At 63.5% G+C, this 53611-nt stretch carries 64 protein-coding genes (2 of these 64 cut by a window edge); 25 read left to right on the top strand and 39 right to left on the bottom strand.

Annotated features, from left to right (window positions below):
- A protein-coding gene (locus tag LB533_RS00600; protein WP_140641386.1) for an N-formylglutamate amidohydrolase crosses the window boundary here: on the bottom strand, window positions 1–774 show its 5' portion. Its footprint begins 24 nt before the window's first position; the window shows 774 of its 798 coding nt (coding positions 1–774); the start codon lies at window positions 772–774; its stop codon lies beyond the left edge, outside the window.
- Between the two features lie 270 nt (window positions 775–1044).
- Between LB533_RS00600 and LB533_RS00595 the strand changes: the two genes are divergently transcribed.
- Window positions 1045–1509 (top strand): DUF1036 domain-containing protein, encoded by a 465-nt coding sequence (locus tag LB533_RS00595; RefSeq protein WP_404928014.1) that lies wholly within the window; start codon window positions 1045–1047, stop codon window positions 1507–1509.
- The gene (gene pyk / locus LB533_RS00590) at window positions 1506–2939 is read left to right on the top strand and encodes a pyruvate kinase (RefSeq protein WP_140641388.1); all 1434 of its coding nucleotides are present in this window, start codon (window positions 1506–1508) and stop codon (window positions 2937–2939) included. Before LB533_RS00595 ends, pyk begins: the two co-directional genes overlap by 4 nt.
- On the opposite strand, the gene LB533_RS00585 is transcribed toward pyk, so the two are convergent.
- From LB533_RS00585 to LB533_RS00520, 14 genes are all read right to left on the bottom strand, one after another.
- Entirely contained in the window at window positions 2909–3415 is a 507-nt protein-coding gene (locus LB533_RS00585) for a hypothetical protein (RefSeq protein ID WP_224676432.1), read from the bottom strand. The genes pyk and LB533_RS00585 overlap by 31 nt on opposite strands.
- A gap of 51 nt (window positions 3416–3466) precedes the next feature.
- Window positions 3467–4534, bottom strand: a complete 1068-nt coding sequence (locus tag LB533_RS00580) for an alpha/beta fold hydrolase (protein ID WP_224676431.1) — start codon at window positions 4532–4534, stop codon at window positions 3467–3469.
- A 146-nt stretch (window positions 4535–4680) separates the two neighbouring features.
- The gene (locus LB533_RS00575; RefSeq protein WP_224676430.1) at window positions 4681–5319 is read right to left on the bottom strand and encodes a tetratricopeptide repeat protein; all 639 of its coding nucleotides are present in this window, start codon (window positions 5317–5319) and stop codon (window positions 4681–4683) included.
- Between the two features lie 109 nt (window positions 5320–5428).
- The gene (gene ykgO / locus LB533_RS00570; protein WP_040974291.1) at window positions 5429–5554 is read right to left on the bottom strand and encodes a type B 50S ribosomal protein L36; all 126 of its coding nucleotides are present in this window, start codon (window positions 5552–5554) and stop codon (window positions 5429–5431) included.
- 273 nt (window positions 5555–5827) lie between these two features.
- On the bottom strand, window positions 5828–6904 hold the full coding sequence (locus tag LB533_RS00565; protein WP_224676429.1) for a 5-(carboxyamino)imidazole ribonucleotide synthase: 1077 nt from the start codon (window positions 6902–6904) through the stop codon (window positions 5828–5830).
- Window positions 6901–7398, bottom strand: coding sequence for a 5-(carboxyamino)imidazole ribonucleotide mutase (gene purE / locus LB533_RS00560; protein ID WP_140641400.1), 498 nt, complete (start codon window positions 7396–7398; stop codon window positions 6901–6903). Before purE ends, LB533_RS00565 begins: the two co-directional genes overlap by 4 nt.
- Window positions 7399–7492: 94 nt before the next feature.
- A complete protein-coding gene (locus LB533_RS00555; protein WP_224676428.1) occupies window positions 7493–8389 on the bottom strand; it encodes an anti-sigma factor family protein in 897 nt (298 codons plus the stop codon).
- Window positions 8386–8925 carry a sigma-70 family RNA polymerase sigma factor gene (locus LB533_RS00550; RefSeq protein WP_140641404.1) on the bottom strand — a complete coding sequence of 180 codons (540 nt, stop codon included), beginning with the start codon at window positions 8923–8925 and terminating at the stop codon, window positions 8386–8388. Before LB533_RS00550 ends, LB533_RS00555 begins: the two co-directional genes overlap by 4 nt.
- Window positions 8926–9330: 405 nt before the next feature.
- Window positions 9331–10536, bottom strand: coding sequence for an aminotransferase class V-fold PLP-dependent enzyme (locus LB533_RS00545; protein WP_140641406.1), 1206 nt, complete (start codon window positions 10534–10536; stop codon window positions 9331–9333).
- Window positions 10537–10560: 24 nt separating this feature from the next.
- On the bottom strand, window positions 10561–11022 hold the full coding sequence (locus tag LB533_RS00540; protein WP_140550900.1) for a RidA family protein: 462 nt from the start codon (window positions 11020–11022) through the stop codon (window positions 10561–10563).
- 38 nt (window positions 11023–11060) lie between these two features.
- Window positions 11061–11855: an amino acid ABC transporter ATP-binding protein gene (locus LB533_RS00535; RefSeq protein WP_140641408.1), complete on the bottom strand. Its 795-nt coding sequence runs from the start codon at window positions 11853–11855 to the stop codon at window positions 11061–11063.
- Between the two features lie 2 nt (window positions 11856–11857).
- Window positions 11858–12508 (bottom strand): amino acid ABC transporter permease, encoded by a 651-nt coding sequence (locus LB533_RS00530; protein ID WP_140641410.1) that lies wholly within the window; start codon window positions 12506–12508, stop codon window positions 11858–11860.
- A 1-nt stretch (window position 12509) separates the two neighbouring features.
- The gene (locus LB533_RS00525) at window positions 12510–13175 is read right to left on the bottom strand and encodes an amino acid ABC transporter permease (RefSeq protein ID WP_140500485.1); all 666 of its coding nucleotides are present in this window, start codon (window positions 13173–13175) and stop codon (window positions 12510–12512) included.
- A 97-nt stretch (window positions 13176–13272) separates the two neighbouring features.
- Window positions 13273–14154 (bottom strand): transporter substrate-binding domain-containing protein, encoded by an 882-nt coding sequence (locus tag LB533_RS00520; protein WP_140550903.1) that lies wholly within the window; start codon window positions 14152–14154, stop codon window positions 13273–13275.
- Between the two features lie 128 nt (window positions 14155–14282).
- Between LB533_RS00520 and LB533_RS00515 the strand changes: the two genes are divergently transcribed.
- Window positions 14283–15077, top strand: a complete 795-nt coding sequence (locus LB533_RS00515) for an IclR family transcriptional regulator (protein ID WP_140641412.1) — start codon at window positions 14283–14285, stop codon at window positions 15075–15077.
- Window positions 15078–15079: 2 nt separating this feature from the next.
- Here LB533_RS00515 and LB533_RS00510 read toward each other — a convergent pair whose 3' ends face one another.
- Window positions 15080–15283 (bottom strand): YdcH family protein, encoded by a 204-nt coding sequence (locus LB533_RS00510; RefSeq protein WP_140550905.1) that lies wholly within the window; start codon window positions 15281–15283, stop codon window positions 15080–15082.
- Between the two features lie 239 nt (window positions 15284–15522).
- On the opposite strand from LB533_RS00510, the gene LB533_RS00505 reads away from it, so the two are divergent.
- From LB533_RS00505 to LB533_RS00490, 4 genes are all read left to right on the top strand, one after another.
- Complete coding sequence (locus tag LB533_RS00505) at window positions 15523–15702, top strand: YdcH family protein (protein ID WP_097571999.1); 180 nt, start codon at window positions 15523–15525, stop codon at window positions 15700–15702.
- 561 nt (window positions 15703–16263) lie between these two features.
- Entirely contained in the window at window positions 16264–17514 is a 1251-nt protein-coding gene (gene ispG / locus LB533_RS00500; RefSeq protein WP_140517596.1) for a flavodoxin-dependent (E)-4-hydroxy-3-methylbut-2-enyl-diphosphate synthase, read from the top strand.
- 5 nt (window positions 17515–17519) lie between these two features.
- Complete coding sequence (locus LB533_RS00495) at window positions 17520–18368, top strand: lytic transglycosylase domain-containing protein (RefSeq protein ID WP_140641414.1); 849 nt, start codon at window positions 17520–17522, stop codon at window positions 18366–18368.
- Between the two features lie 85 nt (window positions 18369–18453).
- Complete coding sequence (locus tag LB533_RS00490) at window positions 18454–19191, top strand: class I SAM-dependent methyltransferase (RefSeq protein ID WP_140641416.1); 738 nt, start codon at window positions 18454–18456, stop codon at window positions 19189–19191.
- A 106-nt stretch (window positions 19192–19297) separates the two neighbouring features.
- On the opposite strand, the gene LB533_RS00485 is transcribed toward LB533_RS00490, so the two are convergent.
- The 5 genes from LB533_RS00485 to LB533_RS00465 form a co-directional block, all read right to left on the bottom strand.
- Complete coding sequence (locus LB533_RS00485; RefSeq protein WP_140641418.1) at window positions 19298–21637, bottom strand: response regulator; 2340 nt, start codon at window positions 21635–21637, stop codon at window positions 19298–19300.
- Between the two features lie 179 nt (window positions 21638–21816).
- Window positions 21817–22059 (bottom strand): hypothetical protein, encoded by a 243-nt coding sequence (locus tag LB533_RS00480; protein WP_140641420.1) that lies wholly within the window; start codon window positions 22057–22059, stop codon window positions 21817–21819.
- A 13-nt stretch (window positions 22060–22072) separates the two neighbouring features.
- Complete coding sequence (locus tag LB533_RS00475) at window positions 22073–22291, bottom strand: hypothetical protein (protein ID WP_140517598.1); 219 nt, start codon at window positions 22289–22291, stop codon at window positions 22073–22075.
- A gap of 214 nt (window positions 22292–22505) precedes the next feature.
- Entirely contained in the window at window positions 22506–23261 is a 756-nt protein-coding gene (locus LB533_RS00470) for an SDR family oxidoreductase (protein ID WP_140641422.1), read from the bottom strand.
- 70 nt (window positions 23262–23331) lie between these two features.
- A complete protein-coding gene (locus LB533_RS00465; protein WP_140641424.1) occupies window positions 23332–24249 on the bottom strand; it encodes a polyprenyl synthetase family protein in 918 nt (305 codons plus the stop codon).
- Between the two features lie 78 nt (window positions 24250–24327).
- Here LB533_RS00465 and LB533_RS00460 point away from each other — a divergent pair, with 78 nt between their 5' ends.
- From LB533_RS00460 to LB533_RS00425, 8 genes are all read left to right on the top strand, one after another.
- Window positions 24328–25089 (top strand): biosynthetic peptidoglycan transglycosylase, encoded by a 762-nt coding sequence (locus LB533_RS00460; protein WP_140641426.1) that lies wholly within the window; start codon window positions 24328–24330, stop codon window positions 25087–25089.
- Between the two features lie 142 nt (window positions 25090–25231).
- On the top strand, window positions 25232–25414 hold the full coding sequence (gene rpmF, locus LB533_RS00455) for a 50S ribosomal protein L32 (RefSeq protein WP_008834724.1): 183 nt from the start codon (window positions 25232–25234) through the stop codon (window positions 25412–25414).
- Between the two features lie 225 nt (window positions 25415–25639).
- Window positions 25640–26257, top strand: a complete 618-nt coding sequence (locus LB533_RS00450) for an Lrp/AsnC family transcriptional regulator (RefSeq protein WP_224556411.1) — start codon at window positions 25640–25642, stop codon at window positions 26255–26257.
- Between the two features lie 2 nt (window positions 26258–26259).
- Entirely contained in the window at window positions 26260–27117 is an 858-nt protein-coding gene (locus tag LB533_RS00445) for a transporter substrate-binding domain-containing protein (protein WP_140641430.1), read from the top strand.
- A gap of 102 nt (window positions 27118–27219) precedes the next feature.
- Window positions 27220–27879, top strand: coding sequence for an amino acid ABC transporter permease (locus tag LB533_RS00440; protein ID WP_140641432.1), 660 nt, complete (start codon window positions 27220–27222; stop codon window positions 27877–27879).
- Entirely contained in the window at window positions 27876–28550 is a 675-nt protein-coding gene (locus LB533_RS00435; RefSeq protein WP_181169424.1) for an amino acid ABC transporter permease, read from the top strand. The genes LB533_RS00440 and LB533_RS00435 overlap by 4 nt, the downstream gene beginning before the upstream one ends.
- 31 nt (window positions 28551–28581) lie before the next feature.
- Window positions 28582–29535: an agmatinase gene (locus LB533_RS00430; protein WP_140562415.1), complete on the top strand. Its 954-nt coding sequence runs from the start codon at window positions 28582–28584 to the stop codon at window positions 29533–29535.
- Between the two features lie 180 nt (window positions 29536–29715).
- The gene (locus LB533_RS00425; protein ID WP_140641436.1) at window positions 29716–30117 is read left to right on the top strand and encodes a hypothetical protein; all 402 of its coding nucleotides are present in this window, start codon (window positions 29716–29718) and stop codon (window positions 30115–30117) included.
- Window positions 30118–30119: 2 nt separating this feature from the next.
- Here the strand turns inward: LB533_RS00425 and LB533_RS00420 are convergent, their stop codons facing one another.
- The 3 genes from LB533_RS00420 to LB533_RS00410 all read right to left on the bottom strand — a co-directional run bounded on the left by LB533_RS00420 (window position 30120) and on the right by LB533_RS00410 (window position 31572).
- Window positions 30120–30551 carry a GlcG/HbpS family heme-binding protein gene (locus LB533_RS00420; RefSeq protein WP_140562417.1) on the bottom strand — a complete coding sequence of 144 codons (432 nt, stop codon included), beginning with the start codon at window positions 30549–30551 and terminating at the stop codon, window positions 30120–30122.
- A 189-nt stretch (window positions 30552–30740) separates the two neighbouring features.
- On the bottom strand, window positions 30741–30974 hold the full coding sequence (locus LB533_RS00415; RefSeq protein ID WP_140500515.1) for a hypothetical protein: 234 nt from the start codon (window positions 30972–30974) through the stop codon (window positions 30741–30743).
- Between the two features lie 76 nt (window positions 30975–31050).
- Window positions 31051–31572, bottom strand: coding sequence for a winged helix-turn-helix transcriptional regulator (locus tag LB533_RS00410; RefSeq protein WP_140641438.1), 522 nt, complete (start codon window positions 31570–31572; stop codon window positions 31051–31053).
- 89 nt (window positions 31573–31661) lie between these two features.
- Here LB533_RS00410 and LB533_RS00405 point away from each other — a divergent pair, with 89 nt between their 5' ends.
- Together LB533_RS00405 and LB533_RS00400 are read left to right on the top strand one after the other, a co-directional pair.
- Window positions 31662–32546, top strand: a complete 885-nt coding sequence (locus LB533_RS00405) for an alpha/beta fold hydrolase (RefSeq protein ID WP_224676427.1) — start codon at window positions 31662–31664, stop codon at window positions 32544–32546.
- 50 nt (window positions 32547–32596) lie between these two features.
- Window positions 32597–33253, top strand: a complete 657-nt coding sequence (locus LB533_RS00400) for a glutathione S-transferase family protein (RefSeq protein WP_224676426.1) — start codon at window positions 32597–32599, stop codon at window positions 33251–33253.
- 35 nt (window positions 33254–33288) lie between these two features.
- Here the strand turns inward: LB533_RS00400 and LB533_RS00395 are convergent, their stop codons facing one another.
- The 3 genes from LB533_RS00395 to LB533_RS00385 all read right to left on the bottom strand — a co-directional run bounded on the left by LB533_RS00395 (window position 33289) and on the right by LB533_RS00385 (window position 35110).
- Window positions 33289–33552 carry an ArsR/SmtB family transcription factor gene (locus LB533_RS00395; RefSeq protein ID WP_224676425.1) on the bottom strand — a complete coding sequence of 88 codons (264 nt, stop codon included), beginning with the start codon at window positions 33550–33552 and terminating at the stop codon, window positions 33289–33291.
- 31 nt (window positions 33553–33583) lie between these two features.
- Entirely contained in the window at window positions 33584–34831 is a 1248-nt protein-coding gene (locus tag LB533_RS00390; RefSeq protein ID WP_140500523.1) for an MFS transporter, read from the bottom strand.
- Window positions 34832–34915: 84 nt separating this feature from the next.
- A complete protein-coding gene (locus LB533_RS00385; protein WP_224676424.1) occupies window positions 34916–35110 on the bottom strand; it encodes a DUF1192 domain-containing protein in 195 nt (64 codons plus the stop codon).
- A 121-nt stretch (window positions 35111–35231) separates the two neighbouring features.
- On the opposite strand from LB533_RS00385, the gene LB533_RS00380 reads away from it, so the two are divergent.
- From LB533_RS00380 to LB533_RS00370, 3 genes are all read left to right on the top strand, one after another.
- A complete protein-coding gene (locus tag LB533_RS00380) occupies window positions 35232–36242 on the top strand; it encodes an NAD(P)H-quinone oxidoreductase (protein ID WP_224676423.1) in 1011 nt (336 codons plus the stop codon).
- 196 nt (window positions 36243–36438) lie between these two features.
- Window positions 36439–36579 (top strand): DUF1127 domain-containing protein, encoded by a 141-nt coding sequence (locus tag LB533_RS00375; RefSeq protein ID WP_140500528.1) that lies wholly within the window; start codon window positions 36439–36441, stop codon window positions 36577–36579.
- A 325-nt stretch (window positions 36580–36904) separates the two neighbouring features.
- Window positions 36905–37600: a DUF1013 domain-containing protein gene (locus tag LB533_RS00370; RefSeq protein ID WP_140550924.1), complete on the top strand. Its 696-nt coding sequence runs from the start codon at window positions 36905–36907 to the stop codon at window positions 37598–37600.
- A 63-nt stretch (window positions 37601–37663) separates the two neighbouring features.
- On the opposite strand, the gene LB533_RS00365 is transcribed toward LB533_RS00370, so the two are convergent.
- The 4 genes from LB533_RS00365 to LB533_RS00350 all read right to left on the bottom strand — a co-directional run bounded on the left by LB533_RS00365 (window position 37664) and on the right by LB533_RS00350 (window position 39874).
- Entirely contained in the window at window positions 37664–38383 is a 720-nt protein-coding gene (locus LB533_RS00365; RefSeq protein ID WP_140500532.1) for a helix-turn-helix transcriptional regulator, read from the bottom strand.
- A gap of 89 nt (window positions 38384–38472) precedes the next feature.
- Window positions 38473–38916, bottom strand: a complete 444-nt coding sequence (locus tag LB533_RS00360; RefSeq protein ID WP_224676422.1) for a hypothetical protein — start codon at window positions 38914–38916, stop codon at window positions 38473–38475.
- A 55-nt stretch (window positions 38917–38971) separates the two neighbouring features.
- Window positions 38972–39562, bottom strand: coding sequence for a type 1 glutamine amidotransferase family protein (locus LB533_RS00355; RefSeq protein WP_140644399.1), 591 nt, complete (start codon window positions 39560–39562; stop codon window positions 38972–38974).
- A gap of 144 nt (window positions 39563–39706) precedes the next feature.
- Window positions 39707–39874 carry a hypothetical protein gene (locus LB533_RS00350; protein ID WP_140550927.1) on the bottom strand — a complete coding sequence of 56 codons (168 nt, stop codon included), beginning with the start codon at window positions 39872–39874 and terminating at the stop codon, window positions 39707–39709.
- Window positions 39875–40024: 150 nt separating this feature from the next.
- On the opposite strand from LB533_RS00350, the gene LB533_RS00345 reads away from it, so the two are divergent.
- Window positions 40025–40204, top strand: a complete 180-nt coding sequence (locus LB533_RS00345; protein ID WP_181165425.1) for a hypothetical protein — start codon at window positions 40025–40027, stop codon at window positions 40202–40204.
- 76 nt (window positions 40205–40280) lie between these two features.
- Here the strand turns inward: LB533_RS00345 and LB533_RS00340 are convergent, their stop codons facing one another.
- The 7 genes from LB533_RS00340 to tkt form a co-directional block, all read right to left on the bottom strand.
- Window positions 40281–40997, bottom strand: a complete 717-nt coding sequence (locus LB533_RS00340; protein WP_224676421.1) for an SGNH/GDSL hydrolase family protein — start codon at window positions 40995–40997, stop codon at window positions 40281–40283.
- Window positions 40998–41096: 99 nt separating this feature from the next.
- The gene (locus LB533_RS00335) at window positions 41097–41828 is read right to left on the bottom strand and encodes a DUF899 domain-containing protein (protein ID WP_224676420.1); all 732 of its coding nucleotides are present in this window, start codon (window positions 41826–41828) and stop codon (window positions 41097–41099) included.
- 167 nt (window positions 41829–41995) lie between these two features.
- The gene (locus tag LB533_RS00330) at window positions 41996–43021 is read right to left on the bottom strand and encodes a class I fructose-bisphosphate aldolase (RefSeq protein ID WP_224676419.1); all 1026 of its coding nucleotides are present in this window, start codon (window positions 43019–43021) and stop codon (window positions 41996–41998) included.
- Window positions 43022–43146: 125 nt separating this feature from the next.
- Complete coding sequence (locus tag LB533_RS00325) at window positions 43147–44343, bottom strand: phosphoglycerate kinase (RefSeq protein WP_224676418.1); 1197 nt, start codon at window positions 44341–44343, stop codon at window positions 43147–43149.
- A 155-nt stretch (window positions 44344–44498) separates the two neighbouring features.
- Window positions 44499–46382, bottom strand: coding sequence for a potassium/proton antiporter (locus tag LB533_RS00320; RefSeq protein WP_224676417.1), 1884 nt, complete (start codon window positions 46380–46382; stop codon window positions 44499–44501).
- Between the two features lie 213 nt (window positions 46383–46595).
- Window positions 46596–47606, bottom strand: coding sequence for a type I glyceraldehyde-3-phosphate dehydrogenase (gene gap / locus LB533_RS00315; RefSeq protein ID WP_140554200.1), 1011 nt, complete (start codon window positions 47604–47606; stop codon window positions 46596–46598).
- Window positions 47607–47817: 211 nt separating this feature from the next.
- Window positions 47818–49809, bottom strand: a complete 1992-nt coding sequence (gene tkt, locus LB533_RS00310; protein WP_224676416.1) for a transketolase — start codon at window positions 49807–49809, stop codon at window positions 47818–47820.
- A 259-nt stretch (window positions 49810–50068) separates the two neighbouring features.
- Between tkt and LB533_RS00305 the strand changes: the two genes are divergently transcribed.
- From LB533_RS00305 to LB533_RS00290, 4 genes are all read left to right on the top strand, one after another.
- Window positions 50069–50341 (top strand): DUF4164 domain-containing protein, encoded by a 273-nt coding sequence (locus tag LB533_RS00305; RefSeq protein ID WP_023763725.1) that lies wholly within the window; start codon window positions 50069–50071, stop codon window positions 50339–50341.
- 4 nt (window positions 50342–50345) lie between these two features.
- Window positions 50346–50711, top strand: coding sequence for a cell division protein ZapA (locus LB533_RS00300; RefSeq protein WP_140500552.1), 366 nt, complete (start codon window positions 50346–50348; stop codon window positions 50709–50711).
- 169 nt (window positions 50712–50880) lie between these two features.
- Window positions 50881–51540, top strand: coding sequence for a peroxiredoxin (locus LB533_RS00295; RefSeq protein WP_140500553.1), 660 nt, complete (start codon window positions 50881–50883; stop codon window positions 51538–51540).
- Window positions 51541–51755: 215 nt separating this feature from the next.
- Window positions 51756–52628 (top strand): MBL fold metallo-hydrolase, encoded by an 873-nt coding sequence (locus LB533_RS00290; RefSeq protein ID WP_140643621.1) that lies wholly within the window; start codon window positions 51756–51758, stop codon window positions 52626–52628.
- A gap of 87 nt (window positions 52629–52715) precedes the next feature.
- On the opposite strand, the gene rpoH is transcribed toward LB533_RS00290, so the two are convergent.
- Window positions 52716–53611: the 3' portion of an RNA polymerase sigma factor RpoH gene (rpoH, locus tag LB533_RS00285; RefSeq protein WP_027023478.1), read on the bottom strand. Its footprint extends 16 nt past the window's final position; only the last 896 of its 912 coding nucleotides appear in the window; its start codon lies beyond the right edge, outside the window; its stop codon occupies window positions 52716–52718.

The raw sequence follows: 53611 nt of genomic DNA, 5'->3' as shown, positions 1-53611 counted from the left end.
GAACATCTTCACTTTGTGTATATCGGGACGGCGATCGATCGCGTCAACGATCGGCGCCAGACGCTCAGCCCACGAAAGCGCATCCCCGCCGGTCGCGATCAGGTCCTGGCGGATTTCGATCAGCGCGTGGGCATAGCCGTTGACGATGGCGTGCCTGAACATGGTGTCGCCCCGCAGCGCGCCGTCATAGGGCTCGTTGTCGCCGACAACGAGGTTTTTGTCAGCGGCCAGCATGTCGATCAGCGGCCGCGCCACGCGGTCGTCGCGGTCCCACAGTACGCCGACATGCCACGGCCGCTGCCTGCCCTGCATGACCGGCGTGAAGGAATGCACGGAGAAGATGAACGGTGCCTTGCCGGAAGCCTGCGCGACCGAGGCGATCATGGCGCCGACGGCGTCGTGATAGGGCCGGTAGAAGCGATCAAGCCGTCTTTCGCGCTCTTCCGGGGCGAGGGGATAGTTGCCCGTCACGACGGTGCCGTCATAGAGCTGGCGGATCAGCGTCGGATCATCCTCGCCGCGATTGGGATCGATCAGCAGCCGCGAAAAATTGGCGAGCACCGCTGGCACGTCGAGCAAGGCAGCGAGTTCGCGCGTCACCGCCTCGACGCCGATGTCATAGGCGATGTGGCGGTCGAACGCGGCCGCCGGCAGGCCAAGGCTGCCATAGTCTTCAGGCAGGTCGCGTCGGGCATGGTCGGCAAGCAGCACCACGCCCCGCTTGCGATCGCCCTCGACGACATCGAAAGGCGCGAAAACTGTGGATCGGGTCATTGGCGGGAAAGGGTCTGTTCGCTGGCTTCGGGGGAGGATGCTATCGTCTTTCCACGAAGACGACGCGGGCGCAATGCCGTTGTTTGGCCAAGGTTTCCGCTGAAATCTGGCAAGGGGCGACGGATCGCGCGCCGGGAGCCTTCTTAAATCGATTGGAATTGGACAAAACGGCGCGTTGACATGCGCCCGGACTTTTCCGAAAAGGGGCGCAGAGAGATGCTGATGTGGTTCTTGAGGGGTTTCAGGATGAGTTCCGCCGGCGGGCGGCGCGTGCGCTTCGCCTTCGCCATGCCGCTCCTGACGCTCGCCGTGGGCTTGTCCGCGATGGTTGCGGCCTCGCCCGCACGCGCTGATTTCCGCGTCTGCAACGCGACGCAAAACCTGGTCGGCGTCGGCATCGGCTATCGTGCCAAGGCCGGCTGGATCACCGAGGGCTGGTGGCACATCGAAGGATCGAGCTGCAAGACGCTGATCGAGGGGCCGCTGTCATCAAGGTTTTACTATCTTTATGCAGAAGACGCCGAACGCGGCGGACGCTGGGACGGCCCGATCAACATGTGCGTGGCTGAAAAAGAGTTCAAGATCGCCGGCGTCACCGATTGCGTCGCCCGGGGCTTCCAGCGCGCCGGATTCCAGGAATACGACACGGGCGAGCAGGCAAGCTGGATGGTCCAGCTGACCGACGACCCCGCAACGGGAGGCGCACCAGCCGCCCCGGGAACAAACAGTCAATGAGACGCAGCCGCAAGGTCAAGATCCTAGCCACCATCGGTCCGGCCTCCTCTTCCGAGGAAATGCTGAAGAAGCTGTTCGAAGCGGGCGCCGATGTGTTCCGCATCAACATGAGCCATACGGATCACGAGTTGATGCGCACGCTGGTCGGACGCATCCGCGCCGTCGAGGAGACGGTCGGCAGGCCGATCGGCATCCTTGCCGACCTGCAAGGGCCCAAGCTGCGCGTCGGCAAGTTCGCCAACGGCAAGGAGGTGCTGACCGTCGGCCAGACCTTCACGCTCGACGACAATCCCGAGCCCGGGACCGCGGCCAGGGTCTATCTGCCGCATCCCGAAATCCTGAGTTCGGTCGAAGCCGGCCACCGGCTGTTGATCGACGACGGGAAGCTGGAGCTGAAGGCGGTGAAGGCCAATGGCAAGACCATCGTCTGCACCGTCGTTGCCGGCACGACGATTTCCGACAGAAAGGGCGTCAGCCTGCCCGATACCGACCTGCCGGTCGGCGCGCTGACCGAGAAGGACCGTAGGGATCTCGACGCGGTGCTCGCCACCGGTGTTGACTGGATAGCGCTGTCCTTCGTGCAGCGGCCGGAGGACCTTGCCGAGGCGCGCAAGATCGCGCGCGGCCGGGCGTTGATCATGGCCAAGATCGAGAAGCCGCAAGCGGTTGCCCGTCTCGCCGAAATCATCGAACTGTCGGATGCGCTGATGGTCGCGCGCGGCGATCTCGGCGTCGAGATGCCGTTGGAAGCGGTGCCCGGCATCCAGAAACAGATCACGCGCGCCGCGCGCCGCGCCGGCAAGCCGGTGGTGGTCGCCACGCAGATGCTGGAATCGATGATCACCGCACCGGTGCCGACCCGCGCCGAGGTCTCCGACGTCTCCATCGCGGTCTTCGAAGGCGCCGACGCTATCATGCTGTCGGCGGAATCGGCGGCGGGCGCCTATCCGGTCGAGGCGGTGGCGATGATGAACCGCATCGCCACCAAGGTCGAAACAGACCCGACCTATGCCGGCATCATCAACGCGCAGCGCTCCGAACCGGAAGCGACCGGCGCCGATGCGATCTCGCTGGCCGCCCGCGAAATCGCCGAGACGCTGAAACTGTCTGCGATCATCACCTACACGGCCTCCGGCACCACCGGCCTGCGCGCCGCGCGCGAGCGCCCGCAGGTGCCGATCGTGGCGCTGTCGCCGATCGTCAACACGGCGCGGCGGCTGTCGCTGCTGTGGGGTACGCACTGTGTCGTCTCGCCCGATGCCACCGACCTCGACGACATGGTCGATCGCGCCTGCCGCATCGCGCTGGAAGAGGAATTCGGCAAGCCCGGCGACCGCGTCATCATCACCGCCGGCGTGCCGCTAAGGACGCCCGGTTCGACCAATATGCTGCGCATCGCCTATGTCGGATCGGACTTGGGCACCCGATAAGCGCCCCGAGGCTTCACCGTCGCGATTTTGAGAGCTCTTGCTGCCGCCGCAGCGTGGTCTATACGCTGGAGAAACCGGGACGCGCGCGGGACCGGATCATATAGATACTGATCCGGCCCGTACATTTTGCGCTGGTTCAATTCTGCGGTGTCGAGCAGATCGAAATCGACCTTTGTGATCGCAGCGTGCCATCCCGCACTGTGCGATGCCCATCCTTTTCCGTGGTGCTCCAGGAGCCGCTCGCGGCTGGAATAGCCGTGGTAGTCGAAAGCGACGATGCCGTTCGTCACATAAATATGGTTGCCCGAAAAACCTTCGCCTGGGATGATTCGCTCCGCGTAAAATCCTCCAAGAGGCGGATGGGTGAGAAAGACGCCCGCAAGAATGTGGCACGCGCCGTGCCCGAAAAAGATGCGATCCGGCAATGCCCATCGCTTCTGCGGATTTTTCTTTATGCCGTGTTTCAGGACGTACATGCCGCTCTGGCCCCATGCCGTTTGTCGATGACCGTTTCCGGAAGACGCACATCAGGTCGGCGCCAACTCCGCTTCGGGTTCCTTGAGGTCGGCGCATTTGCCGGCGCCATAGGCATCGCCGGCGATCCGCGCTTCCACCGCCCTTGCCATCGCCTCCAGATCCAGGCTCCTGCCGGCGACCTTCTCGATGGCGCCAACGACCAGATCAGACGCGATCCAGTCCGGCTTGTGGCCGAGATTGCGCACCCAGATGAGCTCGGCACCGGCAATGTTGCGCTCGAGGCCGACCGAATGGATATGGGCGTAGACGACCTTGTCTCGATCGCCCGAGATGACCACGGTCGGCGCCTTGATCTCGGCGTAGCGCGGCGCGGCCCCAAGGGCATAGCGGTAGAGGCCGGCGACATCGCTGGCATTTGCGCGGAAGGCCGACGGTCTCAGCACCAGCGGGATCGAGGCTTCGGCGACATAATTGTCCGGCACTTTGTTGGGCGAAAAGACGCAGGTCGTAGCGTCGGCGATCCGCAGCATTCCTGCCGGATAGTTCAGCGTTTCGGAGAACAGCCGGCCGATCACCGGAATGGTGGTCAGGTCGTAGTACCAGGCGGTTGCGCCGCCGGGCCACGGATGGGTCGCCGGTGCCAGGAATACCAGCCCGAGCGTCTTGTCGGCATGCTCGCGGCCGAAGGCGGTCGTTACCGCGCCACCGAAGGAATGGCCGACGATGATAGCCTGCTTCATGCCGAGATGGTCCATCAGCGCGGCGACGGTGTCGGCCTGCGACCCCGGATCCTCGTTGTTGCCGGGCCCGCGTCCCGACCAACCGAATCCCGGCCGGTCGAAGAACAGCAATTCGGCGCGCCCTTCGAGCAGCGGCCTGAGCGGCAGCATCTGATCCCTGAGATTGGCGCTGGCGCCGTGGATGAAGACAACAGGCGGCAGGTCGGCCTTGGCGGGGCCAGGAACGTGGAGATAATGGATGCGTGCGCCATCGATGTCGACGAATTCGCCGACGGCCGGGTTGCGGCGCTCGATCAGCCAGGAGCCGACGCGGGTGATGCCGACAAAGCCAAGGACGAGCGCCAGAAGGAAGGCGAAGACGGCATAGAGCAGGTTCATGTGGGATATACGAGAGGCAGTAGGGCAGTAGGGCAGTAGGGCAGTAGGGCAGTAGGGCAGTAGGGCAGTAGGGCAGTAGGGCAGTATTTCCCGGGCGATCTTTTCCCTACTGCCTTACTGCCCTATTCCCCTACTGCCTTCCACTATCAAATTCCTTCGCCGGCGAGCTCTTCCGAAAGCGTGCCGACCTGGTCCTGGGCGCTGCGCAGCATCGGATAAATGGCAAGGACCTTCTGCCAGGCCTCGAGCGCCGATTGCTTGCGTCCGGTCACGGTCATGATCTGCGCCAGCCCCGACAGCGCGCCGAAATGGCGTGGTTCGAGTTGCAGCGTATGGTCGATGTCGGACATCGACTTGCCGTAGTTCTTCATCATGAAATGCACCGTGGCACGCCGGTTCCAGCCTTCGGCATAGGCCGGCTGCAAGGTGACCACCTGATCGAGGAAATCGAGCGCGACGTCGAACTTCTGGTTCTCGATCGCTTTTTGCGACCATTGCATCATCAGGTCGATCGAGGCGCTGCCCGACTGGGACCATTCGCTCCAGATGATGCCGGCGATACGCTCTGCCGCCTTTTCGTTGCGCTCGCGCTTGAGATCGGCAAACAGTTTGTCGAGTCGGGCTTCCCTGTTCATTGCGGGAGGCGCGGCTTCCGGCACTGGCTGGGCACCCGGAGGCGCCGGCTCCGGGGCCGCTTGCCCGGCCGCCCGATCATCGGCCCGAGCCGGCAACGAGACGGCGCTGCAAAAGAGAAGGACCGTCAAAAATGCAAAAAGAATCCGCATCGCCCGAATCTAGTCCCGGGCGGCGGAACGTCAAACTGATTTTAGCGTGAAAGGCCGGCGGACCGACGATAAACACCAACTGCGATGGCAAAAAGCCTCGCGACGAAGCTCAGCCCTGGCGCGCCTTGTAGCGCGGGGCGGTCTTGTTGATGATGTAGATGCGGCCCTTGCGGCGAACCAGACGGTTGTCGCGATGACGCGCCTTCAGCGCCTTGAGCGAATTCTTGATCTTCATGGCCTTGCCTGTCGGTGTGGACCCGGTCCGGGTCGAAATTTTAAGGCGCGCCAGAAGACGCGCCTTTGAACTGTGGGTGGCTCATAAACGAGGAGCCTTGTCCGTGTCAACCGCAAGCATGCCTGGTAGCGGAGATGAATGCCCGATGTCATCAAATATCCGCAATCGGCCAATGGCTCTGCACCGGCTGGTATGATGTGGTGGTCGCCACGTGACTTGGGAACGACATGCGCCGAGTTTTCCTGCCAGTAGCTCGCGGCGTCGAGATTGCTGTCAGGCGCGGCGGCTGATCCGGGTGAAATGGCCCATCTTGCGGCCGGGCCGCGCCTCGGCCTTGCCGTAGAGATGCAACATCAGGTCTGGCTCGGCCAGCAATTCCGGAACGCGCAAGATATCGTCGCCGATCAGGTTTTCCATCACGCAATCGGAATGGCGGTTCGGGCTGCCGAGCGGCAGTCCCGCGACGGCGCGGATGTGCTGCTCGAACTGCGAGACGATGCAGGCGGCTTCCGTCCAGTGGCCCGAATTGTGCACGCGCGGCGCGATCTCGTTGGCCAGCAGCGAACCGTCGGCCAGCACGAAGAACTCGACACCGATGACGCCGACATAATCGAGCGCCGACAGGATCTTTGACGCCGCCGCCCGAGCCGCCTCTGCTGTCCGAGGCGCGATCGCGGCCGGCACGGTCGATGTGTGGAGAATGCCGTTGCGGTGCACATTCTCGGCCGGATCGTAGGCGGCGACCGCGCCTTCGATGCCGCGCGCGGCGATGACGGAAACCTCGCACTCGAACGGCACGAAGCTTTCCAGGATCAACGGCACGTTGCCCATGGCCTCGCAGGTGCCGGCAAAATCGCCCGCTTGCGTGTCGCGGAAGACGCGCTGGCCCTTGCCGTCATAGCCCATGCGCCGTGTCTTCAATATGCCGCTGCCGTCGAATGCCTTCAGCGCCGCCGTCAGCTCATCGTCAGTGTCGACCGGCCGGAAGTCGGCGGTCGCAATGCCAATACCGTTGAGGAATGTCTTTTCGTTCACCCGGTCCTGCGCCACGTCAAGCGCGCGCGGCGGCGGATAAACTGGCACTTGGGCGGCAAGCGCATTTGCCGCGGCAACCGGAACGTTCTCGAATTCGTAGGTGACGACCGAACTTGCGGCCGCCAGTTCGGCAAGAGCGGTCGGGTCGTCATAGGCGGCTGTTATCTGCCGATTGGCGACCTGCGCCGCCGGGCAATCCGGCTGCGGCTCCAGCACCACGGTGCGGTAGCCGAGGCGGGCGGCGGCCATCGCCAGCATGCGGCCGAGCTGGCCGCCGCCGATGATGCCGATGGTCGATCCGGCGATCAGGCTCACGGCGTGTCCGTGGGTTCGGCCGCGACCTTGGCGGTCTGCGACGCGCGCCAGGCATCGAGCCGTTGGGCAAGCTTGTCGTCGTTGAGCGCCAGCACGGCGGCCGCGAGAAGGGCCGCGTTGGCAGCACCCGCCTTGCCGATGGCCAGCGTCCCGACGGGAATGCCGGCCGGCATCTGGACGATGGACAGCAGCGAATCCTGTCCCGACAGCGCCTTGGATTCCACCGGCACGCCGAACACCGGCAGCGGTGTCATCGCCGCCGTCATGCCAGGCAGGTGCGCCGCACCGCCGGCGCCGGCGATGATGACCTTATAGCCGGCGGCCTTGGCGCCCTTGGCGAAGTCGTAGAGACGGTCGGGTGTGCGGTGCGCCGAGACAATCAGCCTGATGTGCGGGATGCCAAGCGCCTCCAGCGTCTCGGCAGCGTGGCGCATGGTCGCCCAGTCGGACTGGCTGCCCATGATGATGGCGACGTCGGCGCGTTGATCGTCCAAGCTTCTGCTCCCGGCGACAAAGGCGCGCCTTAGCGGAATTCGGCGGCGGCGGCAAGGATGCGGGGCATTGCCGGCGTCCGGCCGGGAAATCAGCCTATGCCGCAGCCTTGCGGAAGCGGGCAACGAAATCGTCGAGTTCGGGCCGCTCCATGTCGGAGATCGCCCAGTAGGAGAAGGCGCCGTCGCTCCACTGCACCAGCGAAAAGCCGCCCGAGGAAAGATCGTCGGGCTCGCTGGTCTTGCCAGCCTGCTGCGGTTCGGCGACCAGCGTGATCAGATGCTCGCGGTGGCGGTAGACAAGTGCCGGCACCGGGCGGCCGGAAATCACCTCGACCCGGCCGCCGATCAGCGCAAAACCGTCCTGGGCAAGATCCGGTGCCGGCGGCGAAACGCCGATCCGGGCGTCGAGCCAGGGCTTTACCGTATGGCGATCGGACGAGACGATGTCGATCGGGCTGGCGGCAAGCAGGCTGCGGCGATGGCCGCTGGCGACCGCCGCGGCAAAGCTGTCCGACGTGCCGTTGACCATCACCCACTGCGTCGCCCCGCTGGCCAACACCGCGCTGATCATGATCGAGGCGGCAAGAGCGCGCCAGTCGAACGAGCCGAAGCGGCGTGCTCGACTTGGCGACAGCCGCGTATCGGCGTTTCGCCTCTGGCCTCCCCCGCCCGGGGCAATCACCCCCGGGAGCGCCGTCGGGCCCTGCTGCGGCTTGGCCGTTTCGCCTGACGCCTGCTGCGCGGTGGCCGCAGTGCCAATGGCCGCGATGCGGGCGCGAAAGGCGGCGTCGACATCTGGGCGCGACAGGCGGCCAATTGCGCCCTGCAAGGCGACGATGCGGGCATGCTCCGAGGCAAGCCGCGGATCGGCCGCAATGCGCCGCTCAACCGCCAGCGCGGCGGCTGCATCAAGTTCGCCATCGACGAGGGCGTGGATCATCAGCCTGATGCCTTCCGGATCATTGGGCAGTCCATCGTCATGCATGGTCATGGCGCTCTCCCCAGGTCAGACATAAGCAGGCTCCGCGCGCGGGCCAGCCTGGACATCACCGTGCCCATCGGCACGCCGAGCATGGCCGCTATCTCGCGATAGCTGAGGCCGCTGATGTCGCGCAGCACAAGCGTCTCGCGAAACGGCTGCGGCAGGGCTGCTATCGCCGTTTCAAGCGCCACCGTGTCGGCCTTGGCGATCAGGCTTGCCTCCGGACCATATTCGTCCGGCACGCTGATGCCGTGTGCCGCCGCCATCTCGTCGAGATCGCCGAGATCACCGACGGCCAACATGCCGCGCGGCCGGTTGCGCGACATCCAGGTATAGGCGGTGTTGCGCACGATGGTCAGCAGCCAGGCACGGGCATTGCCGCCTGCATAGCCTGATATGCCCGCTTGCGCCTTTATGCAGGCGTCCTGCACGACATCCTCGGCATCGGCGCCATTGCCGGTCAACCAGCGGGCAAGCGCCAGCGCGTCGCCAAGATGCGGCAGCACCACCTCGCTGAAGCGCTCGGCTCCGGCCTTCTCGCTCAAAGCAGCACCATCCGATACTCCACGAGGAACAGGCCGTGCGCTTTCAAGCAATACCGGTGATCTCGCCCCGCCCGTGCGGGCGAAACCCTCGGCAACAGGCAAAGCCGCCTGCCGTGGCGAAAGTGGATTCATCTGCGTCACCAGTGTCAAGCGCAATGGGGAAGCCGTGCATCATGGGAGAGAGGCCGGCTAACGTCATGCGCTCCAGCACATGGCGGCCGCCGCCGCCGCGGCCGTGTTCGCTGTCGTTTTCATAATCACGGACATGCCGATCTCCTCAACGCCTGTAGCGGCCTATGTCGAGGAGACCCGTTGCGGCCGAGATTTATTCCCGCCGCGTACGCATCCGGCTGTTCACGGTCACGTGATCAGCCGGTGCTTTGGGTTCGTTGGTCCGCTTGGCGCTCAATCCGGCCAGCGCAAGGCGCCGGAAGAGTCCTTGCGAGCAATCTTCATGGCGTCGGCGGGCCGGTCCTTCGCGGTCAACAGGGCGCGCAGCCGTTCGGCGACGATCTCCGCCTCACCGGGATGAAGATTACAGGGGTCGAGGAAGAAATGGCCGCGTTCGACCTCGTGATTGCGCACGATGATGGGCGGCGATCCACCGGCAAGCGCCGAGGCAAGGCCGGCGGCGGTGAAGCGGCTTTCCGGCAGCACGAAGACCTGCAGGCGGTCGAGCGGGTTGGCGGTCGGATCGGGAATGATCTCCGCGCCAATGCCCGTAACACCTTGCAGAGCATCCTTCCACAGGTTGAGCGCGGCCTCTTCGCGCCGGCGGATGCCGGCGTGGTCGCGCTTCTCCCATGCCTCGAGCGCGGCCATGGTGCCGGCGATGCTTTCCTTGCCGACCTTCATGGCGCGGGCGACGCCGCGGTTCTGCAGATAGGCGGCGCGCACCAGATCCTTGCGTCCGGTGACGATGCCGCTGGTCGGGCCGCTCAGGAATTTGTGGCCGCTGTAGATGACGATGTCGGCGCCACGCGCCAGGAAGCCGCGCAGGTCATATTCGGAAGCCGCGTCGACGATCACCGGCACGCCCCTGGCGTGGCAGATTTCGCAGAATTCCTCCAGCGACAGCATGCCGTACTGCACGGTGTGATGCGCGACGACATAGAGGCCTGCCGCCGTTCGCTCGTTGATCGCGTCGCGCACATGATAGTCCTGCGTGACGCTGACCGTGCCGGCGGGCACCACCCTGGCGCCGGCAACTCGGACCGACTGGTCGATCGGGGCGCCGTAGTTGACGATGTGGCCAAGCTGGATGATCACCTCCGACCTGAGGTCGCCGGTGTCGTCCGGCAGGCGTTCGATGGCGAGCAGGTTGGTTCCCGTCATCGCGCCGGCGATCGCCATGGTGATGCCGCTGGCGCAGCAGGCGGTGATGAAGCCGGCCTCGCCACCGGTGAGGCGCGCGACGATGGCGCTTGCGGCGCGCTGCAGATCGTCCATTTCCACCCATTGCGATGCCATTTCAGACATCGCGCTGATCGCTTCAGGCACGATGATCGACGCACCGAGCGCCGTCATCGTGCCGGAGACGTTGATGATCGGGCGAAGGCCGAGCCGTTCGCGGATCGTGGTGTTGGAGCCGGTGTCTGAATAGGTTTTCATGTGAGCAATCCCGTGGATGACAGATCAGGCAGCGATCTCGACGACCGCTTCGATTTCGACGGTGATGTTTCCGGGCAAGGAGCCTACGCCGATCGCCGAGCGGGCATGCCCGCCGATCGTTGCGAAAACGTCGGCGAAAAGATCGGAGCAGCCATTCACCACTTTGGGGTGGTCGCTGAAGGTCGGCGTGGCGTTGACGAAGCCGAGCAGCTTGACGACGCGCACGATGCGGCCGAGATCGCCGGCGGCAGCATGCATGACGGCAAGCAGGTTGAGGCCGGTGAGGCGGGCATGCTGATAGGCCTGCTCCACTGTCACGTCCTCGCCCACCTTCCCGGTGCAGAGCGTGCCGTCGGCCCGCAGCGGTCCCTGGCCGGACAAGAAGATCAGCCGGCCGCTCTCGGCATGGGTGACGAAGTTGGCGATGGGCGTCGGCGGCTCGGGCAATGTGAGGCCGAGTTCGGCGAGCCTGGTGTAAGGCGTCATGGAAGAAGGCTCCTTGGGACGGCGTCAACCATCCAATGTCAGAAGTGCGAGGCGCGGAAGCGCGCCAGGAAATTGCGCAGACGCTCATTGTCGGCGTCCGCAGCAAGGATCTCCTTCGGGGGCCCGACCGCGCCGACGCCGCCATCGGCCATGAAGACGATGCGGCTCGAGGCGTCGCGGGCAAAGGCCATCTCATGCGTGACCATCACCATCGTCATGCCGTCCTCGGCGAGGCTGCGCACCACCTCAAGCACCTCGCCGACGAGTTCCGGATCGAGGGCGGAGGTTATCTCGTCTAGCAGCAGGATTTTCGGCCCCATGGCCACGGCGCGCGCAATGCCGACGCGCTGCTGCTGGCCGCCGGAGAGCTCCGCCGGCAGGCTGTCGGCCTTATGGGCAAGACCGACGCGGCCGAGCCAGTGTTCGGCAATCGCGCGCGCCTCCGCGGTGCTTTTGCCGCGCACCTTGGTGAGGCCGAGCATGATGTTGCCGGCGGCGGTGAGATGCGGAAACAGGTTGAAGCTCTGGAACACCATGCCGGTCTCGGCGCGCATCGCGGCAAGGTCGCGTTCGCTGCGGCGCTGGGGGGCCCCGGTTTCGCGGAAGCCGACCTCCTTGCCGTCGATGCGGATGGACCCGCTGTCATAGCTCTCCAGGAAGTTGACGCAGCGCAGCAGCGTGGTCTTGCCGCTGCCCGAGGGCCCGATGACCGTCACCACCTCGCCACGCGCCACGCGCAGGCTGACCGAGCGCAGGACCTGAACGGCGCCAAAGGATTTGGACACATCGCGGATATCGAGAAGGGCCGGGGCATCGTTCGAGCTTGTGGACATTGCTATTCCCGGATGAAGGAGAAACGCCGCTCCAGCCGCCGACTGGCAAGCGAAAGCGCATAGTTGACGGCGAAGTAGATGAGGGCGCCAAGGATGTAGAGCGGCATGGCCTCGTAGGTGCGGCCGATGACTTGGTTGATGGCCTGCATGAGATCGGTGATGCCGAGCAACGAGACCAGCGCGCTGCCCTTGACCGCGTCGGTGACGCCATTGATCCAAGGCGGCAGGAAACGCCTGAACGCTTGCGGAAAGATGACATGGGCCAGCCGCTGGCGGAAGGTCAGGCCGATCGCCATTGCGGCCTCCGATTGTCCCTTCGGGATGGAGCCGACGGCGCCCCGCAGGTATTCGACGACCTGGGCTGTCTTGAACAAGGTCAGCGCCAGCACGGCAGCCCAGAAGGACGGCAGGTGAAGCCCGACGGCCGGCATCCCGTAATAGACGAAGAAGATGAGCACCAGGATCGGTATGCCGCGAATGGTGTCGCTGAAGATGCGCACCGCCCAGCGCGCCGGCGCCGGGCCGTAGACCAGGCCGACGCCAAGGACGACGCCGGCGACGAGCGAGAACGTCACGACCAGCAGCGACACCCACAGCGTCAGGGCGAAACCCTGAGCAAGGAAAGGCAAGGCGTAGGCGATCTGGCTAAGCATGCTAGTGCACTACCTTGAACCAGCGTTCGACGAGCCGGAGCGCGTAAAGCAGGGCGTAGCCGGTCAACAGGTACATCGCCGTCACGACGAGATAGACCTCGACGATGCGGAAGGTGTTGAAGTTGATCCATTGCGCGCCGAAGGTCAGCTCGGGCACCGAGATGACCGAGGCGACGGAGGTATCCTTGAACAGCGATATGAAGGTGTTGGAAAGCGCCGGCAGCGTAATGCGCAGCATGGTCGGCAGGCGCACATGCAGCAGCCTTTGCCAGGGCGTCAGGCCAATCGCCTTGCCGGCGTCGAGCTGGCCGCGAGGAACCGCTTCGAGACCGGAGCGGAACACCTCGACCAGATAGGCGCCGCTGTAGAGCGCCAGCGTGGCGACGAACGAGGTTTGCGCGCTGTAAGCGATGTCGACCACGGTCGGCAGGCCGTAGAAGACGAGATAGACGAGCAGGATCAGCGGCACGTTGCGGATGAATTCGACGTAGGCGGCGATGATGCCGCGCACCATGCGTCCGGCCGACACGTACCAGACCGCCAGGACCAGGCCGATGACGATGCCGATGGCGATCGAGATGACGGCGAGTTCGAGGCTGAGCAGCAGGCCGCCCCACAGCTTGTCGAAATGCCGCCAGATCAGGTTGAAATTAAGCGCATAACCCATGCGTCGGCCTCAGTGCTCCCGATGTGACGCAAAGCTGGCCGCGTCGCCAGGAAAAAGGGCGGGAAGGGCGCCGGCGGCGCCTTTCCCGCCGATGACGTCAGATAACCGGGAAACCGGGGTGGCGCGCCGGCGGCTCCTGCCCGAAATAGTCCTTGAACGCGGCGTCATAGAGCGCCGTCTCATGGCCGAACATGGCGATGGTGAAGGTCTGGTTGACGAAGGTCAGCCAGTCGAGATCGCCTTGCCGGAGCGCTGCGCCATATAGCATCGAGTACCAGCTCTTGCCGGCATCGAAGTATTTGTCAGGATTGCGCGAGGCGAGCCAGCGCACGGTGGAGAGGTCGACGGCAGCGGCATCGGCACGCTTGGATTCCAATGCCTGCAGCACGTTGGCCTGTGTATCGATCTGCATCACTTGCGCCTCCGGCAAGGCAAAATGCACCGAAGATTCGGCGTCGACATTCTGCAGGATGGAAACGCGCGTCGCGGAGCCTGCGGCAAGCAGCTTGTCGAAGGTCTTGTTCTCGGCGCCGGGCAAAGTCAGCAAGGCGACGCCCTCGACGTAGTAGGGCCTGGAGAAGTTGATCAGCTGCGAGCGCTGCGCGGTCATGGTCATGAACTGGATGGTGATGTCGACCTTGTTCGTCGTTACGTTCGGAATGCGCTGCGCCGGGTCCTGCATGACGAACTCGACCTTGGCCGGGTCATCGAACAAACCCTTTGCGAGAATGCGCCCCATCGTGATGTCCATGCCGACGAGTTCGCCGGCATCGTTCTCGAAATGCCAGGGCGCATTGGTGCTTCCGGTGCCGACAATCAGCTTGCCGCGCTCCAGCACGGTGCGCAGCAGACTATCGGGCGCAGCCTGCGCCGCCGCCTTCTGGACGTCGACCGTTGCCGCCGCGCTCATGACGCCGGCCGTTGCCAGTCCGGCCATGCCCAGTTTCAGAAAATCACGCCTTTTGGATGTGTCGTTCACGGCGACCTCCTTTCGTGTTGTGTTCCCCTACGCACAGGCAATACACGCGCCCGGATCATTCAAAAATTGTCTCTTACAAGGGACGTGTGTATCCTGTACAAGACAGATACTAACATCAGGAATCGACAATGCAAGATGGCAGCGCCTTGGCGGTCTCAGCGGACGCAAAGATTTCGGCCTCTCGGGAGAAGGGCCTCAACCGGGTGCTCGAGATTCTGGAGTTCCTTCATTCGACACAGCGCGCCATCGGCATCGGCGACCTAGCCAAGGGGGTCAACGCGCCGCGTTCGACCACCTACACGCTGGTGCGATCGCTGGTCGATGCCGGCCTCCTGGAAATGGCCGGCGACGGCAACCGCGTCTATTTCGGCAAGAAGCTCTATCTCTATGGAATGGATTATGTGCGCGGTAACGACCTCTTGAGGCGAGGACGCCAGGAGGTCGACAACCTGTCGCGCGAGACCGGCGAGACGTCCGAACTGTGCATGCTGCAGAGCGGCCGCTACACGATCGTCCACTCGAGCCCGGGCACCCGGCCGTTCCGCATCAGCTCCGCCACCGGATTGCAGATCCCGCTGCCCTGGACCGCCTCAGGCAGGCTCCTGCTCGCCGGTCTCGAACAGGCCCGGATCGAGGCGATGATATCGGAAGACGATCTCATCCTGCCCGATGGCCGCAGATTGCGGCTGGACGATTTCATCGCCGACATAGCGACGGCGCGCGCCACCGGCTATTGCATCACTTCGGGGCTCGTCGACGCCTATACGAAATGCCTCGCCGCGCCGGTGTTTTCAGCTCCCGGCACGGTTGAAGCGACGATGTGCCTGGTGGTGCCCATCGACACGTCGCAGGACAAGACAGGTGAACTCCTGGCCCTGCTGCGCGAGCGCGCGGCGAGGCTTTCGATCGCGGCCTGGACCTGAAGTCAGGCGATGATATCCGGGATGATCTTGTCTTCCAGCTTCATCAGCCGGTCCTTCAGCGCAAGCTTCTTCTTCTTCATGCGCTGGATCTGCAGCGGGTCGCAGTTCATGGCGATCATCGCATTGATCGCGGCGTCGAAATCGGCGTGTTCCTGCTTCAGCCGGGAAAATTCGAGGCGAATATCGGCCTGTTCCTGATCGGACATTCTCTACCGTCTGCACGTCTGCGGCGCCCAAAACTGGGCCTGATTGGGCGGGGGCGGCTCGTTTTGCCACCGGCGCGCAGCCCATATCACATTTCACAGTGCCGTGGAATGCTACCACGGATCATTCGACATCGCTGCGCGAAGGTGGCACACTGTCATTGTGCCGTCACAGAGCGAGCCTGCGGTGGACGCGCCTTTGGCGGCTGCAGTCGAGGAAACCATGAAAGGGAGAACCAATCATGTCTCTTGCATCCCATCTTGATGAGTTGCAGCGGAAACACGGCGACATCGAACGCGAGCTCGATGATGCGATGAATCATCCGTCGGTGGACGACCTCGAAATCGTGAATCTCAAGCGACGCAAGCTGGCAATCAAGGACGAGATTGAAAAACTGAGGGCCAAACCCACGACGCATTGACGCCCCACTGACATAACCGCTCACCATCCGGGTCTTTCCTGCCGGCGGCAATTGCCGCCGGACTGGTGGTTTTGATTTCCGTTTTCAGGTCGGCCATCACAGATATTCGTACCAGGCCGAGGCCTTCCGACTTCGGAATCCGAGGACGAGCAGGAGCGAAGCGCTTCGCGGGAATCCCTGAATCCATGCGGTAACTCTTGACCGAAGAGTGCAGCGGAGCAGAATTCTGCCTTGCCGTGGCGCTCTGAGGTCAGGGCTTGGATTCTGGTCTGTGCTGCGTCGCTCTTCTCCTTGCTCCTCCCCGGAACTCATTCCCGGAATGGTGAAGCGATTGGGGGTCCGCCAATCGCCAGGTAGCCGATTGGCCAACGCAAGCGACCGGCAAAAATCGGGTGCCAAGGAACTGGCGGCGGGATCGATTGCGGCCAGTGGCGACCTGTCGCCATTGACAAGCCATCTTTGCTCCTCCACCTCATGCCCGGACTTCAGCGCATCGGCCCGGAGCGCGCTTTTGTGCGTCCAAGTGGACGCGCGGCGCCCCAGAGATTAAAGGCTGCCGGCATGACCGGATATTATTCCTTCCCCTTCCCGCGCCGCACCTCGGTTGGCGTCGATGTGGGCGGCGTGGTGGTTGGCGGCGGTGCTCCCGTCGTCGTGCAGTCGATGACCAATACGGATACCGCCGATGTCGACCAGACGGTCGCCCAGGTCGCGGCGCTGCATCGCGCCGGCTCCGAGATCGTGCGCATTACCGTCGACCGCGATGAAAGCGCCGCCGCCGTGCCGCGCATCCGGGAGCGGCTGGCGCGGCTCGGTATCAACGTGCCGATTGTCGGCGACTTCCACTATATTGGCCACAAGCTCCTGGCCGATCATCCGGCCTGCGCCGAGGCGCTGGCCAAATACCGCATCAATCCCGGCAATGTCGGTTTCAAGGACAAGAAGGACCGGCAGTTCGCGGCAATCGTCGAAATGGCGATCAAACATGACAAGCCGGTGCGCATCGGCGTCAACTGGGGCTCGCTCGACCAGGAACTCCTGACCCGGCTGATGGACGACAACCAGGCTCGCGGCTTTCCGTTGACCGCACAGCAAGTGACGCGCGAGGCGATCGTGCAGTCGGCCATCCTCTCGGCCGAGATGGCCGAGGAGATCGGCCTTGGCCGCGACAAGATCATTCTCTCGGCGAAGGTCAGCGGCGTGCAGGACCTGATCGCAGTCTACACCGAGCTCGCCAGCCGTTCCGACCATGCGCTGCATCTCGGCCTCACCGAAGCCGGCATGGGCTCGAAAGGCATCGTCGCCTCATCCGCCGCCATGGGCATCCTGTTGCAGCAAGGCATCGGCGACACAATCCGCATATCGCTGACGCCGGAGCCGAATGGCGATCGCACGCGCGAGGTGCAGGTGTCGCAAGAATTGCTGCAGACCATGGGCTTCAGGCAGTTCGTGCCGATCGTCGCTGCTTGCCCCGGCTGCGGCCGCACAACCTCGACCGTGTTCCAGGAACTGGCCCAGAACATCCAGGCCGATCTCAGGAAGAACATGCCGGCGTGGCGTGAGAAATACCCAGGGGTCGAGAACCTCAAGGTCGCGGTGATGGGCTGCATCGTCAACGGCCCGGGCGAGTCCAAGCATGCCGATATCGGCATTTCGCTGCCCGGCACCGGCGAGACGCCGACAGCCCCTGTCTTCGTCGACGGCAAGAAGGCGGCGACGCTGCGCGGACCGTCGATCGCGCAGGATTTCGAGAAGATGGTCGCAGACTATATCGAGCAACGATTTGGTCGCGGCAAGGCCGCGGCAGAGTAGGTCGAATGCTGCGCTTCCTCCCGGTGGCGCTGATCCTGCTGTGCGGGTGGCCGACCCTGGCCCAGGCCGATCCGCCGCAATCGGCCAAGCAGCGGCTGATCGACAAGGTCTGCAACCTGATCCAGGCCCATGCCGACCAGAACGGCTTGCCCAGGGATTTCTTCGCCCGGCTGATCTGGAAGGAAAGTCGGTTCGATCCCAACGCCGTCAGTCCGGTCGGCGCCGAAGGTATCGCCCAGTTCATGCCGGGGACCGCCAAGATGCGCGGGCTCGCCAATTCCTTCGACATCAACCAGGCGATCCCGGCCTCGGCGAAATACCTCGCCGAGATGAAGACCAGCTATGGCAATCTCGGCCTGGCGGCCGCCGCCTACAATGCCGGCGAAAACCGGGTCTCGCGCTGGCTGGGCTCGGGCGGCTTCCTGCCGATGGAAACCGAAAGCTATGTCTTCGACATTATGGGCGAGCCGGTCGATAAGTTCGCCGATCGCGCCTATGCCGGAAGCGTGCGACCGCTCGACGCGAAATCCGATTTCGTCGCGGCCTGCCGCAAGCTCCCGGTGATCATGTCGCGGACGGTGGCGATGGCTTCCATCAACATAAGGCCGTGGGGAGTCCAGGTGGCCGGCAATTTCCGCCGCAGCGCCGCGATCAACCAGTGGCTCAGGGTGAGGGGCCGCTTCCCGGCCCTGCTAGCCGGGCATGATCCGGTGGTCAGCCGGGTGCGGACGCCGATCGGCCGACGCGGCATCTACGCGGTCAGGATCGGGGTCGACGACCGTGCCGCCGCGGGCGCCATTTGCCAGAAACTGCAAAGTGTCGGCGGGGCATGCGTGGTGGTGCGCAACCGGTAGAGCCGCATGAGCGAGCTGGGTAACGCTTTGTTCGCCCGAATGCGTCTGTCGCATCCATCACAAATTTCGATTATAGGCGATCGCCATGACCGACAGACTCTACAGCGATCCGGATCTCGTCCAGTTTTATGATATCGAGAATAAAGGCGGCGACGATTTCAACTATTGCGTTGGATTCGCCGGCAATGCCCACTCGATTCTTGATCTCGGCTGCGGCACTGGGCAATTGGCCGCGGCCCTTAGTGAAGGACGCTCCGTCACCGGCGTTGATCCCGCGTCGGCGATGCTCGATGTCGCGCGCGGCAGGGCCGGCGGAGACAAGGTCGACTGGGTCGAGGCCGATGCTCGAACCGTTCGGCTTGGGCGGCACTTCGACCTAATATTGCTGACGGGACATGCCTTCCAAGTCTTCCTGACGGCCGAGGATCAAGCGGCGGTGTTGCGCACCATCGCAAATCATCTCGCTCCGGGCGGGCGCTTCATTTTCGACACACGAAATCCCGCCATGGAAGAATGGCGCGAATGGACGCCGCAGCGCTCCGAACGGATGGTGACGCATCTCAGCCTCGGCGCCGTCAAGACCTGGAATGATGTCGAACATGATGCCGCCACCGGCGTCGTCACCTATTCAACCTTCTATGAAATTCCGGGGGGCAGACAGGTGCTGGCCGCAGAATCGAAAATAGCCTTCCCCGACAAGGATGACCTTGCCGCGATGCTGGACGAGTCAGGCCTGCTGGTGGAGCAATGGCTCGGCGACTGGCGGGGCGAACCCTATGTCTCCACCTCGCCGGAAATCATCCCGATCGGCCGGCTGCGCTGATCTGGCTCCAGGCCGGGCGTGCTTAAAGCGCATCGAAACGACATGCTTTAAATGTTTGTTTTGCGCATGTCGTTGTCGCAAAACCGCTGCGCCCGTCAGTTCACATCTACGCCGTCTTCGCCACCACCGTTTCGCTGAGCCAGGTGCCGATCTTGGCGCCGAGGCGGTCGGGTGAAACCGGCTTCGGCAGATAATCGTCCATGCCGGCTTCGATGCACTTGTCGCGGTCGCCCTTCAGCGCATGCGCGGTGACGCCGATGATCGGGATGCGGCTGCCATCCGAGGCCTCCGTCGCCCGGATGGCGCGGGTCGCCTCGTAGCCGTTCATTTCCGGCATGGAGACGTCCATCAGGATCAGCCTCGGGCGCAGCGAGCGGTACATCTCGACCGCCGTGCGGCCGTTGCCGGCTATGCGATAGCTCAAGCCCAACCCGTTGAGGATTTGGCCGAACACCAGCTGGTTCACCTCATTGTCCTCGGCGATGAGGATGTCGATCGGACCGTTCGGCGCGACCGTCGGCTCCGGCACGGAGACGGCCGGCATTGCCGGGCCGCGGATGACGGTAAAGGCGGGCGGCGCCGCCTGCGGCAGGGCAGGTACCGGTTCGCGAACGAACTGCGCCCTGCCGAGCTGCGAGCGGGCTTTCTGGACGACCGAGATGACGGTGCCGAGCAGGACCGCGGAGCGTGCCGGCTTGGTCAGATGCGCGGCAATGCCGAAATCGATGATCATCTTGCCGAAATCGACCTGATCGACCGAGGTCAAGAGCACGACCGGTATGGCCGACAGCCGGCTGTCGGCGGCAATGGCTTTCGCGACATCGGCGCCGTTCATACCGGGCATCTGGTAGTCGAGGATAATGCAATCGACGGCGGCCCCCAGCTGCCAAGCGCGGTCGAGGAAAGCCAAGCCGACCGCACCGCTTTCGGCGGCGGCGCAGTCGAAGCTCCAGCTCCTGAGCTGTTCGAGCAGGATCTCGCGGTTGACCGGATTGTCGTCGATGACCAGAACGCGCGCGCCGGTGACGTCGACCGGCACGATCTCGTCGCGAGCCTCGGCACGATGCACGGGCAGGGGCACCGCGAACCAGAATACGGACCCGCGGCCGATCTCGCTCTCGACGCCGATCTTGCCGGCCATCAGGTCGACGAGGCGGGCGGCGATGGCGAGACCGAGGCCGGTGCCCTCGTGACGGCGGGTCGAGGAGCCGTCGACCTGGGCGAATTTTTCGAACACGTTCTGCAACTTCTCGGCCGGGATGCCGATGCCGGTGTCCTCGACGCGCAGCTTAAGCTGGACGACATCATTGACGGTTTCGCCGCCGACGTCGATCAACACATGGCCCTTCTCGGTGAACTTCACCGCGTTGCCGAGCAGATTGGTGACGATCTGGCGGAACCGCCCGGCGTCGCCGACGACGTAGGCCGGCAGGCGCGGGTCGACGCGCACGATCAGTTCGAGGTTCTTTTCGGCAACGTGGGCGGAGACGAGCGTGGCCACATCCTCGACCGCCTCGGCAAGGCGGAACGGCGCCGGGTCGAGCGTGAGCTGGCCGGCATTGATCTTGGAGAAATCGAGGATGTCGTTGATGATGGTGAGCAGCGCGTTGCCGGATTTGACGATGACGTCGGTGAAGGTCTTCTGGCGCGCGGTCAGCTCGGTCTTGGCCAGCAACTCGGCCATGCCGAGCACGCCGTTCATCGGCGTGCGGATTTCGTGGCTCATATTGGCCAGGAATTCCGATTTGGCGCGGTCGGCGGCCTCGGCCTTGAACAGCGACTCGGCGGATTCGGCGAAGGCCCGGCGGATGGCCTGCTCCATCGGCCGGAAGATCCAGAAAGCGGCGATGGAGAGCACCGCGAACAGCAATCCGCTCGCCCACAGCAGCAGCCGGTCACTGGAGGCGTCGGCCAAATGGCGCTCGTCGTCCATGGCGGTGCGGACGCGGACCAGCATCGGCTGGGCAAACAGGTCGTTCTGGTTGCGGATTTCGCGATAGCTCCACTCATCGACCTTTTGCGCCACCGACATGAGGTTGAAGTTTCGGACCATATCGCGCGGCGACCAGAACAGGTCGCCATTGACCGAAGCGGATTCGAGCTCGTTGACAGTCTTTGTCGACAGGCGTGGACGCAATGCGGCGATCTGGGCCGCAAGCGTCCCAATCTCGCGGGAGAGGCGTTCCGAATGGCCGCGCGCCGATGCGGCCAACGCATCGCGCGTCTCAGCGCGCCAGGCGGTTCCCGTCGTTTCGGCGAAGCTGGTCGCGTTGCGCAGGTCGCGAGTGAATATGACAAGGTTGCTGCTCAGCGCATCGACCTGGTGGCGGAAGGAATTGACACGATCAAGTGCAACCATGATCGCGAGCGAAGCCAACGCGAAGATCAGCAATCCTGAGAGATAACGGGTCCGGATGGACCGTATGAAGGAAGAATATTCCGGCATGCGCAACCCCAACACATACGCATTATTTTAACGGTCGGGATTACGCTTGATTTACATTAAGATTTCGTTCTGGCGACCGAGAATCTCGGACTCCCGCAGAGCCTCCCATGTATCCTCCCGGCTGCGCCGAGATGAAGGGCGGCGGCACTTCAAGGGACGGTCAAGCTTCGGGTGTTCCTTCAATCCGCGGGCCGTTTGTGATGCCGGGATTCCTGGTTCGAGCCGCGAAGCGTTTCGCGGTCGTCGGCATCGACCAGATCGACGTCGCCACCCCTGAGCGCCTGGCCCTGCTGGCGAGCCGTTCTCTCCTGCTTCGATCGCTTCAGTTCGTCCTCGGCATTGAAATTCTTGTCCGCATTCTTGGTGTTCACCCGCTCCTCGATGATTTGCACCTGCTGTTCGTGGGTCTTCTTGCCGGTCATGGGATATCTCCCTCTATTTGTTCGTCCGGCCGGTCTGGTCGGGATTCACACCGCCTTGTGGGGTGGTGTCGTTCTCGACATCGCCCCGAAAAGTGTTTTCGCCATCGAGTTCCTCGTCGTCGTCAAGGATGTCGCCACCCTTGATGGTGCCTTTGGAAGCGCCGATGCCGGGGTCGTTGCGCAAGTCGCGATCGCTTGGCCTCGGCTGTTTGCGATGCTTGTTGTCGTTCATGGGTTGCCTCCTGCTTCTGGTCCCGAACGTCGCGACGGGTGCAATTGTTCCCGAAACACGAGTTCCCGAAACACCAGCTCCCGACGCACCAGTTCCCCACACACTCTGGCCGGGAACGAGGCCACGGCCGTGCTGCCACGAGTGACGTCGGCTCCGCGTCAACCGATTATCGATCGGGCAGCATTTGGCGCGCCGGCCTGTTCGGCGCGGCGGATCAGATCGACGCTGTGATGCCGCCGTCCACATAGAGAATATGGCCGTTCACGAAAGAGGAGGCGTCGCTGGCCAGGAAGATGCAGGCGCCGACCAGTTCCTCGACCTTTCCCCAGCGGCCGGCCGGCGTGCGCTTTTCCAGCCAAGTGCTGAACGCAGGGTCGGCGACAAGGGCAGCGTTGAGCGGCGTATCGAAATAACCGGGTGCAACGGCATTGCATTGCAGGCCGTGTTTGGCCCAATCCGTAGCCATGCCCTTGGTCAGGTTGCCAACCGCGCCTTTCGTTGCCGTGTAGGGCGCGATGCCCGGACGGGCGAGCGCGGTCTGCACGCTGGCGATGTTGATGATCTTGCCACGGCCACGGCCGATCATATGGCGCGCCACCGCCTGGCCGACATGGAAGACGCTGGCGACATTGGTCTGCAGCAGGCGCTCGAACGCATCGGCGGGAAACTCCTCGAGCGGCGCGCGGAACTGCATGCCGGCATTGTTCACCAAAATGTCGATCGCTCCGCCGCCCAGTTCGAAACGGTCGATCGCCGAGCGGACCGCTTCATGATCGGTAGCATCGAAGGCCAGCTTTTCCGCTCCGGGGATCTGCGTAACCGCCGCGGCGAGCCTTGCCTCGTCACGGCCGTTGAGGATCACTCTGGCGCCGGCTTCGGCCAAGCCCTTGGCCAAGGCGAAGCCTATGCCTTGCGAGGAGCCGGTTACGAGCGCGGTGCGCCCGCTGAGATCGAACAATTTGGCCGACATCGAACCTGATCCTCCCGATTGCCCTGTTAAACAGAAACCTTCACGCCAAGCCTCGGGGTCTGTCCCGATCTCAATTGTTGCGCGTCGCCACGAAGGTCGCGGCTGCTTTCAGCAGGCCGGCCTGCTCGCCATAGGGTTCGAGCAGCGCATGCGCCTGATGGACAAGGCCATGCAACTGGGCGCGTGCCCATGCCTCGCCGTGCAGCGCCACCAGCGTTGCCTTGCCGGCGGCAGCGTCCTTGCCCGTCGCCTTGCCCATCTGTGCGGCATCCGCGGTCAAATCGAGAAGATCGTCGGCAAGCTGGAAGGCAAGCCCGATCGCCGAGCCGAACTCGGCCAGTCTTTCGCGATCCCCGGCAGGCACGCCGGCGACGACCGCGCCCGCCTCGCAGGCAAAGCGGATCAGCGCACCGGTCTTCATCGCCTGCAGCCGGATGATCCCTGCCTCGTCAGGCGCGATGCGCTCGGCCTCGAGGTCCAGCGTCTGGCCGCCGACCATGCCGCCGGTCCCGGCGGCGCGGGCGAGCGCCAGCACAAGGGCGGCCCGCCGCTCCGCCGGTAGCGCCGTAGTCTCCTCGGCGAGGATGTCGAAGGCAAGCGTCAGCAGGGCGTCGCCGGCCAGGATGGCGGTCGCCTCGTCGAAGGCCCTGTGCACGGTAGGCTGGCCGCGGCGCAGATCGTCGTCGTCCATCGCCGGCAGATCGTCATGGATCAGTGAATAGCAATGCACGCATTCCAGTGCGGCCGCCACGCGCAGTGCCGCGTCGCCGTCGGCGGAAAACAGCGCCGCACTTTCCATCACCAGAAAGGGGCGCAGGCGCTTGCCGCCGTTGAGCACGCCGTGCCGCATCGCCGCCATAAGGCGCTCGGGCCGCGCGATCTCGCCCGTGAGCGCGCGGTCGGCGAGCAATCGCCGCAGCAAGGTCTCGACGGCGGCGGCCCGTGCAACGAGCGCCGTTTCGAACGCCATTTCGTCGTCATTCGTCATGGCCCGGACCGGTAGCCGACACTCAGACGTTGCGCAAGAAGACAAGCGCCATTATGCCGGGGGAGGGAGAGACACGGGTTGGGCGACTTGGCGGAACCGATCGTCGATCATGAAACCGAAAAGCTGGACATGGCGACGAGATCCCGTGGCGTGAACCGTCGTGCTCTCAAACGCTGGGTCCGGCGCGGTATCGTCGTGGCTGCCGTGCTGGCGCTTATCCCTACAGTGCTGACCTTCCTCTATCTGCCGTCTTTCGTGCATCCGGTGTCGACGTTGATGCTGAAGGATCTCGCCACCTTCTCCGGCTATGACCGCCGCTGGGTGTCGATCGACGACGTGGCACCGGTGCTGGCCAATTCGGTGATCATGTCGGAGGACGGACAGTTCTGTTTCCATCGCGGCGTCGACCTCGGCGAATTGCGGGGTGTCGTCGACGACGCGCTGGCAGGCGAAGGGGCGCGCGGCGCTTCGACCATCACCATGCAGACGGTGAAGAACCTGTTTTTGTGGTCCCGTCCGCTGGGCACGGTTCGCAAAGTCGTCGAGTTGCCGCTGGCCGTGTACTTCGATGCGGTGATGTCGAAGCGGCGCATCATGGAAATCTACCTCAACATCGCCGAGTGGGGGCCCGGCATATACGGCATCGAGGCGGCGGCGCGGCACCATTTCGGTATTTCGGCAAAACAGCTGTCGCGCCGTCAGGCCGCGCTGCTTGCCGTTAGCTTGCCAAATCCGATCGCCCGCAACCCGGCCAAGCCCGGGCCGGGGCTGAGGAGGCTGGCCAACCTGATCGAGCGGCGCGCCGGCCGATCCGGCGCTTATGTCGGCTGCCTCCAGTAGCCGACACAAAAAAATTCGCGGGCAGCGCTGGCCAAAACGGCACCGGGCGTGTATAGGCACCCGACTTTCTCAGATTCCGGCCCCTGACACGGCCCTTTCACGAGGGCGGGCGGGGCTTTTGACCATGTAGTGGAGCATATCCATGGCCGTTCCGAAACGAAAAACCTCTCCGTCCAAGCGCGGCATGCGCCGCTCGGCAGACGCCCTCAAGGCCCCGACCTATGTCGAGGACAAGAACTCCGGCGAGATGCGCCGCCCGCACCACATCGACCTGAAGACCGGCATGTATCGCGGCCGCCAGGTGCTGACGCCCAAGGAAAGCTGAGACCAGCTTTCCTGATGTTTGAGCTAAAAAGACCGGCCGCTGGCCGGTCTTTTTGCGTCTGTCGGACCCGACGACCGACAGCGTAGCTGCGTCTCCAGGCCTTGATCTCCGATCGGCCCGGACGCTGCCTCGTCGTGCATCCTCGAGGCATAGCCGATTACGTGCCGGACATCGCCTTCGACATCGCTCGACACGCCTTTTCCCAATGATCGAACCGTGAGCCCGATGCCCGGCACCCGCCGGAGGCAGCGTCGCTCGGTGTTTTTCGCAATCTGTGGGATTGCCATAGACGGTTTCTTATGTAATTTTCGAATTTATAGTCGGAAATCGACACAGATTGGGCATTCGATGTGGGATTTCGTCAGCACAAGTGATCTCGACGATACCGAGCAGGCCGTGCTTTCCCAACTCAAGGTCGATGGGCGGATGTCGAGCGTGGATATCGCCAAGCGGATCGGCGTCACCGAAGCAACGGTGCGGCGGAAAATGGCCCGTGTGCTCGACGACCCCGATATCTGCATCCAGGCGGTCGTGCGCCCTTTGCGCAGCGATGTCGGCATTGCGGCCATTGTCGGGCTCGACGTCGACCGCGAGCACATCATCAGCGTTGCTCGAAAACTATCGGAATACTCGTTCGTCGACAGCGTCTACGCCATGACCGGGCCGTTCGACATCATCATCCAGCTCACTTTGCCATCCACGACCAGCTTGCACGATTTCCTCGTCAGTGAACTGGCCAACGTTCCCGGGATCAAGGATTCCGAGAGCTACATGATCGGTCGCGTCTTCAAGCATAGCGGCCGGGCTTACCAGCACAGCAAAACCGAAGAAAAAAGAGGGTAACAATGGGTGAGTTTCTTTCCGCTTCGCGCCGCCGCGTCCTAGCCCTTCTTGCCGCCGCGCCGCTCCTCCTGCCGTTCGCTGCCACCGCCCATGCCGATGGGCTGGTCGATCAAATCAAGCAACGCGGCGCCATTCTCGTCGGAACCGAGGCGGCGTTCGAGCCGTTCGAATTCGTCCGCGACGGCCAGATCGTCGGCTATAACAAGGACATTCTCGACTATGTGGTCGGTCAGCTCGGCGTGAAGCTCGACCAGCTCAACCTGCCTTTCCAAGGCTTGCTGCCAGGGCTGCTGGCCAAGAAGTTCGACCTGATGGCAACCTCGACCGGCATCAACGCCGAGCGGGCGGCGAAATACGCCTACACGCGGCCGACCGGTTCTTTCGAGAACGTCGTCGTCGTGCGCGTCGACGAGGAGCGCATCAAGAAGCCGGAGGACATCAACGGCATGGTGGTGGCCACGCAACTCGCCTCCTCCGTGCAGCCCATCATCGAGGCCTATGACAAGGAGCTCAAGGATAAGGGCGGCAAGGGTGTCGGCGAGCTGAAGCTGTTCACCTCCTTCCCCGAGACCCATGTCGCTCTGGCCTCCGGCCAGGTCGACGCCATCGTCATCGCCTCGCCTTCGGCGGCCGTTCTGATGAAGAACGTTCCCGACACCTACAAGGTCGTCGGCTCGATCGGCGAATTCTCCTATCTGTCCTGGGTGGTGCGGCCGGAGGACAAGGACCTGCGCGCCTTCATCAACGCCAAGATTGGCGAGCTGAAGGATAGCGGCAAGCTGAAGGAGCTTCAGCTCAAATGGTTCGGGTTCGAGATGAAGACGCCCGACGAGGGCTATCTGCCGCCTGGCGCGCTCTAAGCCCGCCGACCAGGCGCCCGGTGCTGCCGGACCGGCGGTTCCAGTCATTGGACGCGCCGGTCTTGGATGGGCCGGACGTTCAGGGATCATTCGAGCTGAAAAATGTTCCATTTTTCCAAGACGCTGACCTTCCTGCCGGAATTCCTGGCCGGCGCCGGCATCACGCTGGGTGTCTCGGCGCTGGGGTTTCTGGTGGGCACATTGATCGGCTTCGGCCTGCTCGCATGCGGCAGGTCGCGCTGGCGCGTGATCCGCTGGATCGGCGCGCTCTACACCAGCTTCATCCGAGGCACGCCGCTGATCGTGCAGATCTTCATGGTCTACTACGTGCTGCCGGGCCTCGTCGGTATCGACCTGCCGCCGCTCCTGGCCGGCGTGCTGGCGCTCAGCTTCAACAGCGCGGCCTTCGTCGCCGAAATCCTGCGCGCCGGGCTGACGCGCATTCCCGCCGGCCAGTACGAGGCGGCCAAGGCGCTCGGGCTGAAGCCTGCCGTGACCTGGTTCAAGATCATCCTGCCACAGCTCTTCCGCGCCATTATCCCGCCGATGGTCAACGAGTTCACCATGCTGGTGAAGGCATCCTCGATCCTGTCGGTGATCGCGGTGGTGGAACTGACCCGCACCGCGCAGAACATCATGAACGTCACCTACCGGCCGGTCGAGGCCTTCTGCATCGCGGCGGTGCTGTATTTCGTCGTGCTGCTCTCATGCAGTCTGCTGACCAGGCATCTGGAATTCAAGGCGCGAGGCGCACGCGCATGAGCTTCGATTTTTCCGTCATAGCGGATAACTGGCACATACTCGCCAAGGGCTTCGGCAACACGGTGCTGATGTGCGCTGTCGCACTGCCGTTCGGCTTCGCGCTCGGTACCGTGCTGGCGCTGATCCGGCTGCGCGGCGGACGGGTGCCGGCGGCAATCGTCTCGGCCTATGTCGAAATATTCCGCAACATCCCGTTCCTGATCCAGATCTTCCTTTTGTTCTACGCCTTGCCGATGTTCGGTGTCAGGCTCTCCCCGGTGGTTGTTTCGATCGGCGCGCTGTCGGCCTATGCCAGCGCCTATTCCGCCGAGATCATCAGGGGCGCGATCCAGTCGATTTCGTACGGCCAGGTCGAGGCCGGCTACGCGCTGGGACTGCGCTACCTGACCATCTTCCGCACGATCCTGGTGCCGCAGGTGCTCGGCTACATCCTGCCCGCGGCCACCAATCTCACCATCACGCTGATCAAGGAATCGGCGATCCTGTCGGCGATCACCGTGCCGGAACTCACCTACATGGCCCAGAATATCATTGGCCGCACCTTCTCGCCGGTGGAAATATTCACCGCCATCGCATTGCTGTACTGGGGGCTGACGGCCTTCGTGGCAGCGATCTCGCGCAGCCTGGAGCATAGGCTGCAGCCCCATCTCGCAGCCCGCCGTGGCGCCTGATCCAAAAAAGCTTCAACGAAGAGGAGATCCCATGTCCAAACTCACCACCGCGCCGCGCGATGTCTTCCAGACATTCATGAACTTTCCGCTGGTCGAGGACCTCGACACGCTGAAGGCCGATGTCGCCATCATCGGCATGCCCTATGGCGATCCCTACACGATCGACGAGCTGATCAACGACCAGACCAATGCGCCGACCGCGGTGCGGCGCGCCTCGCAGCGGATCAGCCAGGCGCTCGACCGCTATGATTTCGACATTGGTGGGCCAGTCTTCGACGGCAAGGACATCAAGGTGGTAGACGTCGGCGACGTTCCCGGCGCGGCGGCCGATCATGTCGGGCACTACGGCAGAGCCGAAGCGGCGATCCGCAAGATCCGCGCCGCGGGCGCATTGCCGATCACAATCGGCGGCGACCACGGCATTCCGATCCCGATCTTCCGGGCGCTCGATGGCGAGGGCCCGATCACGCTGGTTCAGCTCGACGCCCATCTCGACTGGCGTGACAACGTCAACGGGGTCAAGGAGGGCTATTCCAGCACTATCCGGCGGGCCTCGGAAATGGCGCATATCAAGGATATTTTTCAGGTCGGCGTTCGCGGCCAAGGCAGCGCGCGCACCGAGGAGGTCGAGGCCGCCCGCGCCTATGGCGCCAACATCATCACCACCAATGAATGGCAGGACATCGGCACCGCCGCGCTCCTGAAGCGAATTCCCGACGGCGGCCGCTACTATCTCACCATCGATGCCGACGGCCTCGATCCGGCGGTGATGCCGGCGGTCGAGGGGCCACAGCCGGGCGGCGTCAGCTACCGGCAGACGATTGAGCTCATCAAGGGGCTGGTCGGCAAAGGAAGGCTGGTCGGCATGGATATCGTCGAGATCGCGCCGGCGCGCGACGTCAACGAGATCACCTCGATGACGGCCGGCCATATCATCCTCAACGTCATCGGCGCGGCCGTGCGCGCCGGCTACTTCAAGCGTTGAGCGCGAGCGGGGTGCGCGGTCACGCATCCCGCGGCTCGATTCAAAGATGTCGGCCGGACAACCGGCTGACATCGTTGTTGCATTCGGTCTTCTAGCGTGTTCGGGGCGTGCTGCGAAAATTCTTGACGGCGTGCCGCTGGCGCACTCTACAAAAGAGGTGCCCCCAAATGGAGACGCCAGATGTTCGGTGCCGTCCCGCTGCTGATCGTGCCTTTTGTTCTCTACAATCTCGGGCTGCTCGGAATATTCGGCAGCGGTGACGATCCGTGGGCGAGCGAGGTCTTTTCCGTCGGCATGATGTCGGGCGGGGTGTTCTCGATGACGCTCGGCGACCTGATAGTGCTGATCGGGCTCATCTTCCTCTTCGTCGAGATCGTGAAATCGGCGCGCACCACGAATGCCTCGATCATGGACCATCTGTTGTCGACGCTGGTCTTCGTGGCCTTCCTGGTCGAGTTCCTGCTGGTCAAGGGCGCCGCGCACTCGGTCTTCTTCACGCTGATGATCATCGCGCTGTTCGACGTGCTCGCCGGCTTCTCGGTGTCGATGCGGTCGGCGAGCAGGGATATCAACCTGAATTAACCTCAGCCCGGATCGGCGGTGAAGCCGGCGGCCTCGATGCCGGCGATGGCGGCGGCTTCGTCATTGTCCGAGCTGTCGCCGGAAATGCCGACGGCGCCTATGATGCTGCCTGCCTTGTCGCGGATCAGCACACCGCCCACGACCGGCAACACGCGTCCGCCCGAGACGTCGGAGATGCCGGTCATGAGATGCGGGCGCTCCTTGGCGAAGGCCTCGACGCGGCGCGAGCCCATGCCGATGGCGAGCGCGCCATAGGCCTTGCCGGCGGACATTTGCGGGCGCAGGAACGAGGCGCCGTCCTGGCGCTGGAAGGCGACGAGATGGCCGCCGGCGTCGAGCACCGAGACACCGAGCGGCCTGAGCTTGAGCTCCGCGCCCTTGGTGAAGGCGGCATCGATGATCTCGAGGGCTTTGTCGAGCGGCAGCGCGGTCATGGCAGTCTCCTGTTTTGAAACGGATATCATCGGCGGCCAGCCGGACGAGGCAACCCAGGTTCCGGTTGAAATTGCTTCGCGCTGGAAGCGGGATGATGGCACCGCAAATTCGGATCCGATGCCGCGATGCCAACACGATCAACGGCCAACGGCTCAGGGCCGGCAACGAAGCAACCGGGGAGCGGCGTGCTACTTCTTCTTGGCGCGGGCGGGCTTCTTGGCGGGCACTGCCGGCGCGTTGGCAAGGTCTTCGGCTTCCTTGGCCAGCCGCAGCGCCCGCAGCTTGTCGGTCTTGACCTTGCGAGCATCGCTCTCGGCGACATACTCGGCCATCGCCTTCTGTCGGACCGTGGCCGCTTCTTCCTGCTTCTTAAAGCGCAGATCGGCGCGCGCGCGGGCAGTATCCCTAGAGTTCTCAACCAAGAGTCTGTTCCAATCTCGTGACGTGATTTTCGGCCTCTTGTAGCAGAGCCGGCCACTCAACGGGGAAAATAGTTGGTCAAGCGGCCGGGTTGGCGCTGAGAGCATTGCTGGCGAGCACGGCTTCATAGGCGGTCTGCAGGGTCGCACGTACAGAAGGGCCGGACGCTGGATCGACGGGCGTGCCGAGATGCTCGTGGCGCAACTCGTCCATGAATTTCTCCCATAGTGGCGGCCCGCCCTTTTCCAGAAGCTCGGCGCGGATCGACAATTCCGCGCTGACCGGCAGCCAGACGCGGCCCCAGGCGCCGAGATGGGCCAGGATCGGCACCAGGGTGATCGCCATTTCGGTCAGGCTGTAGATCGCCTTCTGCTTGTGCGAGGGATCGTCGGCCTTGGTCAGCATGCCCAGATCCATCAGCCGCTTCAGCCGGTCGGCCAGTATGTTGGAGGCAATGCCTTCCATCGATCCGTTGAGCAATTCGCGAAAATGGCGCCTGCCGCCAAAAATCATGTCGCGAAGGATGATCAGGCTCCAGCGGTCGCCGAACACTTCCAGCGAGAGATTGATCGGGCAACCCGAGCGGCGATCGATGTTCATTCGACTTCTCCAAAACCGGTTGCATTATCGTATCGGTTTTATTATGGTGCAACCGATTGCAAAATGCAAGCAGATGAGGAGGCCACGCGATGAGGAAGACCGGACGCCCCGATATCATATCCGAAGCCTTTGGCGACCCCGCCGACCCCGCTCTGTTGCTGATCATGGGAGCGATGGCCTCAATGCTGTGGTGGCCGGAGGCGCTTTGCCGGAAACTCGCCGCAGCCGGACTGTTCGTGCTCCGCTATGATAATCGCGATACCGGCCGATCGACCACATACCCGCGTGGAGAGCCACCCTACACATTCGACGACAAGGCCGACGATGCGATCGGCGTTCTCGACAGCCACGGCCTCGATAAGGCGCATATCGCCGGCATGTCGATGGGCGGCATGATCGCGCAGCTTGTGGCACTCAAGCATCCGTCCCGCGTCGCGTCGCTGACCGTGATCAGCAGCTCACCGATGGGAGTGGACACCTCGAACCTGCCGCAGACCAGCGATGCCTATATCAAACATTCGGCTGAAGGCGCGCACATCGACTGGTCGGATCGCCGCCAGGTCATCGACTTCATGATCAAAGATGCCAGGGCAATCGCCAGCACAGCGCATCCCTTCGACGAGGGTCACATGAGAGCTTTTATCGAGCGGGACTATGATCGCTCCGGCGGCCTGCTCAGCGCGACCAACCATTTCCTGCTCAAGGGCGATAGCGACCGATGGAGGGGCCGACTGCACGAGATGAAGGCGCCGCTGCTGGTCATCCATGGTACGGCCGATCCCATCTTTCCGGTCGAGCATGGCGAAGCGCTGGCCGGGGCGGTCGCCGGCGCGAAACTCCTCCGGGTTGAAGGCGGTGGCCACGAACTGCATCCGGAGGATTGGGATGTGATCGTCGCCGGCATCGTCGCTCATACCCGGGCCAATTGGCACTCAAAGCGCGGTCCTGACGCCACAAGTTTGGACAATAGTTAAGTAAACACTTCAGTATTAGGCGACGTGAACCCCGAGACAGGTGAGCAAAAATGTCCCTGACGCTTCACTACCATCCGCTGGCCTCGTTCTGCTGGAAGCCGCTGATCGCGCTCTACGAGAACGGCACGCCGTTCGCGTCCGTCATCGTCGATCTCGGCGACCAGCAGTCGCGCGCGGCCTTCCTGGAGATAGCGCCTTCGGGCAAGATGCCCGCCTTGCACGACGATGCGCGCGATCGCACCGTGCTGGAATCGACCATCGTCATCGAGTATCTGGCCGTGCACTATCCCGGGCCGGTCGAACTCGTCCCGGCCGATATCGACCTCGCCATCGCGGTTCGCCAGGCCGATCGCTTTTACGATCTCTATGTGCAGGAACCGATGCAGAAGATCGTCGGCGACCGGCTGCGCCCGGAAGGCAGGACCGATCCGTTCGGCGTCGAACAGGCGCGCGACCAGTTGCGCAATTCCTACGCGATCATCGAACAGGAGATGGCGTCGAGGACCTGGGCTGTGGGTGATGCCTTCACCATGGCCGATTGCGCGGCATCCCCGGCTCTGTTCTACGCCAACAAGGTCGAGCCGTTCGGCGACAGATATCCTGCCGTGAAGCGCTATCATGACCGGCTGTTGCAGCGGCCAGCCTTCATCAGGGTGATCGAGGAGGCGCAGCCCTATTTCGAGCTCTTCCCCTATAATGATGGCTGATCGTGGTCCTTGATCGGTCGTTTGAACAGGAACGATCAAGCCTGCCAGAATTGGTCGAGCCAGATGTTGAGCTTCAGGAAGCCGGCATTGCTCACCCTATAGACACGCCGCGTGCCTTCGGCCTTGGCGTGGACAAGGCCGGCATCGAGCAACACCTTCAGATGCTGCGATACGGCCGGACGGGAGACCGGCAGCCCGGCTGCCAGTTGATTGACGGTTTTTGGACCGCGTCGAAGTTCTTCCAGGAGATGGCGCCGGTTGGGATCGGCGATCGCCATGAAGGCGTCGGAAAGCATCATGCCTCATTTGTGAGGCAAAGTTCTTCGAATCTCAACCGTTTGCTTCTGCTTTTCTTCTTGGGTCAAGCCGCAATGCTTCCGGCGTCACCGAACGGTCGGCGGGCTGCGTCTTGAAGGCATCGCGGTCCTCGATCGGCACCGGCGCGCGGCGGCTGATGCGCAGCAGCGTGTAGCCTGCCAGGGAAAGATGCGCGAACGCGGTCGCAAGGAACAGGCCCTCCGGACGCATCCAGCCCATCAGGGCGGCCGCCAGCAAGGGTCCGATCATGGTGCCGAAGCCATAGAGCAGCAGCAGGCCGCCCGAAACCTTGACGAAGTCCTCGGCACTGGCGTGGTCGTTGGCATGCGCCACGGCGATCGAATAGAGCGTATAGGCGAAAGCACCGTAGGCGGCGGTGAAGACGATGACGAAGACGCCGGAGCGCGGCTCGAACAGGAAGATCAAGAGTGCGAACAGCGCCGCGCCGAAGGCGGCACCCGCCAGCACGAAGCGCCGGTCGGTCTTGTCGGAGAAACGCCCCGCCGGAAGCTGCATGGCGGCACCCGCCACCACCACCAGGCTCATCATCAAGGCGATCTCGGCGGTGGAGATGCCGATGCGGGCGCCATAGACGGCGCCAAGCGTGCCCCATGCGCCGTTGGCGATGCCGATGAGGACGCAAGCGATGGCCGAGACCGGCGAGTTGGCGTAGAGCCCCTTGACGTCGAGCTTGACGTCCTGGAGCGGCTTGGGGTGCGAGGCGGTCGATACCGCGGTCGGGATCAGCGACAGGCAGAACAGGATGCCGGTGATCATGAAGAGCGAGGCCGATTTCACGTCGCCGCCGGCGACGATCATCTGCCCGCCCATGATCGAGGCATAGGTGACCATCATGTAGAGGCCGAAGACGGTGCCGCGATTCTCGTTGGTGGCCTTTTCGTTCAGCCAGCTTTCGATGACCATGAAGGCGCCGGCCATGGTGAAGCCGGTGAAGGCGCGCAGCAGGATCCAGACATATTCGTCGATGACCAGTCCGGTGAGCAGCGCAACGATGGCGCCGGACGCGGCGAAGGCGCCGAAGGCGCGCACGTGGCCGGCACGGCGCACGATACGTGGTGCAAAGAAGCAGCCGGTGACGAAGCCGCCGGCCCAGGCCGTGCCCATCAGGCCGAGCGATGCGGTCGAGAAGCCTTCCACCTGGCCGCGCAGGGGTAACAGCAGGCCGTGCAATCCCGACGCCGCCAAGAGGAAAGCGGTGCCGCGCAGCAGCGAAAGGATCGGTCTGTAGGCTGCGAGCATTTTTTGATCCGGCTGAAATCGAGGAGAGACGCAGAGTCTGAAGACAGTCGCATTCGGGCTTTTCGGAGGCGGGTCTTTTCGGCCTTATCCGCGGCGGAACAGCGCCTCGGCCGCGGATTTGGTGCTGTCCTTCGACTTGAGTTCAGCCTCCAGCCGGGCGATCTCGTCACGCAGGATGGAAATCCGTTCCGACAACTCGCCGACGGAGAGCAGCGACAGGTCCTGGCCGATCTCGTGCGGACGCGCCTTCTTCTTGGGTTCGTCGTCGAAGATCGCCATTTGTGCTCCTCCTCCGCCATACCGATTGGCCATTTGCCTGATTTGCCAATGAGCATACATAGGACAGGGGCGTCGATGCAAACGGCCGGCAAGAATGCGGCGAAGAAAGACGGGAGATTTCATGGCGAGCGGATCTAAAATTCCGGCAAAGATGACGGCCATCGCGATCTCCGAGCCGGGTGGGCCCAGGGTGCTGAAACCGGAGACGCGCGATGTGCCTGTGCCCGGTCCCGGCGAGATATTGATCAAGGTGCGCGCCGCCGGCGTCAACAGGCCCGACGTGCAGCAGCGCAAGGGCGCCTATCCACCGCCGCCCGGCGCGTCGGACCTGCCGGGCCTGGAGGCGTCGGGCGAAGTGGCCGCGCTCGGCGACGAGATCTCTCGCTGGCGCCTTGGCGAGCGCGTCTGCGCGCTCACCCCCGGCGGCGCCTATGCCGAATATGTCAAGGTCCATGCCGGCAGCGTGCTGCCGCTGCCGGCCGGTTTCACCCACACGGAAGCGGCGGCCGTGCCGGAGAACTATTTCACCGTCTGGCACAATGTGTTCGAGCGCGGCGGCTTGAAGAAAGGCGAAACGCTGCTGGTGCATGGCGGCTCTTCGGGTATCGGCACGACGGCGATCCAGCTTGCATCTGCCTTCGGCGCCCATGTCATCACCACGGCCGGTAACAAGGAGAAATGCGATGCCTGCCTGAAGCTCGGCGCCGACCGGGCGATCAACTACCGCGAGGAGGACTTCGTCGCGGCGGTCAAGGAAGTGACGGGCGGCAAGGGTGCCGACGTCATCCTCGACATGGTCGGCGGCGACTATGTGGCGCGCAACTACGAGGCCGCGGCGGTCGAGGGCCGGATCGTCCAGATCGCCCTGCAAGGCGGCGCGGTGGCGAGCGCCGATTTCTCGAAAATCATGGTCAAGCGGCTTGTTCATACTGGTTCGACACTGAGGCCGCGCACCGTCGAGTTCAAGGCGGCGCTGGCAGCCGCGCTCGAAGCGCAGGTGTGGCCGTTGCTCGGCACGCGCCGGATCGCGCCCGTGATGGACATGATCTTCCCGCTTGCCGATGCCTGGCGGGCGCATGAGCGTATGGAGGAAGGCGATCACATCGGCAAGATCGTGCTCGACGTCGGCTGACGCCAACATTGCCGATGCCCGGCTGGCCGAGGCGGGCTCATACCCGCGACCCCGGTCCCTGCCTGCAAGCTGAACAAAAGCTTAATGGTGCAATGCAGCATTTGCATCATTGCTATGCAAAATCAGCCATTCAAGTACCGCTCGATGATGACTATTTCAGCATCATCGAAACGAACACCCCACTTGGAGGACTGACATGAACCCGATCCGCGCTTTCCGTAACTGGCGCATGTACAACGAGACCGTGCGCGAACTGAACCGCCTCAATGCGCGCCAGCTCAGCGATCTCGGCATCAATCGCGCCGACATCGAAAAGATCGCCCGCCAGGCGATCTGACTTCAGGAACCACCCCGCCGCAAGGCGGGGTCGCAAAGCAGAGCCGCCGCAGACGCTTGCTCGTCGCCGGTTCCGAACCCGCCGGACCTTGTCCGGCGGGTTTTGTCTTTCTGGATCCCAAACATATTCGCGGCGCCATTTCGTGCCGGTCCGTGATCGATCCGCCCCCGGTGTGGTTGCCAGATCGACGCGCGTCCCCAAAAACGCATTCCCAAAAACATTGCGGAACCGCCGGAGAGCGGTTATATAACCTGCGAATTTCCCATTTTGGTGGCTCTAAACCACCGCCCGCGCGGGAACGCGGGCGAACGAGAAGGATTTTTCAATGGCCAACACCCTGCTGATGCCCAAGGCGACCGCCGTCTGGCTGGTCGACAACACCGCGCTTTCCTTCGAGCAGATAGCACAGTTCTGCGGGCTGCATCCGCTCGAGGTCAAGGCGATCGCCGACGGCGAATCGGCGCAAGGCATCAAGGGCATGGATCCGATCATGACCGGCCAGCTGACCCGCGACGAGATCGCGCGTGCCGAGAAGGATCCGAACCAGCGGTTGAAGCTTTCGGACCCCAAGGTGCGGGTGCCCGAATCCAAGCGCAAGGGTCCGCGCTACACCCCGCTGTCGAAGCGTCAGGACCGGCCGAACGCCATTCTCTGGCTGGTGCGCAACCATCCCGAATTGAAGGACGCGCAGATCTCGCGCCTCGTCGGCACCACCAAGTCCACGATCGAGCAGATCCGCGAGCGCAAGCACTGGAACTCTGCCAACCTGCAGCCGATGGATCCGGTGACGCTCGGTCTCGCCTCGCAGATCGATCTTGACATGGAAGTCAACCGCGCATCGCGCGGTCGCGAGCAGGCACAGCCGGTCGGCGACACACTGCTGCCGGCGGCGCTGACCGAGCGCCTGGTTCCGGCTCCCGAAAAGCCGAAGGACGAGGATGCCGAACTCGACGCCAATGCCGTGTTCGCCAAGCTCTCGGCTCTGAAGTCGAAGGACAAGGATAACGACGACGAGGAGTAGAATTCTCGTCAATTCGACCGAAAAGCCCGCTTCGAGCGGGCTTTTTTACGTGGTCGGGAGATTTCAGCTTCGCGCCGCGCGATCCGGCGCCATGCCGTAATCCTCGCTGCGTTCCACCGCCCGGTAGAAATCGGCGAGCTGCTTGCCGCGCTCCGGCTTGAAGACGCGGCCTGCGATGACCACCGAGGCGATGCGATCGATGCGGAAGGCGCGGAAATCGTCGCGCATCTCGCACCAGGCGACCAGCGTCCACACCTTGCCCCAGAACCAAAGGCCCAAGGGCCTGATGTCGCGGGCGGTGCCGCGGCCAGCTTCGTCCGAATAGTCGATGGTCAGCACCTGGCGCTTTTCGATGGCGCGCTCGATCAGGTCGATCGCCTCGCGCGCGGCGTCGCTCACCACCCACATCGGCGTGTGGATCTCGGTGCGGGCGATACGGTCCTTTTCGGCATCGGGCAGCACTGCGCCGATCTTGACCAAAGCCTCATCAGCAGCCCGGGCCATGGCCGCACCGCCAAAGGCACGCACCATGCGGGCGCCGGCGACCAACGCCACGATCTCGTCACGCGTGAACATCAGCGGTGGAAGGTCGAAACCCTCCCTCATCATGTAGCCGACGCCCGCTTCCCCGTCGATCGGCACTCCGGTCGACTGCAGGTCGGCTATGTCGCGATAGATGGTTCGCTCGGAAACCTCGAGCCATGTGCCAAGCTTCTGCGCGGTGACCAGACGGCCACCGCGCAGATGCTGCACGATCTGGAAGAGCCTGTCGGCGCGTCGCATCGTATGGTCCCTCGATGTTGTTTCTATGCATGTCGCCCAAAACCGGTTCCCATTTTTGGGCGGCATGCATCGTGTTCTTGCGCATGCCTTTATTCCGAAACCGCAGAACACTCGGCGGCATGCATGGTGGTTTCGGGCCTTCGCACTTGCGCTGCGCGGCCACAAATCCCGCGCCGAAGCACAATTTCCTCGTTGTCGGCGTCATCGGCATCGAGCTCGCGCCAGAAGGGCGCTACATCGCTCAGCGTCATGCCGCGCCCGAGATCCTCAATGGCTGCTTCGGCAACGGTACGCCGATGATAGCCCATCGCGACCGGGCATGTCACTTCGGCGCCACGTTCAAAGGCAAGCGCCATGCGCAGCGCGCGAACGTCCATCTCGACGCCTTCGGGAACCGAGCGGATGAACTCGTCGACCTGTCGCGCCGTCGGCACCAGCATCGTCTGGTCTTCGACTCCATCTCCCACCGTGCGCGGGGCCGGTTTGATGCCGTTGACCCTCGGCGTGTTCAATCTGTCGGTCCAGCTCTTCATCGCTCGTCCTGTTCACCGCTCGCATCTATGGCATGGCGCTCCTGACACCATTCTGTCAGGAGGGTTCAGCATACTCCCTGGCGAATAGCGTCCGCATCTCGGCAAGTTCGCCGTTTCGTTCAGGATAGAGCGTCTTCAGGAAGGCCAGCGCGAAGGTGCCGGGCGCCGAACCTGGCGCGGAAACGATCTTGCCGTCGGACACGGCATGCGGCACGTCCTGATAATTGTGATCGCCGGCATAGCCAGCAATGTGGCGATTGATCCAGTCACGGCCATTGCTGGTGTGCCTCGCCTTCTCGAACATGCCGGCTCGGGCCAGCGCCAGCGTTCCGGCGCAGATACCGCCGACGACACCATCCCGCCTCGCGACATCTCTGAGCAATTCCGCCACCTCGGGCGGCGTCTCGCCCGCCCATCGGTCGGAGCCAATGACGGCGATTGCATCGAGATCGGCATTTTCATCGGCGCGGGCCGAGCGGTCGGGCGTCAGCCGGAAACCGCTGATCCCGCTCACCGGCCTGCCGTCCGGCGTCAGCGAAACCGCGCGGGCGCCGAACCATTCGACGGCAGATGCCGCCAGCAGGCCATATTCCCAGTCGGCGAAGCCTTCGATGAACAAAAAGCCAATCGTCTTTTGCTCAGGCATGCACTTGCTCCGTCTCCAGATGCGCGGTCTCAAGTGACAGGCCGCACTCAGTTCGCCTTCGCCGGGAATTGCGTTACTTGCTTGCCTGGGCTTGATATCTGGGTGCGGCAATCCCGGCCTCCAAGCTTTGCCTAAAAAAATTACTCAATTGTCGCGGATATGAAGACCATCATACATGTCCGGCCAGCCGATATCCTTGCGGACGTCCGCCGGCAATGCATTCAGGAACCGCCTGGTGCGGATCTCATTGCGCATCGTGCGCACCTTGCCGACATAGTGCTTCATATTATGCAGAATGGTGAACCCGTTCATGGCTATCCTCCTCTTGCTTCGATGAGCCACTATCGCACACCCCTCCTGACAGCAGTCTGTCAGGAGGATGTCAGCTCGGCGAAGTAACGGCCGATCAGTGCCGGCATGGCCCGGTTCGGCGCTCGCGAGAGGCTTTGACAGCGGGTTCCGATGCTGGTCAAAGGCGGCATGTCGAAACTCCTCGCCCTCGTCATCCTTGGCATCATGGTCATCCAGTTGATCAAGCCGCTCGGCTGGCCGGGGCTGAAACGGCGCAGCGACTTCTGGAAGCTGGCGCTCCTGGCTATGGCGGCCATTTCGATAACGGCCGTGCTTGGACACTGGACGTAGCGCAGTTCCAGGAAGGTGTCTGGCGGTTTTCCGCCCGGAATGCGTAAGATGTCGGCCGGCACGCAGCCGGCGGCAATCACTCTTCGATCACGCAGCCGACGAGGTGCTCGGCCCAGGCCCGGTAACCGGCTTCCGAAGCATGAAATCCGTCCGAGGCGAAGCCGGCATCGGGATTGGTGATCGGCAAGCGCGGCGCCGGCACCGCGCCGCGTTCGAGGCAAAGACGTTCGCCCATCCGGTTCATTTCACCGGCGCGAACTTCCAGGCTCCTGCCGAGCAGCGGCGGCATCGCCGGCGCTTGCGTGAACTCCAGCACAGGAGACCACACCACGCGGGCCTCAGGCCATTTGGCGCGCAGCGCGTAGAGCAGACCGCCGAACGCCTTCTTGAAGCGGGGCACGGAGTGGAAATTCTTGGTATCGTTGGTGCCAATGGCGAGCACGATATGCGTCCACGGATCGGCCGAGAGATTGGGCAGGACGTGGTCGCGGATCTGCCCAGAGGTCGCCGAATTGAACCCAGCGGCGCGCCAGCGCACGGCGCGGCCGGTTCGCTGCGAGATCAGGGCGGCCAGTTGCGCGGCCAGGCCATTCTCGGATTTTTCGATGCCGACCGAGGCGGCGGAGGAATCGCCCAGCACCAGCAGCCAGACCGCCGGCTGCCCGCCGGCTATCTCATGGATGACCGGGCCTTGCGCGGGCAGCATGCGCGAGGTGCGTCGGCGCACGCCAAGCCCCTGCCAGACATAGACAGGGAAGGCGAGCCAGGTGAGGAGAGCCGGAAAGCGTCGCATCGAGCAGCATTTAACGCATGTTGCGCCGGAGGTGAACGATCCTTGCACCGGTGGCGGACGCCTTCAAGCGTCCAATGTTCGATGGGATCGCTGAATGCCCTAAGCCTTGTCCGCTTGCGACCTGTTTCCATACTGGTCGTGCAGCCGCACCCAGTCCATCAAGGTTCTGTAAGGGCCGGTCTCGTCGCGGCCTTTCGGCGCAAGGTCGAGATATTGATAGGCGCCGATCAGCTGTTCGCTGCCGCGGGCGCGCGACATGAAGGTCAGGAAGATGTCGCCGGTCTCGTCGCGGTAGAACACCGTGGTGCCCGGCAGGTCTTTCGATTTCAGAACGGGCGTCTCGAAATTGTAGATCGCTTCACCGGATGCGATCTGCTTGTCGGTGAACGACACCTGCATGTCGAAGTTGAAGTCCGAGGCATAGGATGAGACCCAGTCGAATTTCCAACCCATGCGCTCTCGGTAGGGCAGCAGCTCGGAGAGCGGCGCGCGTGACACCGCGACAAGCGACACGTCATGATGTCTCAGATGCTGATTGGCGCCGTCGATGTGGTCGGCGACGAACGCACAGCTTTCGCAATGATGGGTCGAGCCGGGCCCGAACACGAAATGATAGACGATCAGCTGGCTGCGGCCGGCGAACAGTTCGGCCAGGCATCTTGGACCCTGCTCGGTTTCGAAGACGTAGTCCTTTCTCACCTTCAGCCAGGGCAATTCGCGCCGTTCCGCCGCGATGCGCTCGCGAAAGCGCGTCAATTCCTTCTCGCGCGCCAGATGAGTTTTGTGCGCCTGGAACCAATCCTCGCGTGAAACGACCTTGTTGCGATGCATGAACCTCTCCCTGGCTTCATCCCAAGGACGTTCGGGACGGGCGTGAGCCGACATCGCGCCTGCTGCGCTGGAGAGAAATAGGGATCGAGGCGCTTTATCCCAAGTCCGGCGGAGCGCAGCAAAACCCGGGCCCATGGCCCGGGTCCGATAGAGACGGAAAACCGCGGTCAGGCAGCCTGCTCCAGGCTCGGCCTCCATTGTCCAAGCGCCGCCAGATGGTTCATGTGGGCGCGGTGGGTGAAGGCGGCCTGGCCCGCGGCAACGTTGGATGCCTTGCCGCTCCAGGCCTTCTGCGGGGCAGCCTGCAGGGCGCGGCCATAGGAGAAGGTCAGCTTCCACGGATGCGGGCCGATGGCGTTGATGGCATTGAGGTTGGCGGTCGCTTCCTCGTCCTCTTGGCCGCCGGACAGGAAGGCTATCCCCGGCACCGCCGCCGGCACGGCCTCGCGGAACAGTTTTATGGTCTTTTCCGCGACCTCTTCAGGGCTGCTCACCGCGCCCGACTTCCTGCCCGCCAGCACCATGTTGGGCTTCAGGATCGTGCCTTCGAGCACCACCCGGGCCGCGTAGAGCTCGTCGTAGAGCTTCGTCAGCGTCGCCCTCGAGATTTCATAGCACGTGTCGATGTCGTGGGCGCCGTCCATCAGCACTTCCGGCTCCACGATCGGCACGATGCCGGCTTCCTGGCAAAGGGCCGCATAGCGGGCGAGCGCGTGGGTGTTCGCGCTGATCGAGGTGACCGACGGCACGCCCTTGGCCGTGTCGATGTCGATTACGGCACGCCATTTGGCGAAGCGGGCGCCGAGCTTGTAATAGTCGGCGAGCCGCTCGCGCAGGCCGTCGAGGCCCTCCGTGACCGTGTCGCCGGGAAAACCGGCCAGAGGCTTGGCGCCGGCATCGACCTTGATTCCGGGAATAGCGCCTGAAGCCTTGATGATATCGACCAGCGGCGTGCCGTCGGCCGCTTTCTGGCGAATGGTCTCGTCATAGAGGATGACGCCGGAAATATACCTGGTCATGGCGTCGCTGGTGCGGAACATCATCTCGCGGTAGTCGCGCCGGCTGTCCGCGGTCGATTCGACGCCGATGACGTCGAAGCGCTTCTTGATGGTTCCCGAGCTTTCGTCGGCGGCCAGCAGGCCCTTGCCGTTGGCCACCATCGCGGCGGCAATGCCTTCGAGACGTTCGCTCATCGTGCTTCTCCTTGACGGTGTTGTTCTGCGCCTGACAGAACACTACCGCCAAAGGAATGACGCCGGAAAGCTCCAATCGATCGAAAGTCCCGGCAACGCTGCGCGCTCGCCTCGAGTTGATCGTCTCAACGCTTGAGCACGTCGACGCCCGGCAGCGGCTTGCCTTCCATCCATTCGAGGAAGGCGCCGCCGGCGGTCGAGACATAGGTGAAATCGTCGGCAACCCCGGCCTGGTTGAGCGCCGCCACGGTATCGCCGCCACCGGCCACCGAAACCAGCTTGCCGGCCTTGGTGCGCGTCGCCGCATGCCTGGCTGCCGCCATCGTCGCGCGGTCGAAGGGTTCGATCTCGAACGCGCCGAGCGGGCCGTTCCAGACCAAGGTCGCGGCGCGGTCGATCCAGTCGGCAACGGCCTTCACGGTCTTTTCGCCGACATCGAGGATCATGCCATCCGCCGGAACGTCCGAGATGGCGACGGTTTCGCTGGCCGCACCCGCCTTGAATTCCTTCGCCACGACACCGTCGACGGGCAGGATGATGGCGCAGCCGGCCTCGGCCGCCTCGATCATGATCTGCTTGGCGGTAGCGGCGAGGTCGCGCTCGCACAGCGACTTGCCGACGTCGGTGCCGCGTGCGGCGAGAAAGGTGTTGGCCATACCGCCGCCGATGACCAGCGCGTCGACTTTCTTGACCAGGTTCATCAGCAGGTCGATCTTGGTCGAGACCTTGGCGCCGCCGACAATGGCGACCACGGGGCGAACAGGATTTCCAAGGCCCTTCTCCAGCGCTTCCAGTTCGGCCTGCATGGTGCGGCCGGCAAAGGCCGGCAACAGATGCGCCAGTCCCTCGGTCGAGGAATGCGCCCGGTGGGCAGCGGAGAAGGCGTCGTTGACGAAGATGTCGCCATTGGCGGCGAGCCGTTCGGTGAAGGCCGGGTCGTTCTTCTCCTCGGCCTTGTAGAAGCGGGTGTTCTCGAGCAGCAGCACGTCGCCCTTGTTCATGGCGGCGACCGCACTTCCCGCCGTGTCGCCGACGCAGTCGCCGGCAAAGCCCACGGGGCGGCCAAGCACCTCGGCCGTCGCCCTGGCGATCGGCTCCAGCGAGAATTCCGACGAAGGACCGTCCTTGGGCCGGCCGAAATGGGCGAGCAGGATGACCTTGGCGCCCTTGCCTGACAATTCAGCGATGGTCGGCGCGATGCGTTCGATGCGGGTCGTGTCGGTGACCTTGCCCTCAGCGACGGGAACGTTGAGGTCGACGCGCACCAGCACGCGCTTGCCATTGATGTTGCCGATATCGTCCAGTGTCTTGAAGCTGGCCATGCTGGTTCCTTTCGCTGAGAAATCGCCGGGACCATACCCCGCACCGACGACGATGCAAGACTTGGCTGGGGAGGGCGCGAAATTTTCAAGGCGAAGGCGTTGACGTCGCGAAGCGTCACGGCAGGCGGATGGGTGCGGCGCAAAGGATCGCCGTGTCAGCTTTCGGTCGTTGCCTTTTCCACCGCCGGCTCGGTTTTCTCGTCTGCGCGTGCCGCGGTGATCGGTGTTTCCACCGGCTTGCGCCAGGTTTGGACGAAAGCCTTGATCCGGTCGGCGATCTCGCCTGCGCTGAGGAAGACCGGTACCCGCGCCACGGGCGCGGTCGGTTCGAAGGAGAGGCCCAGGCCTGTGATCCTGCCCTTGTCGTCGACGTCACGCACGATCAGCTCGATCGGGCCGATCAGCACGCGGTCGGCGTATTCGACATGACCGCCGAGCCGCGCCGTGACCAGAGCGCCGACGGTCAGGTTCTGTTCCGCCTCGCTCAGGCCCGGCGCGTAAGCGGCTTCCAGTTCGGCAGCGGAACGCGCCGGATCGACAGCAAAGGCACCGAAGAAATCGGCATCCTCGGGGTCGACGACGGCGCGGCTGGCGAACAGCTTGTCGAGGAGGCGTGGATAGCGGTCCGGCACGAAGATGTAGACCTGGTCGCCGGCGGCAAGCCTGCCCATGTCCTGGAAACGCATCGAGCGTCCGTCGCGCAACACCAGCGAGGGCCGCGCCCAGCGAGGGATGCGCTCGCCGCGTGCCACCGGGCTGCCCGGCGCGACGCGGTAGGCGAGGAGCTCGTGATGGGCCGAGCCCGGCAGTTCGAGCTCGACCTTGTCGAGAGGTCCGAGCCGCGCCGGCACGATCAGGCCGAGACGGCGCGCCAGCGGACCAACGGTCCAGCCCTGGATGACGAGTGACACCAGGACGATGATGAAGGCGGCGTTGAAGATGGTGCGGCCATTCTCCAGCCCGCCGAGCAAGGGAGTGATGGCAAGCAGGATCGAGACGGCGCCGCGCAGGCCGACCCAGGAAACGAAGGCGACTTCGGGGCGCGGCAGACGAAACGGGATCAGGCAAAGCCAGACCGCGATCGGCCGGGCGACGAACATCAGGAACAGGCCGAGCAGCACCGCCGGCACCATGATCGCCGGAAATTGCGAGGGCGTCGCGAACAGGCCGAGGATCAGGAACATGATGATCTGCGCCAGCCAGGACATGCCGTCCTGGAAGCGTTTGAGGATAGTGACGGCGCGGATGTCGGAATTACCCGCGATGAGACCGGCAAGATAGACCGCCAGGAAACCGGAGCCGCCGATGGCGCCGGCGGCGGCGAAGACCATCAGCGACAGGGTCAGCACGAAGATCGGCAGCAGGCCATGGTCGAGATTGAGCCGGTCGACGAGGCGCACGATGGCGAGGCCCCCCAGCACGCCGACAATGGCGCCCAGGCCCATATTGATGAGGAAGCCGAGCATGAGGTTGGTGACCAGGACATTGGCCTCGGGGTCGGCATGGGCGGCTATGATCTCGACCAGGGTGATGGTCAGGAAGATGGCGATCGGATCGTTGGTGCCGGACTCCACCTCCAACGTGGAGCGCACGCGCTCGCGCAGATTGATCTCGCCGGCGCGCAGAAGAAAGAACACGGCGGCCGCGTCGGTGGAGGCGACGGCGGCACCGAGCAGGAAGGATTCCAGCCAGGTGAGATCGAGCATATAGTAGGCGGCGGCGCCGAACAGGCCAGTGGTGAGGATCACGCCGAATGTGGCCAGCGACAGCGCCGGCCCGGCTGCCTGCCGCAAGGCATTGAGAGGCGTGCCGAAGCCGGAATCGAACAGGATCACCGCCAGCGCCAGTGAGCCGGCAAAATAGGCGATGCGGGCGTTGTCGAACTCGATGCCGAGGCCATCGGTTCCGGTGGCGAGCCCGATGCAGAGAAACAGAAGCAGCAGCGGTGCGCCGAAGCGGAAGGCGATCAGGCTCGAAAACGCGGCGACGACGACAAGCGCGGTGCCCACCAGCGTGACGAGATAGATCGCATGCTCCATCCGTGATTTGTCCCCTGCCTCTTCTCTGGATTCAAGGAAGAGTGGGGCGAAGGCATGGCCGGCGCAAGGCGGGAGAGCGGTTTTTTGGCCGAAGCCCTACAACTTCGTCGTCCTTGGGCTTAGCAGGAGCGAAGCGACGCCTTGCCGAGCACTCCGACGAAAAACGCCCGGACGAAGCCGGGCGTTTCAAGTCTCTGGAAGATGGGCCCGCGATCAGGCGATGGTCTTGCCGAAGGCGACCGCGGTATCGCCCATGCGATTGGAGAAGCCCCATTCATTGTCGTACCAGGACAGCACCGAAACGAAGTTGCCGTCCATCACCTTGGTCTGGTCGAGCGCCACGATCGAGGAGTGCGGGTCGTGGTTGAAGTCGATCGACACGTTCGGATGATGGGTAACCGACAGGATACCCTTGAGCTTGCCGTTGGAGGCGGCGATCACCGCCTCGTTGATCTCCTGCGCCGACGTCGAGCGCTTGGCGATGAACTTGAAGTCGACGACCGAGACGTTCGGCGTCGGCACGCGGATCGAGATGCCGTCGAGCTTGCCCTTGAGCTCGGGCAACACCAGGCCGATGGCCTTGGCGGCACCGGTCGAGGTCGGGATCTGCGAGAGTGCCGCGGCGCGGGCGCGGTAGAGATCCTTGTGCATGGTGTCCAGCGTCGGCTGGTCGCCGGTGTAGGAATGGATCGTCGTCATCATGCCCTTTTCGATGCCGACCGTCTCGTGCAGGACTGCGGCCAGCGGCGCCAGGCAATTGGTGGTGCAGGACGCGTTCGAGATAACGATGTGGTCCTTGGTCAGCTTATCGTGGTTGATGCCATAGACGACAGTGAGGTCGGCGCCTTCGGCCGGCGCCGAAACGAGGACGCGCTTGGCGCCGGCGGTCAGGTGCGCGGCGGCCTTGTCGCGGGCGGTGAAGATGCCGGTGCATTCGAGCGCGATGTCGATGCCGAGCTCCTTCCACGGCAGCTGGGTCGGATCCTTGATCGCCGTGACCTTGAACGTCTCCTTGCCGACGGTGATCTGATCGCCGGAAACCGACACTTCGTGCGGGAAGCGGCCGTGTACGCTGTCGTAGCGCAGGAGGTGGGCGTTGGTTTCGACCGGGCCGAGGTCATTGACGGCGACGACGTCGATGTCCTTGCGGCCGGATTCATGGATGGCGCGCAGGATGTTGCGGCCGATGCGGCCGAATCCGTTGATGGCAACTCTGACGGTCATTTTTCTCTCCTTGGGAGCTGGAGGGCAGACGATTGGTCCGCAGCTTCATAGCGGCGGAAGCGGAAAGAATCCAGCCGCGGCGACGTGGATTTAAATCGATTAGGTCAGGCCAGTCCGGCGGAACCGCTGTACGCGGTTTCGCCGGGCGTTCTTGTTTCATACATGTCGCTGTCCCAAAATCGAGATACACTTTTGGGCAACATGCACGGCCTTACTTGCCATGCAGGCGGGCTTCCGCCGCCTTCGCGGCCGCCTCCGCGGTGATGCCGAAATGCGGATAGAGCTGCTCGATCGTTCCCGAGGCGCCGAAGCCGGTCATGCCGATGAAGATGCCATCGGAGCCGATGATATGATCCCAGCCTTGGCGGATGCCCGCTTCGATCGCCATCTTCACTTTCGCATTGCCGATCGTCTTGCGGCGGTAGTCCTCGCTCTGCTTGTCGAACAGTTCGAAGCAAGGTACCGAGACGACGCGGGTCGGATGGCCGTGCTTCTCCAGGAGGTCGCGGGCGCCGAGCGCGATCTCGACTTCCGAACCCGTGGCGAAGATCGTCACCGCGGCTTCGCCACTGGCGGCGGCGAGCTCATAAGCGCCCTGACTGCTCAGGTTCTTCTCTGTGAATTCGGTGCGCACGGTCGGCAGGTTCTGTCGGGTCAGCGCCAGCGTCGACGGCGTCTTTTGCGATTCAAGGGCCAACTGCCAGCATTCGGCGGTCTCGACCGCGTCCGCCGGACGGAACACGTTGTGGTTCGGGATGGCGCGCAGTGCCGCCACATGCTCGACCGGCTGATGGGTCGGGCCGTCTTCGCCGAGACCGATGGAGTCATGGGTCATGACGAAGATCGAGCGGATGCCCATCAGCGAGGCCAGCCGCATCGAGGGGCGGGCGTAGTCGGAGAAGCACAGGAAAGTGCCGCCATAGGCGATCAGGCCGCCATGCAGCGTCAGACCGTTGATGGCGGCAGCCATGCCGTGTTCGCGGATGCCGTAGTGAACATAGCGCTGGCCGTAATCGTCCGGCGTGATGTTCTTGGTCTGGCTGGTCTTGGTGTTGTTGGAGCCGGTAAGATCGGCCGAGCCGCCGATGGTTTCCGGCACGGCGCCGTTGATGACTTCCAGCGCCATTTCGGAAGATTTGCGGGTGGCGACCTTCGGCTTGTCGGTGGAGAGCTTCTTTTTGTAGTCGGCAATGACGGCGTCGAAGTTGGACGGCAGCTTGCCGGCAACGCGGCGCTCGAACTCTGCCCTGAGCTTGGCGTCGGCCTTGGCGAGGCGGCCTTCCCAGTCGGCGCGCGCCTCGGCGCCAGCCGTGCCGGCGCTGCGCCAGGCATCGAGGATGTCGGCTGGAACCTCGAAGGGGGGTGACTCCCAGTTGAAGAACTTGCGCGCGCCGGCGATCTCGTCGGCGCCGAGCGGCGAGCCATGCGCCTTGTTGGTGCCGGCCTTGGTCGGGGCGCCGAAGCCGATGGTCGTCTTGCAGGCGATCATCGTCGGCTTGTCGGAATGGCGGGCGGCTTCGATCGCATAGGCGATGGCTTCCGGATCCGTGCCGTCGATGTGGCTGGCGTTCCAACCGGAAGCCTGGAAGCGCGCGACCTGGTCGGTGTTGTCAGCCAGCGACACCGGGCCGTCGATCGAGATGTTGTTGTTGTCCCAGAACACGATCAGCTTGTTGAGCTTGAGGTGGCCGGCAAGCGCGATCGCCTCCTGGGAGACACCTTCCATCAGGCAGCCGTCGCCGGCCAGCACATAGGTGTAGTGGCTGACGAGGTCGTTACCAAAGGCGGCGTTCATGATGCGCTCGCCGAGCGCGAAGCCGACAGAATTGGCAAGGCCCTGGCCGAGCGGGCCGGTGGTCGTTTCGATGCCGGCGGCGTGGCCATATTCGGGATGGCCGGCGGTTTTCGAGCCCAACTGGCGGAAGTGCTTGATCTGGTCGATCGTCATGTCTTCGTAGCCGGTCAGGTAGAGCAGCGAGTAGAGCAGCATCGAGCCATGGCCGGCCGACAGGATGAAGCGGTCGCGGTCGGCCCAATGCGGCGCCTTGGCGTCGAATTTCAGGAAGCGGGTGAACAGTACCGTGGCAATGTCGGCGCAGCCCATGGGCAGGCCGGGATGGCCGGAATTCGCCTTCTCGACGGCGTCCATGGAGAGAAAGCGTATCGCATTGGCCATCCGGTCATGTTGTTCACGCGACGTCATGGTTCCTCCGGGGTGGGGTTCGGGGCCTTGGGAGAGCCCTTGAAAAGCGTGCGCGACACATAGCAGGCGCGCACTTTTAGTCAACAAACCGGTGCGCATTTGCCGGCCTTGTGATGCCGCGGGCAGGCCTATATTAGCGTTAGCAGGGGACAGTCGCGAGAGCTTTGTTGACGTCGCCTTCACCCGGTGCCTAATGTTTCAGAGATAACGCGTTCTGAACGCGAACGATTCGGTGATGGGCAGGGCACAGGACGAGGCCATGACCGGGGAAACGACACTCAAGGAAGTCATCGCAAGGCTGGGCAAGGCCATGGAAGGCCTGGAAAACGCCGTCGCGGCCAAGCTCGAGCACGAGCGCGATTATTCGGAAGCCGAGGCCGAGGTGCAGCGGATGAATGCCGACCGCTCGCGGCTGGCGCAGGAGCTCGACAATTCCGAGGCGCGCGCCGAGCGGCTGGAGGATGCCAACAAGGAAGTGTCGCGACGACTGGTGACCGCCATGGAAACCATCCGCGCTGTGTTGGATAGGTAGGCTCATGGCACAGGTCACGGTTTCCATCGACGGCAAGCAGTATCGGATGGCCTGCGACGAAGGCCAGGAAGAGCATCTGATCGATCTCGCCGAGCGTTTCGACCGCTACGTCTCGCATCTGAAGGATTCATTCGGCGAGATCGGCGACCAGCGGCTGACGGTCATGGCCGGCATCATGGTCATGGATGAACTCTCGGAGCTGCAGAAGCGCGTCAAGGGCATGGAAAGCGAAGTGCTGACCTTGCGCAAGACCCGCGACGAGGCGCTGACCAAGGCCGACAAGAGCGACAGCGTGCTGACCAACGCGCTTGGCGCGCTGGCGCAGCGCATGGAAGATCTTGCGGCGACGCTGGCCGTCAACAAGGCATAAGCGGTCTCCCCGGAAAATCCTGCCGAACTTGGCGGCAAGATGAGAAATTTTTTCGCGGGCGCGACGGGCGCCTGTGGCTTTAGGCATTTGTGGGTTGCCGCCGAGGTGTTAAAAAGATTTGAGCGCTCGCCAGCCGTTGCCGGCATCATTTCAAGGGTAGGGAAACATCATGAGCCTTCGCATCAACGATATCGCCCCGGATTTCACCGCCGAGACCACGCAAGGACCGATCAGCTTTCACCAGTGGATCGGTGACGGCTGGGCGGTGCTGTTCAGCCACCCGAAGAATTTCACCCCCGTCTGCACGACCGAGTTGGGCACGATGGCGGGGCTCGAGGGCGAGTTCAAGAAGCGCAACGTCAAGATCATCGGCATTTCGGTCGATCCGGTCGAAAGCCACGGCAAATGGCAGGACGACATCAAGACGGCGACCGGCCATTCGGTGAACTATCCGCTGATCGGCGACAAGGATCTCAAAGTCGCCAAGCTTTACGACATGCTGCCTGCTGGTGCCGGCGAGACCTCGGAGGGTCGCACGCCCGCCGACAATGCCACCGTGCGTTCGGTCTATGTCATCGGGCCCGACAAGAAGATCAAGCTGGTGCTGACCTATCCGATGACCACGGGCCGCAACTTTGACGAGATCCTGCGCGCGGTCGATTCCATGCAGCTGACCGCCAAGCACCAGGTGGCGACGCCGGCGAACTGGAAGCAGGGCGAGGACGTCATCATCACCGCGGCCGTTTCCAACGAGGACGCCATCAAGCGCTTCGGCGCCTACGAGACCATCCTGCCCTATCTCCGGAAGACCAAGCAGCCTTCCGCGTAGACCATTTGTTTTTGCCCAGTTCCCTGGGCAAAGCGCTATGCGCTTTCCCGGGAAACCGCTTGGAATTGCTCCAGTTGCCTGGACGGCTTTTTTCGACTTCCGTAGCTTTTCTGGCAAGGCGTGCTTGACGGCAGCGCCCTGCTAGACAAGCATGCTCTTATGTTGCTCTGGCAGAGAAAATCATTCCTGCCCGGCTAACGGGAGGGGAAGTCGGATTGGACCTAGGTTCGGCAAAGCCTGAAGTCACCGGTTTCCACGACAAGCCGACCGGCGCCATCCAGTATGTCATCGCCGACCGGGTGACGAATCGGTGCGCCATAATCGATCCGGTTCTCGATTTCGACGAGAAGTCCGGCGCCACCTCGACCGGCAATGCCGATGCGCTGCTGGATTTCATCAGGGCGGAGGGACTGAGCGTTGAATGGATCCTCGACACCCATCCGCATGCCGACCATTTCTCTTCCGCGCAGTACCTGAAGCAGAAGACCGGGGCGCCGACGGCGATCGGCGAGAGGATCGTCGACGTCCAGAAATTGTGGAAGGCGATCTACAATTGGCCGGACTTTCCCGCCGACGGTTCGCAGTGGGATCGGCTGTTCGGTGACGGCGAGACTTTTCGGGTGGGGACGCTTCCAGCAAGGGTGCTTTTCTCGCCCGGGCACACGCTGGCGTCGATCACCTATGTGATCGGGGATGCAGCCTTCGTGCACGACACGCTGTTCATGCCCGACAGCGGCACCGCAAGAACGGATTTTCCCGGTGGCAGTGCCGCGCGCCTGTGGCACTCGATCCAGGACATTCTAGCCTTGCCGGAGGACACGCGCGTCTTTGTCGGCCATGACTATCAGCCCGGCGGGCGTCAGGCGCTATGGGAGAGCACGGTTGCCGCGCAGAAAGCCGACAACATTCATCTTGCCGCCGCGCGCAGCGAGGCCGAGTTCGTTGCCCTTCGCGAGGCGCGCGACCGGACATTGCCGATGCCGAGGCTGATCCTGCATGCGCTACAGGTCAACATGAATGGCGGACGCCTGCCGGAACCGGAAGCCAATGGCCGACGGTATCTGAAATTTCCGCTGGATGGGCTTTGAAGCAATCACGGCAGCCGATGCGGTATACGAAAAAGGCGGCGCCAGTTTCCTGACGCCGCCTGGATGTTTCGTTGCCGAACTTGGCTTTTAAGCCGCCGGCTGCGCCTCGATGGTGCGCAGCGCCTGGGTCTGGCGCTTGGCGGCGGCCTTGACCGCATCCTGCACCTTCTCGAAAGCGCGCACTTCGATCTGGCGCACGCGCTCGCGGCTGATGTCGAACTCGGCCGACAGTTCTTCCAGGGTCAGCGGCTCATCGGCGAGGCGGCGCGCCTCGAAGATGCGCCGTTCGCGTTCGTTGAGCACCGCAAGGGCGCCTGACAGCATGCCGCGCCGGTTTTCCAGCTCGTCCTGCTCGATCAGCATCTCTTCCTGGCTTTCGTGGTCGTCGACCAGCCAGTCCTGCCATTCGCCGGACTCGCCTTCCGTCGCCCGGATCGGCGCGTTGAGCGAGGCGTCGCCCGACAGGCGGCGGTTCATCGACACGACTTCCGCTTCCGAGACGTTCAGCCTCGTGGCGATTTCGGCGATCTGGTCGGGCTTGAGGTCGCCGTCGTCAAGCGCCTGGATCTTGCCCTTCACCTTGCGCAGGTTGAAGAACAGACGCTTCTGGTTGGCGGTCGTGCCCATCTTGACCAGGCTCCACGAGCGCAGGATGTATTCCTGGATCGAGGCCTTGATCCACCACATGGCGTAGGTCGCGAGGCGGAAGCCACGCTCGGGCTCGAATTTCTTGACGGCCTGCATCAGGCCGACATTGCCTTCCGAGATCACTTCGCCGATCGGCAGGCCGTAGCCGCGATAGCCCATGGCGATCTTGGCGACGAGCCGCAAATGGCTGGTGACGAGCTTGTGCGCGGCGGAAGTGTCCTCATGCTCGGCATAACGCTTGGCGAGCATGTACTCTTCCTGCGGCTGAAGCATCGGAAAGCGGCGGATCTCTTCCAGGTAGCGGCTGAGGCCGCCTTCGCCGGAAACGATACTGG

Origin of the sequence: Mesorhizobium sp. BR1-1-13, assembly GCF_020165515.1 — a bacterium.
Lineage (GTDB): Bacteria > Pseudomonadota > Alphaproteobacteria > Rhizobiales > Rhizobiaceae > Mesorhizobium.
This window is presented reverse-complemented; position numbering and strand designations above follow the sequence as displayed.

Coding starts and splice junctions, on each gene's coding strand:
- LB533_RS00480 (WP_140641420.1), bottom strand. CDS start 22,059: ATGACCGGCAAGAAGACCCACGAACAGCAGGTGCAAATCATCGAGGAG.
- pyk (WP_140641388.1), top strand. CDS start 1,506: ATGAGACGCAGCCGCAAGGTCAAGATCCTAGCCACCATCGGTCCGGCC.
- gap (WP_140554200.1), bottom strand. CDS start 47,606: ATGACCGTCAGAGTTGCCATCAACGGATTCGGCCGCATCGGCCGCAAC.
- LB533_RS00485 (WP_140641418.1), bottom strand. CDS start 21,637: ATGCCGGAATATTCTTCCTTCATACGGTCCATCCGGACCCGTTATCTC.
- LB533_RS00305 (WP_023763725.1), top strand. CDS start 50,069: ATGACCGGGGAAACGACACTCAAGGAAGTCATCGCAAGGCTGGGCAAG.
- LB533_RS00470 (WP_140641422.1), bottom strand. CDS start 23,261: ATGTCGGCCAAATTGTTCGATCTCAGCGGGCGCACCGCGCTCGTAACC.
- LB533_RS00430 (WP_140562415.1), top strand. CDS start 28,582: ATGTCCAAACTCACCACCGCGCCGCGCGATGTCTTCCAGACATTCATG.
- LB533_RS00440 (WP_140641432.1), top strand. CDS start 27,220: ATGTTCCATTTTTCCAAGACGCTGACCTTCCTGCCGGAATTCCTGGCC.
- LB533_RS00555 (WP_224676428.1), bottom strand. CDS start 8,389: ATGACCATGCATGACGATGGACTGCCCAATGATCCGGAAGGCATCAGG.
- LB533_RS00445 (WP_140641430.1), top strand. CDS start 26,260: ATGGGTGAGTTTCTTTCCGCTTCGCGCCGCCGCGTCCTAGCCCTTCTT.
- LB533_RS00350 (WP_140550927.1), bottom strand. CDS start 39,874: ATGAACGGGTTCACCATTCTGCATAATATGAAGCACTATGTCGGCAAG.
- tkt (WP_224676416.1), bottom strand. CDS start 49,809: ATGACGTCGCGTGAACAACATGACCGGATGGCCAATGCGATACGCTTT.
- ispG (WP_140517596.1), top strand. CDS start 16,264: ATGACCGGATATTATTCCTTCCCCTTCCCGCGCCGCACCTCGGTTGGC.
- LB533_RS00365 (WP_140500532.1), bottom strand. CDS start 38,383: ATGCGACGCGCCGACAGGCTCTTCCAGATCGTGCAGCATCTGCGCGGT.
- LB533_RS00505 (WP_097571999.1), top strand. CDS start 15,523: ATGTCTCTTGCATCCCATCTTGATGAGTTGCAGCGGAAACACGGCGAC.
- LB533_RS00450 (WP_224556411.1), top strand. CDS start 25,640: ATGCCCGGCACCCGCCGGAGGCAGCGTCGCTCGGTGTTTTTCGCAATC.
- LB533_RS00395 (WP_224676425.1), bottom strand. CDS start 33,552: ATGATGCTTTCCGACGCCTTCATGGCGATCGCCGATCCCAACCGGCGC.
- LB533_RS00405 (WP_224676427.1), top strand. CDS start 31,662: ATGAGGAAGACCGGACGCCCCGATATCATATCCGAAGCCTTTGGCGAC.
- LB533_RS00585 (WP_224676432.1), bottom strand. CDS start 3,415: ATGTACGTCCTGAAACACGGCATAAAGAAAAATCCGCAGAAGCGATGG.
- ykgO (WP_040974291.1), bottom strand. CDS start 5,554: ATGAAGATCAAGAATTCGCTCAAGGCGCTGAAGGCGCGTCATCGCGAC.
- LB533_RS00510 (WP_140550905.1), bottom strand. CDS start 15,283: ATGTCCGATCAGGAACAGGCCGATATTCGCCTCGAATTTTCCCGGCTG.
- LB533_RS00300 (WP_140500552.1), top strand. CDS start 50,346: ATGGCACAGGTCACGGTTTCCATCGACGGCAAGCAGTATCGGATGGCC.
- LB533_RS00575 (WP_224676430.1), bottom strand. CDS start 5,319: ATGCGGATTCTTTTTGCATTTTTGACGGTCCTTCTCTTTTGCAGCGCC.
- LB533_RS00360 (WP_224676422.1), bottom strand. CDS start 38,916: ATGAAGAGCTGGACCGACAGATTGAACACGCCGAGGGTCAACGGCATC.
- LB533_RS00475 (WP_140517598.1), bottom strand. CDS start 22,291: ATGAACGACAACAAGCATCGCAAACAGCCGAGGCCAAGCGATCGCGAC.
- LB533_RS00330 (WP_224676419.1), bottom strand. CDS start 43,021: ATGAGCGAACGTCTCGAAGGCATTGCCGCCGCGATGGTGGCCAACGGC.
- LB533_RS00380 (WP_224676423.1), top strand. CDS start 35,232: ATGGCGAGCGGATCTAAAATTCCGGCAAAGATGACGGCCATCGCGATC.
- LB533_RS00400 (WP_224676426.1), top strand. CDS start 32,597: ATGTCCCTGACGCTTCACTACCATCCGCTGGCCTCGTTCTGCTGGAAG.
- LB533_RS00435 (WP_181169424.1), top strand. CDS start 27,876: ATGAGCTTCGATTTTTCCGTCATAGCGGATAACTGGCACATACTCGCC.
- LB533_RS00540 (WP_140550900.1), bottom strand. CDS start 11,022: ATGACGCCTTACACCAGGCTCGCCGAACTCGGCCTCACATTGCCCGAG.
- LB533_RS00325 (WP_224676418.1), bottom strand. CDS start 44,343: ATGGCCAGCTTCAAGACACTGGACGATATCGGCAACATCAATGGCAAG.
- LB533_RS00490 (WP_140641416.1), top strand. CDS start 18,454: ATGACCGACAGACTCTACAGCGATCCGGATCTCGTCCAGTTTTATGAT.
- LB533_RS00545 (WP_140641406.1), bottom strand. CDS start 10,536: ATGAAAACCTATTCAGACACCGGCTCCAACACCACGATCCGCGAACGG.
- LB533_RS00425 (WP_140641436.1), top strand. CDS start 29,716: ATGTTCGGTGCCGTCCCGCTGCTGATCGTGCCTTTTGTTCTCTACAAT.
- rpmF (WP_008834724.1), top strand. CDS start 25,232: ATGGCCGTTCCGAAACGAAAAACCTCTCCGTCCAAGCGCGGCATGCGC.
- LB533_RS00345 (WP_181165425.1), top strand. CDS start 40,025: ATGCTGGTCAAAGGCGGCATGTCGAAACTCCTCGCCCTCGTCATCCTT.
- LB533_RS00580 (WP_224676431.1), bottom strand. CDS start 4,534: ATGAACCTGCTCTATGCCGTCTTCGCCTTCCTTCTGGCGCTCGTCCTT.
- LB533_RS00465 (WP_140641424.1), bottom strand. CDS start 24,249: ATGACGAATGACGACGAAATGGCGTTCGAAACGGCGCTCGTTGCACGG.
- LB533_RS00530 (WP_140641410.1), bottom strand. CDS start 12,508: ATGCTTAGCCAGATCGCCTACGCCTTGCCTTTCCTTGCTCAGGGTTTC.
- LB533_RS00525 (WP_140500485.1), bottom strand. CDS start 13,175: ATGGGTTATGCGCTTAATTTCAACCTGATCTGGCGGCATTTCGACAAG.
- LB533_RS00355 (WP_140644399.1), bottom strand. CDS start 39,562: ATGCCTGAGCAAAAGACGATTGGCTTTTTGTTCATCGAAGGCTTCGCC.
- LB533_RS00515 (WP_140641412.1), top strand. CDS start 14,283: ATGCAAGATGGCAGCGCCTTGGCGGTCTCAGCGGACGCAAAGATTTCG.
- LB533_RS00495 (WP_140641414.1), top strand. CDS start 17,520: ATGCTGCGCTTCCTCCCGGTGGCGCTGATCCTGCTGTGCGGGTGGCCG.
- LB533_RS00385 (WP_224676424.1), bottom strand. CDS start 35,110: ATGGCGATCTTCGACGACGAACCCAAGAAGAAGGCGCGTCCGCACGAG.
- LB533_RS00535 (WP_140641408.1), bottom strand. CDS start 11,855: ATGTCCACAAGCTCGAACGATGCCCCGGCCCTTCTCGATATCCGCGAT.
- LB533_RS00420 (WP_140562417.1), bottom strand. CDS start 30,551: ATGACCGCGCTGCCGCTCGACAAAGCCCTCGAGATCATCGATGCCGCC.
- LB533_RS00370 (WP_140550924.1), top strand. CDS start 36,905: ATGGCCAACACCCTGCTGATGCCCAAGGCGACCGCCGTCTGGCTGGTC.
- LB533_RS00410 (WP_140641438.1), bottom strand. CDS start 31,572: ATGAACATCGATCGCCGCTCGGGTTGCCCGATCAATCTCTCGCTGGAA.
- LB533_RS00320 (WP_224676417.1), bottom strand. CDS start 46,382: ATGGAGCATGCGATCTATCTCGTCACGCTGGTGGGCACCGCGCTTGTC.
- LB533_RS00340 (WP_224676421.1), bottom strand. CDS start 40,997: ATGCGACGCTTTCCGGCTCTCCTCACCTGGCTCGCCTTCCCTGTCTAT.
- LB533_RS00295 (WP_140500553.1), top strand. CDS start 50,881: ATGAGCCTTCGCATCAACGATATCGCCCCGGATTTCACCGCCGAGACC.
- LB533_RS00335 (WP_224676420.1), bottom strand. CDS start 41,828: ATGCATCGCAACAAGGTCGTTTCACGCGAGGATTGGTTCCAGGCGCAC.
- LB533_RS00375 (WP_140500528.1), top strand. CDS start 36,439: ATGAACCCGATCCGCGCTTTCCGTAACTGGCGCATGTACAACGAGACC.
- LB533_RS00390 (WP_140500523.1), bottom strand. CDS start 34,831: ATGCTCGCAGCCTACAGACCGATCCTTTCGCTGCTGCGCGGCACCGCT.